Raw genomic sequence first — 57,264 nt, forward strand, 5'->3', positions numbered from 1 at the left:
CGATCAGAACAACATCATCGTCTATCGCGGGACCGACGGCCGCATCCTCTGGCACTACAAGGCGCCCGCGAACCAGTCGAACGGCCCGATCACCTACATGCTGGACGGCAAGCAGTATGTCGTGCTGGCGGCGGGCGACACGCTGTACGCGCTGACGCTTCCGGACGGGCAACCCGCAGCGGCGAAGCGATGATCCCGGGCCTGCTTGCCCTGGCGTTGGCAGCGGCCGCGCAGCCCGTCGTCGCGGCGCCGGCTCCCGTTGCCTCCGCGCAACCGCTACAGGTCCGCCAGATCAGGCCCGATTGCTACATGATCACCGGCGCGGGCGGGAACGTGACCGTGTGGGTCTCCGATCACGGCCTGATCTTCGTCGACGACAAGCTTGGCGGCGCGGCCAATTTCGACAATCTCGTCGCCGCTGCCCGCTCGATCAGCAAGCTTCCGGTGCTGGCAGTGTTCAACACCCACCACCATGCCGATCATATCGGCAACAACCAGCGCTTTATCGACGCGAACGTGATGGTGATCGGCGCGGACGGGCTCGCCCGGCGGCTCGCGGCCATGCGGCCACCGGCTGACGGCAATCCCGGCCCGGCATCGCCCAATCTCCAGTTCACGCAAGATTTCTCGCTGGTCATGATGCGCGGCCGCGTCGAAGCGCATCACCTGACGCCCGGCCATACCGACGGCGACTCCGTGATCCTGTTTCCGGCGGCCGGCGTGATCGCGATGGGCGACCTGCTCGTCGCTGCCACGCCGACATTCGACTATCCCGGCGGCGCGAACATCCGGGGCTGGATCGCCGCACTGGATAGCGCGCTGAAGCTCAAATGGGACTTGGCCGTGCCGGGTCACGGCGACGCGCCGATGACGCGCAGCGACGTCGAGGCCTTTCGCGCCAAGCTGGCGACGTTCCTCGATCGCGCGCGTGCTGCGGTGCGAACGGGCGTGCCGCGCGACCGGCTGATCGCCTCGATCCGCACGGACGATCTCGGCTGGACCTGGAACGAACGCTCCTGGCTGCCGGCGCGGCTGGATGGGCTTTGGACTGAAGCGGGCGGCGCATGACCAGCCGGCGAAGCAAAAGGGAGTTTGGATGTCTGTGACCGTTACGCGCGCGCTGCTTGCTGGCGCCGCTGTCTGCCTGGCCGCGCAGCCCGTGTTCGCGCAGGAAAGCGTTTCGCGCACTGATTGGCCGAGCGTCGGGCGCGATCTTGGCGGTCAGCGCCATTCGCCGCTGACGCAAGTGACGCCGGCCAATGTCGGCCAGCTCCGGGAGGCCTGGACCTATCACATGAAGGCGGGCACGCCGATGGCGTCGAGCAGCCGCTGGCTGCTGGCCGAGACGACGCCGCTGGTGATCGGCGCGACCATGTACCTGACTTCGCCCTATGGTCGCATCGTCGCGCTCGAAGCGGCCACGGGCGCGGAAAAATGGGTGTTCGAACTTCCCGACCAGGACACGGCGTCGCTGCGCGGCGCCTCCTATTGGCCGGGGGAGAAGGGCCATCCCGCAGCGCTGTTCTTCGGCACCCGCAACGGTAAGCTTATCTCGGTCGATGCCGCGACTGGCACCCTCAACAAGCGCTTCGGCAAGGGCGGCATTGTCGACCTGAGGACGCCCGAGGTGATGACGACGGGCATGGACAAGTCCTACATCCTGCCGTCCCCGCCGATTATCTACCGCAATCTCGTGATCACCGGCGCCGGGCCGGGCGAAGGACCCGGCGGCGATGGTGGCGGCCGCGGCCCGGCGGGCGACACCCGCGCCTGGGATGCCCGCACCGGCAAATTGGTGTGGACCTTCCACTCCGTTCCGCGGCCAGGCGAGTTCGGCCACGACACCTGGGGCGGCGATAGCTGGAAGGACCGCTCCGGCGTCAACGTCTGGGGCTATATGACGATCGATGCCGCGCGCGGGCTGCTCTACATGCCGTTCGGCGCGCCCAATAACGACCGCATCGGAACCGACCGGCCCGGCAACAATCTCTTCTCCAGCTCGGTGGTCGCGGTCGATGCGGCCACCGGCAAGTATCGCTGGCACTTCCAGGCGACGCACCACGACGTGTGGGACATGGATACCCAGTCGCCGCCGACGCTGATCGACGTGCGCCGCGGCGGCAAGGTCATTCCCGCGCTGGTCACGGTCAACAAGAACAGCCTGATGTTCGTGCTGGACCGCGTGACCGGCAAGCCGATCTTCGGCGTCGAGGAGCGGCCAGTGCCGCCGAGCTCCGTGCCGGGCGAGCAGCTTTCGCCGACCCAGCCTTTCCCCGTCGCGCCCGAGCCGCTCGCGCAGACCACGCTTAGCCGCGACAATCTCTACAAGGGCGTATCCGAGCATCAGAGCTTCTGCGAGCGGCTCGTCGACGACAATAATATGAAGCTCGGCCCGGTCTACACGCCGCTGGAAGTCGACCGCTACACCGTGTCGCTTCCCGGCACGCAGGGCGGCGTCAATTATTATGGCGGCACCTTCGATCCAAAGCTCGGACTGTTCATCGCCAATGTGAACAATCTGGCGCAGCCGATGCGGCTCGTGAAGGGGCCGGATGGCGCCTATGTGAACTCGGGGCCGCTCGCCGGCACGGTGCGCTTCTGGAACCCGGAAACCCATCTCCCCTGCGGTCCGACGCCCTGGGGCCAGCTGGTCGCGGTGGACGTGAACACCGGCAAGATCGCCTGGCGGACGACGCTGGGCGTCACCGACAGCTTCCCCGCCGGGCAGCAGAACACCGGGCGTCCGGGCCTGGGCGGCGCGATCACCACCGACAGCGGCCTGACCTTCATCGGCGCCACCGACGACGCCCGCTTCCGCGCGTTCGACACGCGGACCGGCAAGGAAATCTGGACCTACAAGCTGCCGGCAGCGGCCCAGGCGACGCCGATCACCTATTCAGTGGGGGGCAAGCAATACATCGCCATCGTCGCCACTGGCGGCGGCCTGATCGGCGCCAAGGCCGCGAGCGATTCCGTCGTGGTCTTCAGCCTTCCGTGAAGAAAGCAGTCGGTATGCACATGCGTAGCTTGTTCCTCCTGGGCGCCGCCGGCGCGATCGGCATCGGTGCGGCGACTGCAACCTTGGGCCAGACCGCGCCCGTGCTTCCGGCAGGTCCGGGGCATGACGTGACGGTGCGCGTCTGTTCCGGCTGCCATGCGCCGGAAGTCGCCGCGCGGCAGCGGCTCAGCAAGCAAGCCTGGGCCGAGACGGTTGACCTGATGGCCAGCCGCGGCGCCCAGGCCACCGACGCGGAGCTTGCCCAGATCGTCGATTATCTGAGCACGAACTTCCCGGCGTCGGCCGCTCCGGCGCAACCGCCCGCTCCCAGCGCCCCGCACGGATAGAGCGAATGAAGGCGGGGCAGGGGGCGCTGTTTGCGGCGGGCGTGGCCGCCCTGATCGGACTTGCGGCCGGACCAGGCCGCTCGCAAACTTTCGCCGCCACCGGCAAGACCGCGCCCCAGGTCGTGGCGGAAACGTGTTCGGGCTGTCACGGCGCCGATCTCTCCGGCGGCCGCGCCCCGAACCTCCGAAGCGCCGCGTTTCTGTCCGGCCATAGCGACGACCAGCTTCGCACGATCGTCGCGAACGGCGTTCCGGGCACCGAGATGCCCGCCTTCAAGGATATGCTGAGCAGCGAGGAAATCGCCCGGCTCGTCGCCTTTATGCGGACGCCGGCAAAGGCGAAGTTCGAAGCGCCGCCCTATGTCGCCGATCCCGATGGGCAGGTCGTCCATGGCCGGAAGCAGACCTTCCGCGTCCAGGTGCTCGCGCGTGGCTTCGAAGTGCCGTGGGGGCTCGCCTTCCTTCCCGACGGGCGGCTGCTCATCACCGAACGGCGAGGCGCGCTGCGCATCATCGACCGGCAGGGGCATCTGCTGCCCGATCCGGTCGCCGGCACGCCGCGCCCCTGGGTGCGACAGGACGCCGGCATGCTGGACGTGGCAGTTCACAGCGGCTGGGTCTATCTCGCCTACACCGAAGCGGCGCCCGGCTATTCGGGGCCGGTGACGGCGACCGAGAGCCCGCCATCCATGACCGTCCTGATCCGCGGCAAGCTCGATGCGCACAACCGCTGGGGCCAGACGCAGGAACTGTTCCGCGCGCCCACCGCGCTCTACACGCCGAGCGGCTCCCACTACGGCACCCGCTTTCTGTTCGACGGCCGGGGCCATGTCTTCTTTTCCCTCGGCGACCGTGGCGACATGAGAAACGCCCAGCGGCTGGACACGCCGCTCGGCAAGATCCACCGCATAAACGAAGACGGCACCGTGCCGCGCGACAATCCGTTCGTCGGCCGGCCGGGCGCGGTGCCGACGATCTGGAGCTATGGCCATCGCAACCCCGAAGGCCTCGCCTTCGATCCGCGTACCGGCTTGCTCTGGGAATCGGAACACGGCCCCGAGGGCGGGGACGAAATTAATGTGATCGAGAAAGGCCATGATTATGGCTGGGGCGTCGTCTCGATGGGGCGGCAGCCCGGCATCACGCTGCAGAGCGCGCCCGGCATGGACCCGCCGATCGCCTATTACACGCCCGCAATCGCCCCCAGCGGCATCGCTTTCTACACCGGCACTCGCTTTCCGGGCTGGAAGAATAGCCTGTTCGTCGCCGGTCTGGTTGGCCAGCAATTGCGCCGGCTGGAAGTGAACGGCCGACAAATCGTCTCGCAAGAAGTCGTGTTCAATCAGTTCGGCCGGGTGCGCGCGATCGCTCAGGGCCCCGACGGCTTGCTCTACCTGCTGCTGCAGGCGCCGACCGGCCGCGGGACGGGCATTCTCGTCTCCGATCCGTCTCCCGGCATCGTGGTCAGGCTTCTTCCGGTAACGAACAACGGGAACTGACGATGCGCACTTCCATTCTCGCGGCGACCCTCGCTTTCCCCGCCGCGGCGCACGGGGCGACCGCCAGCATCGCGCCTTTCGGTGAGGCGCCCGACGGTGCCGTTCGTCTCATCACTCTGGCGAACGGGCACGGCATGACCGTCCGCTTCTCGACGCGCGGCGGCGCGATCACCGCGATCGAAGTGTCGGACCGCAAGGGACGGATCGCGAGCGTGGTGCTCGGGCGCCCCGATTTCGCGGGCTGGGAGAAGGCGGGAAGCTTCAACACCGTGGTTGGCCGCTATGCTAACCGGATCGGCGGCGGCGGCTTCACGCTCGACGGCCGCTTTTACCCGATCGCCGGCGCCAACGCGCACAAGGTCATTCTTCACGGCGGCCCGAACGCTTTCGCATCGCGCATGTGGACCGCCGAGACATTCGAGCGGCCGGACGCCGCGGGCGCGGTGATGAGCTATGTCAGCGCGGACGGAGAGAATGGTTTTCCCGGCGCGCTGACCGTGCGGATGACCTACACGCTCACCGAATCCAATGTGCTCAGGATCGACTATCGCGCGACGACCACAAAGCCCACGGTCGTGAACCTGACCAACCACACCTATTTCAACCTGGGCGGCGACGAGTCCGGCCCGGTCTATAATCAGATCATGCAGGTGTTCGCGAGCAAGGTGACGCCGACCGATGCCGATCAGATCCCGACCGGCGAACTCCTGGCCGTGGACGGCACTCCGTTCGATTTCCGGCGGCCCACGCGCATCGGCGATCGGGTTTTCTCGCCGGACCCGCAGATGATGATCGGGCAGGGGATCGATCACAATTTCGTGCTCGACCCGGCTCCCGCCGGGGCGCTGCGGACCGCCGTCCGCTTGCAAGACCCGGAAAGCGGCCGGCAAATGGAAGTGCGGACGACCGAGCCCGGCGTGCAGATCTATTCGGGCAACCGCCTCGACGGCACGATCGTCGGCGCACACGGCCGCACGCTGCGCCAGAGCGACGGCATCGCGTTCGAGACGCAGCACTTCCCCGACAGCCCGAACAAGCCCGCTTTCCCGACCACGGTCCTGCGTCCGGGGCAGGTGTTCCAGTCGACGACGGAATATGCCTTCTCGACCGATGCGACGCCTTTCCCTGAAGAGCCGGCGCGGTGAGGAAGCTGGCCGCAGCGGCCATCATGGCGCTGGCGTCACCCGCCGGCGCCGCCGACCGCGATCTGCTGCGCGTCATCGTCATCGATGTGGAGGGTGGTGCCGCCACGCTTTACGTGACGCCCGGCGGCCGCTCGCTGTTGGTCGATACCGGCTGGCCCGCGAACATGGGCGGACCTCCCGGTCAGCCGGGTCCCAGCAGTGCCGATCGCATCATCGCGACCGCGAGAGCCGAAGGGCTGCGGCGGATCGATTACCTGATGGTCAGCCATTATCACGTCGATCATGTGGGCGGGGCGGCCGAGTTGCTCGGCAAATTTCCCGTCGGCACGGTGATCGATCACGGCCCCAATCGCGAGCGGCCGGAGCCCGGGAAAGGGCCCGGTCCATCGGCGCCCGCGACGCTCTATCCGCGTTATCTCGCGGCGATCGGCGCGCGGCCGCACCGGGTGATGAGGCCCGGCAACCGGCTCGACGTGGATGGGCTGGTCGTGACGGCGCTCGACAGCGATGGCGCCGTCCCGGCACGTCCTCAGCCTGGCGCCGGCGCGCCGGGAACGGATTGCGACAAGGCGACGCCGAACGCGCAGCTTGGCGGCGAGGAGAATCCGCGCTCGCTCGGCTTCGTCGCGTCGTGGGGAAAGGCCCGCCTGCTGTCGCTTGCCGACACGACCTGGGAGATGGAGGCGAAATTGGTCTGCCCGCGCGATCTGATCGGGCCCGTCGACCTGATGCTCGCCGACAATCACGGCTCCGCCAACAGCAACAATCCCGTCCTGATCGCGACGGTTCGCCCGACCGCCGCCGCGATCGCAAACGGGGCGACCAAGGGCGCCGATCCCTCGACTTATGCAACCCTCACCGCCCAGGGCAGCGCGGTCTGGCAGGTTCATTTCGCGACGCGGTCGCCCTCAGCCAACGCGCCCGAACCGCAGATCGCCAATCCGCAAGGACAGGATGCGCGTTACCCGCTCCGCATCGGCGTCAGCCGCGGCGGGTCGGTCACGCTGACCAACCCGCGCAACGGCTTCAGCATCACCTATCCGAAGCGCGGCCTTTAGGCGCCGCAGACGCTGCGGCGAACCTGCTGCCGCTGTTCGCCGAGACCGTCGATGCCCAGCGTGATCACGTCGCCTTCCTCAAGGAAGCGCGGCGGCTTCATGCCCATGCCGACGCCGGCCGGCGTGCCGGTGCTGATGATATCGCCCGGCTGCAGGCTCATGAACTGGCTGACGTAATGGACGAGGAAGGGCACGTCGAAGATCAGGTCCGCGGTCGTGCCGGTCTGCATCCGCTCGCCATTGATTTCCAGCCACAGACCAAGCGCATTGATATCGGCCACCTCGTCCAGCGTCACCAGATAGGGACCGAACGGGCCGAACGTGTCGCAGCCCTTGCCCTTGTCCCACTGGCCGCCGCGCTCGAGCTGATATTCGCGCTCCGACAAGTCGTTGACCACGCACAGGCCAGCCACATGATCCAGCGCCTTTTCGCGCGGAACGTAGCGCGCTTCCTTGCCGATCACGACGCCCAGCTCGACTTCCCAATCCGATTTCCTGGACGTCGGCGGGATCAGCACTTCGTCGTTGGGCCCGATGATCGCCGACGTGGCTTTGGTGAACAGGATCGGCTCCGTCGGGATCGCCATGCCGGATTCCGCGGCGTGATCGCGATAGTTGAGGCCGATGCAGAGGAACTTGCCGACATTGCCGACCGGCTCGGCCAGCCGCACGTCGCCCGAGACCAGCGGCAGGGTCGCGGGGTCGAGCTGACGGATCGCGTCCAGCCCCGACGCCAGCACCGCCGGATCGATGTCCGCAACCGTCCCCGACAGGTCGCGGATGCGCCCCTCGCTATCGAGCAGTCCGGGCTTTTCGGCGCCGCGCGGTCCGTAACGCAGTAACTTCATATCCCTCGTCCTTTATGGGCAGCCCCTATCGGCCCGCGGCTCGTCAAAGCCGCAGGAGATCGTCAGGCCTTCGGTTGCAGGAAAGTTTTAGTGAACCTTTGGCGGATCGGGCTGGGCCGTGACGGCCAGGCTCGAGAAGCGCTCGGGCTCCGAATAGGCCATGCGCAGGTGCGTCAGCAGCGCCATCTGCGGATCGCCGATGCCGCTTGCGACATAGTCCAGCAGCGCGCGGTGATGGTTGAGGCGCCAGCGCCGGATTTCCTGGCTCACATGCTCCAGCGCCTTGTGCGCGAACAACGGCGTGGTCAGCGATTCGAGCGTGCGTTCCAGATAGGGATTGCCCGACGCGCGCCAAATCACCGCATGGAATTTGCGGTCGAGCGCCGCCGCATCGATCAGCGGGCCGTCCCAGGCTTCCATCTGCTCGACCAGCTCGGTCAGCTCGGCAAGCAGTTCCGGCGTCATCCGCGCGCGCACCAGCCGCAGCGCCTCGGCTTCCAGCACCATGCGCAGGCTGTTGATCTGCTGCACTTCGTCGTCGCTCAGTTGCGTGACGAACATTCCGCGGCGCTCGTGATTCATCACAAGGCCCTGTTCCTGAAGCTGGGAGAGCGCCTCCCGCACCGGAATACGGCTGACATGGAACTCGCGCGCGATCTGGCTTTCGTTCAGTCGCTCGCCCGGCCGATAGCGGCCGCTCAGGATTTGGGCTCTCAGAACCTTGACCATGTGCGTGCGCAGCGTCGAAGGCGTCGCGTCGTCGGCCGGCTCCGTGCCGAGGCCGTTCAGATGTTGCATGGCCGCGCCCGTCATCGAGTCCTCTTGCAAGCCAGTGTCGATCGCATTGCGGCGGTATACACGTCAGCCTTCCTTTCCGAAAGTCTCGCGCCAGGATACTTGCCCGGTGCATCAATGATTGTGCCGCGGCAGTTCACGCGAAAGGCCGCGATATTTCGTCGCCATTTCCAGGCAGCCGCCGGTTTCCAGCGGGCCGACATTGGCCCGGTACAGCTCTTCCCAGGGAGTCCGGCTCACCGGAATGGCCGGCGGCGCTTCAGCCTTGCGGCGCGCGATTTCCTCGACCGAGACGAGCGCGTCGCAGCGTGCGGCGTTCAGGTCGATCCGGATCACGTCGCCGGTACGCAGCCACGACAGCCCCCCGCCGGCCGCGCTCTCGGGCGAGCAATGCACGATCGATGGGCTGTCGGACGTCCCTGACTGGCGTCCGTCGCCGATCGTCGGCAGGCTGTTGATGCCGCGGCGCAGCAGCGCGTCGGGCGGCTGCATATTGACCACTTCCGCCGACCCCGGCCAGCCGATCGGGCCGGCGCCGCGCATCACCAGAATACAGTCCTCGTCGATGTTCAGTTCAGGGTCGTTGATGCGGTGGTGATAGTCGTCGCCGCCGTCGAACACGATTGCGCGGCCTTCCCAGCAGTTTTCATGGCCGGGCCGAATCAGATAGCGCTCGCGGAACTGGGGCGAGATGACGCTCACTTTCATCACCGCGAAGTCGAACAGGTTACCGCTCAGCGGCAGCAGGCCGGCATTTTCCATCAGCGGCTGATCGAAGGGGCGAATCACGTCGCGGTCGCTGGCCTCGCGCCCTTCGAGATTGGCGGCGACTCTCTTGCCGGTTACCGTCAGCCGGTCGCCGTGGAGCTTGCCCGCCTTCAGCAGCTCCGACATCACCGCCGGAACGCCGCCCGCCCGGTGAAAGCCTTCGCCCAGATGGGTGCCGGCGGGTTGCATGTTGACCAGCAAGGGCAAGGGATAGCCCGCTTCCCGCCAATCCTCGGTCGTAATCTCGACGCCCGCGTGACGCGCCATCGCGGTGATGTGCGGCTGCGCGTTGGTCGAGCCCCCGATCGCGGCGGTCACGGCGATCGCGTCGAGAAAGGCTTCGCGCACCAGGATGCGGGAGGGCCGCAAATCCTCAAGCGCCATTTCGACGATGCGCCGCCCGGTCGCATAGGCATATTGCCCGCGCTCGCGATAGGCGGCCGGAATCGCCGCACAGCCGGGCAGCGACAGCCCCAGCGCTTCGGCAACGGCGTTCATCGTGGAGGCCGTGCCCATCGTGTTGCAGTGGCCGACCGACGTCGCCGAGGCGACGGCCGCCTGCAGAAACTCCTCCTCGTCGATCTCGCCCGCCGCCAGCCGCTTGCGGCTTTTCCAGATGACCGCGCCCGAGCCGACCCGCTCGCCCTCGAAATGCCCGTCCAGCATCGGGCCGCCCGACAGCACGATCGTCGGTATATCGACGGTGGCGGCGGCCATGATGCCCGATGGCGTCGTCTTGTCGCAGCCGGTGGTGAGGACGACGGCGTCCAGCGGATAGCCGTGCAGGATCTCGACCAGGCCCAGATAGGCGAGGTTGCGGTCGAGCGCCGCGGTCGGCCGGCGGCAATTCTCGAAAATGGGATGGACCGGGAATTCCATCGGAATGCCGCCGGCATCGCGAATTCCGTCCCGTATACGGCGCGCAAGCTCGATATGGACGCGGTTGCAGGGGGTAAGGTCGCTGCCGGTCTGGGCGATGCCGATGATCGGGCGGCCGGAGCGCAGCTCCTCCGGCGTCAGCCCGTAATTCATGAATCTTTCGAGGTATACCGCCGTCATGTCGGGCCGGTCGGCGTTGGCGAACCAATTCCTTGACCGCAATTCCGTCCTCCCCGCCTGTGACATTTCGACACTATCCTCAACAATTCGTTTTTCAGGTTGACGATCAACCGCCACTTCGTTCTTGACAGCTATATCGACGGACTGAATACAGTATGCAATAGCCAGCCAAAGTGATCTCAAATTAATGGGACACGGGCCTTTGGGGAGGATGACACTGATGTTGGAGCGCACACGGACCGCACTCTTGATTGCCACGGCATTGTCGGGCTGGAGCGCGGCGCACGCTCAGACCGTTCCCATTCCGGCCGGCGAATCGCCCCAGGTCACGACGCCGGCTGCGCCGACCGCGCAAAGCGGCGCCGTGTCCGATCTTTCCGGAAGCGAAGTCACGCCGACCGCGTCCGCTGCCAGCCCCAGCGCGACCAATTCCGACGGCGATATCGTCGTCACGGGCTCGCGCATCGTCGCGAACGGCTACAAGGCGCCGACGCCGGTCACCGTGGTCAGCACCGTCGAGCTGCTGAAGAAGGCGCCGGAAAGCATCGCGGCGGGTCTCGCCACGCTGCCGCAATTCTTCCAGTCCTCAGGCTCCAACGTCACGTCCAGCCAGGCGCGTGAGACGCGTGCGGGTAATTATCTGAACCTGCGCGGCCTCGGCGAAATCGAAACGCTCGTCCTGCTCGACGGCCAGCGCCTGCCGCCGACCAGCTATGCCGGCACGGTCGACGCCAACATCATCCCACAGGCGCTGATCCAGCGCGTCGACGTGGTGACCGGCGGCGCCTCGGCCGCCTATGGCTCGGACGCCGTCGCGGGCGTCGTCAACTTCATCATCGACAACAAGTTCGAAGGCCTGAAGGCCGCCGGCCAGTACGGTATTTCCAGCCGGGGCGACGACCACCAGGTCAAGTTCAGCCTCGCCGCCGGCCACAGCTTCGCGGACGATCGGCTGCACGTCGAAATCGGCCTCGATTACTTCTACCAGCCCGGCATCTCGAACAATGGCGAGCGCCCGTTCGGCGGCAATTTCACGGGTGGCTGGGTCAACGTCGGCCAATATGCGCCGGGTCAGGGCACCAACACCGTGGCCAATGGCTGCCCGGCGAGCGGCTGCGCGGCGGGCACGAAACAGAACCCGTTCACGCCGACGTTCAACGTGCGGCTCGCGAACGGCACTTACGGCACGCTCGTCAACTCCGGCCGCAACGCGACCCAGGCGGCGAACCGCAGCGGCACGTCGCCCTTCTCGCTCGTCGGCTACACGTTCAGCCCGACAGCCGGCTTCTACAAGGCCGATCTCGGCACGCCGACCGGCACGCCGAACTTCAATGTCGGCGGCGCGGACACGGCCGTCACGTTCGGCACCACGCTGACCAGCAAGCTGCGCACCAAGCAGGCCTTCGGTCGGCTGGACTATGAGCTGGGCGGCGACACCACTGCCTTCCTGCAGACCAGCTTCACCGATTCCGACGTTCGGTTCGTGACGGTCGCGGCGGGCACGCAGTTCCAGTCCTTCCAGATCTTCAACGACAACGCCTTCCTGCCGACGGCCTTTGCCGATGCGATGCGGGCGCAGGGTATCGCGAGCTTCGTCGCCAGCCGCGTCGAGGCCGATCAGACGCCGAAGGTCGCGTTCCAGAACAACAAGTCGACCATCGTGCTAGGCGGCTTCAAGGGCAAGATCGCCGACTTCAACTGGTCGGTCACCGGCTCCTATGGCAACTCGGACCTCCATGCCCGCCACACCGGCAACTTCGAGCAATCCCGCTGGTTCGCCGCGCTCGACGCGGTCCGCGACAGCAGCGGCAACATCGTCTGCCGCGTGACGATCACCAATCCGGGACAGTTCCCGGGCTGCGTGCCTTGGAATCCGTTCGGCAACGGCTCGCCGTCGAAGGCGTCCTACGCCTATTTCGAGACGGAATCGAAGTTCCGCGTCGTCTCGCGCCAGACTGACTTCGCCGCCAACCTGTCGGGCGCGCTGTTCGATCTGCCGGCCGGCCCGGTCAACATCGCGGTCGGCGCCGAATATCGTCACCAGTATCTGAACATGACGAGCAACACGGATCCGTCGAAGCCGATCGACGTGACCAATCTGCGCACCGCGGCGAACGTCTATAACCTGCAGTTCAACTCGACGAACCAGGGCCCGTCGCACGGCACGCAGAACGTCAAGGAAGCGTATGGCGAAATCGCGATCCCGATCCTGCGCGACACGCCCTTCTTCCAGGCGCTCGATCTGAACGCTGCAGCCCGGTATACCGACTACAGCGTCTCGGGCGGCATCTGGGCGTGGAAGGCGGGCTTCAGCTGGACGCCGTTCGACCAGCTCCGTTTCCGCGGCACCATCTCGCGCGACATCCGTGCGCCTACCCTGAACGAGCTGTTCGCGGGCGTCTCCTCGACGCGCGGCACGTTCAACGACGTTCACACCAACACCAACACCAACGTCATCACGCTGCAGCAGGGCAACAAGAACCTGAAGCCGGAAAAGGGCGACACGATCACGCTTGGCGCGATCTGGCAGCCCGAATTCCTCCCCGGCTTCAGCGTCTCGCTCGATTACTACCACATCAAGATTAAGGATCGGATCACCAGCCTCAGCACCACCGATCTCAACCAGCGTTGCGAAGATTCAGGTGGTACGGACGTGCTCTGCTCGTTCATCACGCGCCCGTTCCCCTTCTCGAACCGGACGCCGGCAAACTTCCCGACGACGATCTCGCAGGTGCCGTTCAATCAGGCGGCGCTCACGACCTACGGGCTCGACTATGAAGTGAACTATCGCATTCCGATGGGATCGATATTCAGTGCAGAGCCGGCCCGCCTCGATCTGCGCCTGATCGGCAACCACACGCCGAGCCTTGTCAGCAAGGCGAGCCCCAGCTCGGCGCCGCTGATCCTCGACGGCACGCTGGCCGGCGGCGGCACCGGCATCCCGCGGGACAAGCTGACCGCTTCGGCGCAGCTCACCGAAGGGCCGTTGAGCTTCGGCTTCGACGTCCGGTTCATCGGCAAGATGGTGTATACGAAGCAGCCGACCGTCTTCGTGACCAACAACCATCTGGCCCCAGCGGCTTATCTGAACGCGAACATTTCGTACGATCTGAACATCGATGGCCACCAGGTCACGCTGTTCGCGACCGGCACGAACCTGACCGATCACTTCGTGTTCGCGCCGCAGAACAACGCCCAGCCGACCGAGTTCTACCCGAGCTTCCAGTCGCTTTACGACGTTGTCGGCCGCTACGTGGTCGTCGGCGCCCGGTTGAAGTTCTAAGCTCCCACCTCGCCTGCGTAGCTCCCCTTCGCAGGCGGGGGCCGGCTCGNCCTCATGCCAATGGCGCGCCTTGGTCGTCTGCCCAATGCCGGGGTTCAGCTGGTTGCGCGGGTCGATCGTCTTGTAGAAATCGATCAGCGCGGGCTTCGCGGGATACAGATGCCCGACATTGTGCTCGGCGGGATATTCGGCCCCGCGCGCGTCCAGCAGCTCCCACATGCGATGCTCGACCGCGATCGGCTCATGACCCTTCGCCAGCACATAATCCTGGTGGAAGACGTGGCAGAAGAAATGCCCGTAATAGAGCTTGTGCAGGATCGCTGCGTCGAGATCGGTGGGAAGGGTTTCGCACCAGTCGCGCGTGTTGCGGGGCAGGGCGATGTCGAGCGCGACGATGTCCTCCACCTCATCCGGATGCACTGCGCGATACCGAACCGCCGCGCCCGCCACCGCGAAGCGATGGAGGAACGCCTTGGCCGCTTCGTCGGCCGTGCATTCGAAATAATCGCCGTCCTCCGCCGGCAGCCGCTCGGCGAAATAGGCGCGCGCCTCGGCGATGCCTTCGGCGCCGACTTTCAGGATCAGATGATGCTCGAAACGGTCGCGGAACGCGCGCATCCGCGGCGGCAAGTGGCGCGGGAACAGGCGGCTCCCCCATTGCATCATCCGGTCGCTGAAATTCTCGCCCAGCCGCAACCGGCTCGCCAGCGCATCCGCGCGCGCCTTCATCGCGAACAGCGCCGGCAGCCGGTCGGTGCCCAGCATCTGGATCGCGAGGAACGTATCTTTCCCGTAGACGGCGGCGATGTCGAAAGCCGTGCGATGGATATATTCGCCGGCGATCGGCAGCGACTGGAACTGCGCCAATATGTCGCGCCGGATGCTCGTCAGCCGCGCCGGATCGTTGGTGCCGATATAGAAAGTCGCGGTTTCCTTCTCGGCCTCGAAGGTGTCGAGCCGCACCGCGAACAGGATCAGCTTGCCCGCGCTTCCGGATGCTTCGAACAGGCAGCGCGGATCGGCATTGAAGCGCGCCGGCGACCCCGCTTCGACATCGCGAACATGGTCCATATAGGCGCGGTCGGACGCCCATTGGCCAGGGTCGCTGACGATGTCGGCCGCGTCGAACCGCCCTTTCTCCAGCCGTTCGAGGATCGTCTCGGGATCGTTCCCCAGTTCGATGCCCAGATGATTGACCAGGCTTAGCCGGCCATCCTCGCCGACTTTCCCATAGAGTGCGAGGCGCGTGAAGGACGGGCCGCGCCGGATCAGCGAGCCGCCCGAATTGTTGCACACGCCGCCCAGCACCGACGCGCCGATGCAGGAAGAGCCGATCACCGAATGCGGCTCGCGCCCGATCGGCTTCAGCGACCGTTCCAGTTGGTAGAGCGTCGTCCCCGGCAGGCACACGACTTGCCGCCCGTCGTCGATCAGGTGCAGCCCGGCGATCCGCATCGTGTTGATGATGACAACGCCGTTCGGATAATCCTCGCCGTCGGGCGAGGAGCCGCCGGTCAGGCCGGTATTCGCCGCCTGCATGATGATGCTGATGTCCGCCGCGACGCAGACCTGGGCGACCCGCCACAGCTCGATCAGGTTCGCCGGCCGCACCACCGCCAGCGCGGGCCCGCCGCCATAACGGAAGCCGAAGCGAAACCGGCGGGTGCTTTCCGGCTGGGTGAGCACATTCGCGTCGCCCACGATCGATCGCATGTCCGCAAGCGCGGCGGCAGGGGAAGTCATGCACCGACCCTAGGCAAAATCCCGAGGGCCGCCAAGAGCTGTATACAGGCGGCGGGGTCGAGGCATATAGGAGCCGCACACCCACCGGGAGTCGCTTCCGTGATCAAACGCTCCGCCGCCCTGGCCGTCCTGCTGCTTGCCTCCTGCTCGCCGGCGCCCGCGCCGCGCGATCGGCTCTATGTCTCGCTGGAGCATGGCGACGCGGTGGCCGTGATCGACCCGGCGAGCCGCACCGTGGTTCAGCGCCTCACGCCCGGGAAGCGGCCGCGCGGGATGATGCTCTCGCCCGATCATGCGAAGCTCTATGTGGCGGTCTCCGGTTCCCCGATCGGCGGCCCGGGTGTCGATGAGGACAAATTGCCCCCAGCCGATCACCGCGCGGACGGCATCGCCGTCGTCGATCTTTCGTCGGGCAAGGTCGAGCGCGTGCTTGCAGCGGGCAGCGACCCCGAAACCTTCGCGATGAGCCCGGACGGCCGCACCCTGTTCGTCTCGAACGAGGATACCGGCTCGGTCTCCGCCGTGGCCGTCGACGGCGGCCGCGCCACGCAGACGTCCAGGGTCGGCGATGAGCCGGAAGGCGTGGCGGTCACCAGCGACGGCGCTCGTCTGTTCGTCGCCTGTGAAGCCTCGAACCTGGTCGCGATGCTGGACGCGCGCACGCTCCAGCCGATGAAGACGATCCCGATCGCCGGCCGTCCGCGCACTCTGCTCGCTTCCCGCGATGGCGCGACGATCTTCGCCGCCGTCGAAACCGCCGGACAATTGGCGTTCATTTCCTCAGTCGACGGCAAGCTGCTGGGCCTGCTCGATCTCGCCAAAGGCGACAAGTCGATCCGCCCGATGGGCATGGTCGAAGGCCCCGACGGCCATTTGTTCGTCGCCACCGGACGCGCCGGCAGCGTGATCGAGGTCGATCCGGCTAGGCGCGCAATCGTCCGCACGATCTCGGGCGTCGGCGCGCGGCCCTGGGGCGTCGCGCTCACCCAGGATCAGCGCCTGCTGGTCACCGCCAACGGCCCTTCGGACGATGTCACCTTCGTCGATCGCACGACCGGCAAGCTGCTGGGCAAGGTCGGCGCGAAGGGTAGCCCCTGGGGCTTTGCGCGCTAAGGCGAAGCGCCAGGACTGATCACAGGCTCGGCAGATCCAGTCCCATCGTGCGCGCACAGGCGACCGCTTCGGGATAGCCGGCATCGGCGTGGCGCATCACGCCGGTCGCAGGGTCGTTCCACAGCACGCGTTCCAGCCGCGCTGCCGCTTCGGGCGTGCCGTCGGCGACGATCACCATGCCGGCGTGCTGCGAATAGCCCATGCCGACGCCGCCGCCATGATGCAGCGACACCCAGGTCGCGCCGCTCGCCGTGTTGAGCAGCGCGTTCAGCAACGGCCAGTCGGACACCGCATCCGATCCGTCGCGCATCGCTTCGGTCTCGCGATTGGGGCTGGCGACGGAGCCGGAATCGAGATGGTCGCGCCCGATCACCACCGGCGCTTTCAGCTCGCCCGACGCAACCATTTCGTTGAAGGCGAGGCCGAGCCGGTGCCGGTCGCCCAGGCCGACCCAGCAAATCCGCGCCGGCAAGCCCTGAAACTTGATCCGTTCCCGCGCCATGTCGAGCCAGCGGTGCAGATGCGCGTCGTCGGGCATCAGTTCCTTCACCTTGGCGTCGGTCTTGTAGATGTCCTCGGGATCGCCGGACAGCGCCGCCCAGCGGAACGGCCCGACGCCGCGGCAGAACAGCGGCCGGATATAGGCGGGCACGAAACCGGGGAAGGAAAAGGCGTCCGCAACGCCTTCGTCCAGCGCAACCTGACGGATGTTGTTGCCGTAATCGACGACCGGAACGCCCGCTTTCCAGAAATCGAGCATCGCCCGCACATGCGTGGCCATCGACGATTTCGCGGCGCGCTCGACCGCGGCGGGGTCGTTCTCGCGCGCGGCCATCCAGCGATCGAGCGTCCAGCCCTGCGGCAGATAGCCGTTGACCGGATCGTGCGCGGAGGTCTGGTCGGTCACCAGGTCCGGCCGTACGCCCCGGCGGAACAGCTCGGGATAGACATCCGCCGCATTGCCGAGCAGCCCGACCGAGACTGGCTCCTTCGCGCTGGTGACGATCTCCAGCGCTTCCTCGAGGCTGTCGGCGCGGCGGTCGAGATAACCGGTCTGCAGGCGCATCTCGATCCGGCTCGGCTGGCATTCGACGGCAAGGCAGGAGGCGCCCGCCATTGTCGCCGCCAGCGGCTGCGCGCCGCCCATGCCGCCCAGTCCCGCGGTCAGGATCCAGCGGCCGGACAGGTCGCCGCCATAATGCTGGCGCCCGGCCTCCACGAACGTTTCGTAGGTGCCCTGAACGATCCCCTGGGTGCCGATATAGATCCAGCTTCCCGCGGTCATCTGGCCGTACATCATCAGCCCGGCGCGATCGAGCTCGTGGAAATGGTCCCAGGTCGCCCATTTGGGGACCAGGTTCGAATTGGCGATCAGCACACGCGGCGCGTCGCGGTGCGTCCGGAACACGCCGACCGGCTTGCCGGACTGGACCAGCAAGGTGTGATCGTCATCCAGCCGCTTCAGCGCCGCGACGATGCGGTCGAAGCTCTCCCAGTCGCGCGCCGCCCGGCCGATGCCGCCATAGACGACCAGCTCCTGCGGGTTCTCGGCCACGCGCGCGTCGAGATTGTTCATCAGCATCCGCATCGCCGCCTCGGTCTGCCAGCTTTTGGCGCTGAGGTCGGGGCCGGTGGGCGCCACGATATGCCGGGCGTTGTCGATGCGAGTCATGCGGAGCCTTTCGCGAAATCCAGAGCGGCGGCGAGAATGCGGATGAGGTCGGCGCGAAGCGGCGCGGCGAAGGCGGGATCGAAAGCGGGCGGCCAATTGCTCTCGTTCGGCGCCTCGGTGGGTTCGGGCAGATAGGCGCGCATCGCGATCTCCATCTGGATCGCATGGACACCGTCCTGCGGGCGGCCATAATGACGCGTCGTCCAGCCGCCGCGGAAGCGGCCGTTCAGCACATGGCTGCGGCCCGCGCATGCCGCCATGACGGCGTCGCTCAGCCCCGGATCGCAGGTCGCGCCATTGTCGGTGCCGACGTTCAGCTCGGGCAGTTCGCCGTCGAACAGGCGCGGCACGGTGCTGCGGATCGAATGACAGTCGTAGAGCACCACGCGGCCATGCAGCGCGCGCACCCGCGCAATCTCCGCCTCGATTGCTGCGTGATAGGGCGCAAACCAGGTATCGCGGCGCGTCGCGATGTCGGGGCCGCGGCCCTCCCGATAGAGCGGATCGCCGTCGAACGTCTCGGTCGGGCACAAGCCGGTGGTTGCCTGTCCGGGATACAGCGACGCGCCCGACGGATCGCGGTTGCAGTCGATCACGCTGCGCGACACGTCGGTCCAGATCAGCGTCGCGTCGGCAAGGCCGTCGTAGAGCGCGCGAATGTGCCAGTCGGCATCGCGGATCGCCCACCAGCGCGAGCGGAAATCCCCGATCAGCTCGTCCGGAATCCAGGTGCCGCCATGCGGGAAGGCGAGGATCAGTGGCGCGTCGCTGCGCTCGACATGCAGCCAGCTCATCCGTCCAGCCCCGGCAGCGACCCCGCCGCATCCAACAGTTCCGGAGCGCGGACCAGCGCAATCGCCGCTTCCATGTCCGGCGCCATGTGACGGTCGTCGGTCAGCGTCGGCACCTGGGCACGGATCAGCGCGCGCACGGCCTCGACCGCTTCGCTCGAACGCAGCGGCGCGTGGAAGTCGCAGCCCTGCGCGCCGGCGAGCAGCTCGATGCCGAGCACCGCATCCACATTTGCGGCCATCTCGATCAGCCGCCGGCTGCCATGCGCAGCCATCGACACATGGTCTTCCTGATTGGCGGAGGTCGGGATGGAATCGACGCTCGCCGGCATTGCCCGCTGCTTGTTCTCCGAAACCAGCGCCGCCGCCGTGACCTGCGGGATCATGAAGCCGGAGTTGAGGCCGGGGCGGGGCGTCAGGAACGCGGGCAAGCCGGACAATGCGGGATCGACCAGCATCGCGATCCGCCGCTCGGAAAGGCTGCCGATCTCGCACAGCGCCATCGCGATCATGTCGGCGGCGAAGGCGACGGGCTCGGCGTGGAAATTGCCGCCGGACAGCGCTTCGTCGGTCTCGGCGAAGATCAGCGGATTGTCCGACACGCCATTGGCTTCGGTGACCAGCGTCGCCGCCGCCTGGCGCAGCAGGTCGAGCACCGCGCCCATGACTTGCGGCTGGCAGCGCAGGCAATAGGGGTCCTGCACGCGCACGTCGCCCAGCCGGTGCGAGGCGCGGATCGGCGATCCGTCCATCAGCCGCCGCAGCGCCGCAGCCGTCTCGATCTGGCCCTTGTGGCCGCGTAGTGCATGAATGCGCGGATCGAACGGCGCATCCGAGCCCTTCGCAGCCTCGGTCGAAAGGATGCCCGTGAGCAGCGCGACCCGGTACAGCCGCTCCGCCTCGAACAGCCCGGCCAGCGCATAGGCGCACGAAAATTGCGTGCCGTTCAGCAGCGCCAGCCCTTCCTTGGGCCCAAGCTCCAGCGGCGAAAACCCGGCATCGGCCAGCGCTTTCGCCGCCGGCACCCGCGCGCCCTCGACGAACATCTCGCCGACGCCGATCATTGCCGCGGTCATGTGCGCGAGCGGCGCCAGATCGCCCGACGCGCCGACCGAGCCTTTGCCCGGCACCACCGGCACCAGCCCCCGCGCCAGCATCGCCTCCAGCAGCTCGACCGTCGCCGGCGCCACGCCCGAGGCGCCGCGCGCAAGGCTCGCCAGCTTCAGCGTCATCATCAGTCGCGCGACCGGGACCGGCATCGGCTCGCCGACGCCCGCCGCATGGCTCAGCACGATGTTGCGCTGGAGCGTCGCCAAGTCGCACGCCTCGATGCGGACGCTCGCCAGCTTCCCGAAGCCGGTGTTGATGCCATAGACCGGCTCGCCCGCGCCGAGGATGCGGCCCACAGCGGCGAAGCTCTCGGCAATCGCGGGGCGGCAGGCGGGATCGAGGCTCGGGCTCGCGCCCTGATAGATTGCGCGCCAGTCGGCATAGGCGACGGCGCCGGGGGTCAGCAGCATCGGCCGTCCTTCACGCGCATGTGCAAGGGATTGAAGCCGACGCGGTAGGCCAGCTCGGCAGGGTCGGAGATGTCCCAGACCGCAAGGTCGCAGGCCTTGCCCGCCTCCAGCGTCCCGATCTCGCCGCCAAGGCCGAGCGCCCGGGCGGCATTCGCCGTCACCCCGCGCAACGCCTCGGTTGCCGTCAGCCGGAACAAGGTCGCCGCCATGTTCAGCATCAGCAGCAGCGAGGTGGTTGGCGACGTGCCCGGATTGCAGTCGGTCGCGATCGCCATCGGCACGCCATGCGCGCGGAACAGCTCGACCGGCGGCCGCTGCGTCTCGCGCATGAAATAGAAAGCGCCCGGCAGCAGCACCGCGACCGTGCCCGCCTCAGCCATCGCGCGCACATCGCTTTCGTCGGCATGCTCGAGATGATCGGCCGACAGCGCCCCGTGCCGCGCGGCAAGGCTCGATCCGTGCAGCGCGGAGAGCTGCTCGGCATGGAGCTTCACGCGAAAACCGTGCGTCACCGCCACCGCCAGCACCCGCTCCGTCTGCTCCGGAGTAAATCCGATGCCCTCGCAAAACCCATCGACCGCATCCGCCAATCCGACAGCCGCCGGGATCATCTCCCGGCACACCAGATCGACATAGCCGTCGGCATCGCCCGCATATTCCGGCGGCACCGCATGCGCGCCGAGCAGGGTCGGCGAGACGCGCACATCGCGCACCTCCGCCAGCGACCGCGCCGCGCGCAGCATCTTCAGCTCGTCGGCAACCGTCAGGCCATAGCCCGACTTGATCTCGACCGTGGTCACGCCCTCGGCGAGCAGCGCGTCGAGCCGGGGCAGGGCGGTCGCGACCAATTCGGCCTCGTCGGCAGCGCGCGTCGCCCGCATCGTCGAAAGAATGCCGCCGCCGGCCCGCGCAATGTCCTCGTAGCTCGCGCCTTCCAGCCGCATCGCCCATTCGCCCGCACGGTCGCCGGCATGGACCAAGTGGGTGTGGCAATCGATCAGCCCCGGCGTGATCCAGCGCCCGCCGCAATCGATAGCCTCGGCCGCATCAGGCGCACCGCTATGCGGGCCGACATAAGCGATCCGCCCGTCCTGCGCGCCAATCGCGCCGTCCTCGACGACGCCCAATCCGTCGCCGGCCATCGTTGCCAGACGGGCATTGGTCCAAAGCCGATCCATGCCTCGCATCCTTGCCGACGCCCGCGATTATGTCTAGACATAATATTCGGGAGAACGGCCGATGCAGCATCTTTGGTTCGAGCATGTGTTGCTGCCGCAGGGCTGGGCGCGCCAGGTCAGGATCGGCATCGAAGGCGGCCGGATTGCGTCGGTAGAGATGGGCCTCGCGCCGCAACCAGAGGACTCCCGCCACGCCGCCGCTATCCCCGGCCTGTGCAACGTCCACAGCCACGGCTTCCAGCGCGGCATGGCCGGCCTGTCGGAGCGGCGCAGCCGGCCGGACGACGATTTCTGGAGCTGGCGCGAAGTCATGTACCGCTTCCTCGGCCAGCTCACGCCCGAGGGTATCGAGGCGATCACCGCCCAGGCCTATGTCGAGATGCTCGAATCCGGCTACACCCGCGTCGGCGAGTTCCATTACCTGCACAACGACATCGACGGCGGCTGCTATGCCGACCCGGCCGAAACCGCGGGCGCGATCGTCGCGGCGGCGGAGACGGCCGGCATCGGCCTGACGCTGCTGCCCGTCTTCTACGCTCATGCCGATTTCGGCGGTGCTCCGCCCGCACCGGGGCAGAAGCGCTTCGTCTACGATCTCGACGGCTTTGCGCGCCTGGTCGAGGCGAGCCGCGCCAAACTGCCCGCCGACGCGAACCTCGGCATCGCACCCCATTCGCTGCGGGCCGTCACGCCCGACGAACTGCGCACAATCCTGCCGCTCGCCGATGGCGGCCCGATCCACATCCACGCCGCCGAGCAGGTCAAGGAAGTCGAAGCCTGCCTCGCCTGGAGCGGCGCCCGCCCGGTCGAATGGCTGCTGGACAATGCGCAAGTCGACGCGCGCTGGTGCCTGGTCCATTCCACCCATCTCGACGAACGCGAATGCCAGCGCCTCGCCGCCAGCGGTGCCGTGGCCGGCCTCTGCCCGGTAACCGAAGCCAATCTCGGCGACGGCACGTTCCCGGCAATCGCCTATCTGGAAGCAGGCGGCCGGTTCGCGACGGGCACGGACTCGAACATCCTGATCGACGCCGCGTCCGAACTCCGCGCGCTCGAATATTCGCAGCGCCTCGCCCAGCGCCGCCGCGCCCTGCTGGCGGATGACAAAACCCCATCGGTCGGCCAACGCCTGTTCGACGCCGCGCTCGCCGGCGGCGCACAAGCGCTCGGCGTTGAGACGGGGCTGGCCGTCGGCGCGCCCGCCGACCTGGTCGCGCTCGACCTGACGCACACAGCCTTTGCCGGCGCCGACGACGCAACCCTGCTCGACCGCTGGATATTCGCGGCCGGACGAAGCGCGGTCGATGCCGTCTGGCGCGGCGGCGTCCGGTGCGTGTCGAACGGTCGCCACGTCGCCGCCCAAGCGGTCGCGTCCCGCTACCGCCGAACGCTGGAGAAGCTGCTCGCGTGACCATCGAGCAGCGCATCCGCACGGAGATCGCGTCGCGCATCCAGTCGGGCGAATGGCGCCCCGGCGACCGCGTGCCGTTCGAGCATGAGCTGGTCGCGCGCTACGGCTGCTCGCGCGCGACGGTCAGCAAGGCGCTCGGCGCGCTCGCCAAGGCCGGACTGATCGAGCGTCGCCGCAAGGCCGGCTCCTTCGTCGCCCAGCCGCAGGTCCATTCCGCCGTCCTGGAAATCCCCGACCTCGCGCAGCTGATCGAGGCGCGGGGCGAAACCTATCGCTGGGAAAAGACCGTCTCCCGCCCCGGCCGCGCGACGGACAGCGACTTCCCGCAGCCCTTCCTCTGGGTCGAAGGCATCCATTTCGAAGGCGGCCATCCCTTCGCGTTGGAGCGCCGCGCGATCTCGCTGCTCTCGGTTCCCGAAGCCGAGCACGAAGATTTCGCGCAAATCGCTCCCGGAACATGGCTCCTCCGCCACATCCCCTGGACCTCGGCCCGCCACCGTATCCGCGCGATCCCCGCCGACCGCCACGACGCCGACCCACTGGACCTGCCGTCCGGCTCTGCCTGCCTCGAGCTCAGCCGGACGACCTGGCGCGCCGGCGAGCTGATCACCTCGTCCCGCCAGCTCTTCCCCGGCGATCGCTTCGATCTGGTCGCCGAGTTCAAGCCGTCCGCCCATGTCAACTGAGCACAGCCGGCACTTGCCGGGTCGCCACACGTTCAGGCGTCGCAACTAGGGAGAAGCGGAAATGAGATTGATCTGGGCGGCCGGCCTGCTCCTTGCCTCGACCGCGGTTGCGGCGGCCGACCGCAATCCGATCGATCCCGCAAAGCTGTCCGACACGACGCGGACGCTCGCCTCCGAACCGTTCGAGGGCCGCGCACCGGGGACGCCCGGCGAAACCAGGACGATCGAATATATCGTCAGCCGTTTCAAGGAAGCCGGCCTGTCGCCCGCCGGGGACGACGGCGGCTGGACGCAGCGCGTGCCGCTCGTCCACACGCGCCTCGGCGCGGGAACGATGTCTGTCGCCTTGCGCGGCGCGACGGTGCCGCTCGTCCAGAAGCAGCAGATTTATGTGAGCACCGTCCGCCCGATCGACCGCGTGTCGATCGCCGGCGCGCCGATGGTGTTCGTCGGCTATGGCGTTGCCGCGCCCGAGCGAAGCTGGGACGACTTCAAGGGCGTCGACCTGAAGGGCAAGGTCGCGGTGTTCCTCGTCAACGATCCCGATTTCGAGGCGAAGGCGGGCGAGCCTTCCTTCGGCAAGTTCGGCGGCAAGGCGATGACCTATTATGGCCGCTGGACCTACAAATTCGAGGAGGCAGCGCGTCGCGGCGCGATCGCCGCGCTGATCGTCCACGACACGCCGGGCGCCGGCTATGGCTGGAACACTGTCGTCGCGCCGGGCGGCGAAAATTACGACATCGTCCGCACCGGCGGCGCGCAGCCGGTGATGCTGCAGGGCTGGCTTGAAGGGGAGGCGTCGCGCGACCTGTTCCGCCGCGCCGGGCTCGACCTGGACAAGCTCCGCGTGGAGGCGCGCAGCCCATCGTTCCGCCCGGTGACGCTCGCCGGCGCGACCTTCTCGGCCGACGTTCCGGTCACCGCCGAGAGGGTGCAGAGCTACAATGTGCTGGGCCAGATTCGCGGCGCGAAGCGGCCTGACGAGGCGGTCATGTATGGCGCCCATTGGGACGCTTACGGAATCGGCACGCCCGACGCGCAGGGACGGACGATCCGCCCGGGCGCCGCCGACGACGCGATCGGCGTTGCCGGCCTCGTCGAGATTGCGCGGACCTTCGCCGCCGGGCCGAAGCCGAACCGCACCGTCGTGTTCGCTGCCTGGACGGGCGAGGAGCGCGGCCTGCTCGGATCGGAAACCTACGCCGTCCACCCGATCTTCCCGCTCGAAAAGACCGTGGCGAACCTGACGATGGACATCCTTCAGACCGGCGGCCTCGCCCGCGACGTGGTCCTGGTCGGGCCGGGGCAGAGCTCGCTGGAGGACGATCTCGCCCGCGCCGCCCAGGCGCAGGGCCGCACCATCACACCGGAAACGCTGCCGGAACGCGGCCTGTTCTACCGTGCCGATCATTTCTCCGTCGCCCGGCGGGGCGTCCCGACCCTGTTGCTGATGGGGATCGCCGGCCCGCACAATCTCGTCGAAGGCGGCACGGCGGCCGGGCAGAAATGGCTCGAGAGCTACATGGCCTGCTATCACCAGACCTGCGATACTTGGTCGCCGGCGCTGAACTTCAGCGGGGCCGCGCAGGACGTCGAGCTGCTATATCGCATCGGTCGCGATCTTGCCTTCTCCAACCGCTGGCCGGAATGGCGGCCGAGCTCCGAATTCCGGGCGATCCGCGAGCGTTCGGCGGCTCAGCGCGCGTCGACGAGATAGCGGGCGCAGGCGAGGTCCTGCACGATCGACCCCAGCGACTTGTAGATCGTGACGTCCCGCGCGCTCAGCCGACCAGGCGCGTCGCCCGCGAACACCGCGCCGATCTCGGGCAGGACATGGCTGTCGTCGACCAGGCCGGCCTCGCGGGCGCGCAGAAACTCCGCGCCCTGGGCGAGCACGCCCGCGCGGTGATCGGGGACGAACCGTGCGCGGGCGACCAGCGCATTGTCGATCTCGACAGGCCCGGCCCGGCTTGACCCGACCAGGTTGATATGCGTCCCGTCCGCAACATCGGCCGAAGTCAGGATCGGCTCGCTGGCAGCCGTGGTCGCGCAGACGATCGCCGCGCCGGCGACCGCTTCTGCGGGAGTGTCGAACGCTTCAGCCGGTAAACCGAGCTCATCGCTGATCCGCCGCGCCAGGATTTCAGCCTTGGCACGTGATCGTCCCCACAGGCGGACCGCCTTGATCGCGCGAACGTGGCGAATGGCCGCCGCATGCTGCCAGGCCTGCTCGCCAGTGCCCAGGATCGCGAGCGTGTCGGCCCCAGGCAAGGCAAGCGCGTCGGTCGCGGCAGCCGACGCGCATGCCGTCCGGATCGCGGTGACCTCGCCGGCTTCGATCACGGCCGCCGGCGCGCCGCTTGCCTCGTCGAACAGCACGATCACGCCTTGGTGCGATCGCGGCTGCCCGGGAAAGACGCTGACCAGCTTCGCACCGAACCCCGAGCCATCCAGCGCCCCCGGCATCACGCCGAATGCATTGCCGTCCTCCAGATCGAGGATGCTGCGCAGCAATTGCTTCGATCGTCCTTGGGACAGCGCTGTCATGGCCTCGCGCATCAGGCCGATGCAGGTGCGATGATCGAGGTGCCGGCGCACCTCTTGGGCGTCGATCAGGATCATGCGCCCCACACGTCGGTGGCAAAGCGCAGGAAGTTCTGGCCCAGGATCTTGTCGATCTGCCGCGGCTTATAACCGCGCTCGCCGAGCAGCCGCGCGAGCTTCCTGAACTGCTCCGGCCCGCGCAGGTCGACGACGAACGGATAGGTATCGGGTCCCTCGCCCGATGCCGAAATGCCCGCCGCGCGCCGCTTCGCGATCTCGGCTGCGAGCACCGAGGAGTATTTCTTCAGATCGTCGATCTGGCTCACGGTTCCATCCGTTCCGATACCGACATGATCCTCGCCGCATATTTCCACGGCGTGGTCAATATGGGCCGCCACATCGCTCGCATGGGCATAGCCATGCGGGTCGAGGAACGGCATGAAATAGATGCCCACAAACCCGCCCCGCGAGGCGACCAGCCGCAGCTCCTCGTCGGTCTTGTTGCGCGGCAAATCGGTCACCGCCCGGCAGCCGGTGTGATTGATCGAGATCGGCGCCTTGGAAGCCCGCGCGGCCTCGAGGCAAGTCTGCTGCCCGCTGTGCGACAGGTCGACCATCACCCGCTTTGCGTTCAACCGCGCCACCACTTCGCGCCCGAACTCCGTCAGGCCGGGATTGCCCGGCGCCATCGATCCGCCGCCAAGCTGGTTCGCCGGGTTGTAGGTGAGCTGAAACACCCGCACGCCCAGATCGGCGAAGATATCGACCCGGCTCGCGTCCTTGCCCATCATCGCGCCGTTCTGAAACCCGTAGACGATGCCGATCTTCCGCTCGGCCTGCGCTCGGCGAATATCGGCGGCAGTCCACACCTTGAGCAGGTCACGCGAATGGCGGCGGAGCAGCGCATCGGTCTCAGCGACATCGCGCACGCTTTTCTCGAAGGGGTCCTCGGGCCCTGAGACATAACCAAGCGTGCAGTTGACGGCAGTCAGCCCCGACGCATGCGCTTCGGCCAGAACGCGGGGCGTGAACGGATCGTCCTGCTCCCCATCGATGTTCGGATCGCCGAGGCCGCCGAGCGCATTTACGACGATGCGGTCCTTCAGCGGATCGGGCGCGATAGCGGCGGGGATGGCCGGTGAAGCTGCTGTCGCTGCCGCGAGGGCGAGGAAGCTGCGGCGGTCGTGCATCATTGCCGCTCCACTCGGTAGTCGCTGTGCGGATAGTCCCGCCCGCGCTTCACGGTTAGTTCGACGCTACGCAGGTTCTCGATCTCGGCGAGCGGGTCTTTCGAGAGGACCACGAAATCGGCGAGTTTGCCAGGCTCGATCGAGCCGAGGTCGCGATCGCGGCCCATTGCTTTGGCGCCGTCGATGGTTGCGGCCTTGATCGCTTGAAGAGGCGGCACTCCGGCATTGTGAACGAGGAAGAATATCTCGTCGTGCAGCGGCGGCCAGGGTGTGCCCGGAGGGACATCGCTGTCGGTGCCGGCGGAGATTGTCACGCCGGCGCGATAGGCCTGGGCGGTAAGCCGCGCCGTGGTGGGGCCGGTGCAGCGCTTGGGATGCGCCGGATCGGCCTTCATGAACAGCGAGCCGGTTGCGTCCAGAACGATGCCGCGCCGTTTCATCTCGGCGAACAGCTTGGCCATGACCGGATCGTCGCCTTTGGCCGCCAGCCGTTCCTCATAAACCGGCGTGTGGTCTTCATAAGCCGCGAGCATCACCGGCTCGACCTGATAGGCGAGGTAGCAGACATGGCTGATCGCGTCGGGCCCCGCGGCGATCACGTCTGCCGGGCGCGTCGGGAACACCGCCGAATGGGCCCAGACCAGCATGCCTTGGCGGTGCGCTTCGGCGGTGATGGCGGCGACGAGGTTCGGCGGCAGATCGGCATAGATCTTGATCGCGGCCGCACCGGTGCCTTTCGCCCGGGCGACGGCGAGCCTGAGGTCGGTCTTGCCGTCAATCGCCTGCATCCAGGGCGCGGTGCCCGGCTTCCACCCGCGGCTGGCCGCAGCCACGCGTGGGTCTGCGAAGAAAGGACGCCCCGCCATCAGGGCCGCAAAGACGATGTCGGGCGCCGCGATCTCGCCCTGTTCGGCTTCGCGGGCGAGCTCCGCGACCGCGCGCAGGTCATCCGCCATGTCGCGCACGGCCGTCACGCCGCCATAGAGGTTCCGGCGAAGCACTGCCTCGGCTTCCTTCCGGTCGGGCGGGGTGGCGAGATGGACGTGGCTGTCGATCAGGCCCGGAATGACGTAGCGGCCCTGCAGGTCCACGATGCGCGCGCCGGCGGCCGCGATCGTGCCGTGCGGCCCGACCTGCGCAATCCGCTCGCCCGCCACCAGGATATCGACGTGCGGCCCGGCCCGCGCGCCGGTCCCGTCGATAACCGTGGCGTCGCTATAGAGGACCGAAGGATCGGGAGCCGCGGAGGCAGGCGCGGCAAGCAGCGCGGCGATAAGGAGTAGGAGACGGAAACGCACCGCGCCTGAGTAGAGAGCGCCGGTTCCTCGTCAATATCGCCGTGGGAGGTCAGCCTCTCAGCGCGGCGCAGAGGTCTTGTGCCAGAGCTGGCGCTTGCACAGCATCCCCCCGAACTGACAGCCGTTGATCTCGATCTGCCCCGGCCCGACCAGCGCCATTTCCGCCTGCGCGGTCTGGCCGAGGTCGGGCACGAACACCTCGCCGTTCCAGACGTTGCGGCCGGCCGGCCGGAAGTCGCGCATCAGCATCGTGCCCACCAAGCGCGGCGTGCCGCCTTCGGCTGCCGCCTCGATTGCGGACGGCGCCGCCCAGACGACGCGGCCGCACAGCGCCGGCCCGCAGCGGCTGATCGCAATCGTCACGGTCTCCTTGCGGTTCATCCAAGTGCCGAGCACCGGATCGGCGGGGCGGGGAGCCGGGTGAGCCGCGGCGGCAATGGCAAGAGCGAGACCAAGCATGGCGCAAACCTCCGTTACGGGCGCCGCTAGCTTCGCGATAATGTCTGCTACGTGAACGTCACGCCGGCCGAACGCAGCGCGCGGGGCGGTTGATCATGCATGCGGCGCCATGCCCTGCGGAGCTGCCGCGAGGAGCCGAAGCCGGTGCGTTCGGCGACGCGCTCCATGTCGAGCTGCGTCTGCGTCAGCAGCTCGCGGGCTAACGCCACGCGAAGCCGAGCTACATAGGTGCCGACGCTCATTCCCGTATGTTCGTTGAACAGCCGGGACAGGTTGCGCGGGCTGGCGCCGGCGGCTCTCGCCAATTCCGCGACCGACCAGTCCCGCGCCGGGTCGGCCGCGACGGCGTCCTGCGCGCGGTGAACGGTCCGGTGGAGATGGTTGCGTCCGTCGAGCCAGGGCGAAAGCTGCGGATCGCCGCCTTCGCGCCTGAGATAGACGACTAGGTAGCGCGCCACCGCGGCGGCGACGCCGTGCCCGGCTTCCGTCGCGATCAGGTGGAGCATCAGGTCGATGCCGGCCGTGATGCCGGCGCTGCTCCATCGCCCGCGGTCCTCCACGAACAGGCGATTCTCCAGTACTTTCGCTGCCGGCGCGACGGCGCGCAGCTCGGCGATGCAATCATGGTGCGTCGTGCATTGCAGCCCGTCGAACAGCCCAGCACGCCCGGCGGCGATCGCCCCGGAGCAGATCGTGATGAGGCGGTGATCCGGCCGGACGACAGCGGCAAGCCAGTCGGTCAGTTCGCCGTCTTCGCCAGTAGGCTCGTCTTCGATGCCGAGCGCCGACGATGCAGAGCCGGCGACGACGGCCGTCGCTTGCTCGGGCAGGTGTGCTGGCAGTGCCGCCAATCCGCTGATCGTCAGTCCGATCGAGGTCGCAACGTAGCGCGTGGCGGCGACATAGGTGACGTCGAACCGCACTTCGTCCTGGATCAGGTTTGCCTTGCGCACCGCCTCCATCGGCCCCGCGACGTCCAACAGCAGCGTGCGTGGCTGCAGCGCGACGGTCAGGGGAACGCGACGCGTCATGCCGCGAGCGGCGTCAGTTCGCCGAGCACCTCGTCGACGGTCCGGATGGTCGCGAACCGTCCGGCGAGCACCAACTCCGTCCGCACGCGAATGTCCTCTGCCGAGAACAGCCCGCCCGACGGGTGGCGCATCGCGAAGGTGAGCGTGGCGTCGGTCACGTAATCGACCGCAAATCCCAGATCGGAGGCATGACGCGTCGTCGTTTCGCAGCATTGCTCCGTGCGGATGCCGCTGACGATCAGGCGGCGGACGCCAGCCGAGCGCAACCAATCCTCCAGGCCCGATCCGACCAGCGCGCTATGCACATGCTTGCGAAACGTCGCTGTCGGATCGATGCGGAGGGGATCGATCGTCCGCACCAGGCCGCTGGCGTCGGAGAAAACGCCCGAATCCTCGACATGGAAGATCTGCAGCACCGGCACCCCGGCCGCCGCGCATCCGTCGATCAGCCGCTGTTGTTCGGCGAAATAGCGTCGCGCTTCGTCCTCGACCCAATAATCCCGGTGCCGGAAGGATTGCTGGGCGTCGATGACGAGAAGGGCTGTGTCGATCATGGGAGTCTCCATCGGTCAATTCCGGACCGAAAGCTACATGCCCGGCAACAACGGTAATATACATGGACGAGACTGAATTCGGACAATTCACGCCATCTCACGCCGATGCTTGCAATGCGGCAGTGGCGGGAACACACTCGGCGCGGGAGTGGATGGGATGAGTTCGGAGCGGTGTGCATGCTTCGGGTCGTAAGGCGCGCCAAGCGAGGCATGACCCTGCTGGCGCTGGGGCTGGTGCTCGCGGCCGGCCCGGTTGGCGCTGCGGCACCCAAGCGCAAGCCGCTGCCCGAAGGCGCGATCATGCCGCCGCTGCCGCCGGCCGTGATCGACGATACGCTGGCGATCGGCGGCAACGACATCGACGCGCGCAAGGTCCGCACCCGGATGACCGTCGCTGTTAAGGTGAATGGTCAGGGACCATACCGCTTCGTCGTCGACAGCGGCGCGGACAGCTCGGTGGTGGGGGCGCGCGTCGCGCGGCTGCTGCAACTGCCACTGGGCACGCCGGTGCTGCTGAACGGCATGACCGAAACGACGCGCGTCGACCGCGTGCATGTCGACACGCTGGAGCTGGGCAACAGCACCATCAACAACCTGCAATTGCCGTCGCTGCAGGAACGCGATCTGGGCGGCGACGGCATGATCGGCATCGACGCGCTGGTCGAGCAGCGGCTGATGATGGATTTCGAGACCCGGGTGATCAAGGTCGAGGATGCGAAACTGCCGCCGCCTCGGGCAATGGACGGCGAGATCGTCGTCGTCGCCCGGCGCCGGCGCGGGCAGCTCATCCTCACCCAAGTGACCGCGAACCGCAAACCGATCGACGCGGTGATCGACACGGGTTCGGAAATCACGATCGGCAATTTGGCGCTCCGCGACCAGCTCATCCGGCGCTTTCCGGACAAATTCACTACGATCGCCGTGACCGGCGTGACGGGCGTGACCGTCAACCTGCAATTGGCGCGCGTCGCGGAGCTGCGCGTCGGCACCATCCTGCTGCGGGACGTGCCGATCGCCTTTGCCGAGGTGCCGCCGTTCGCGGTGTTCGAGCTTTCGGACAAGCCGGCGCTGCTGCTGGGCACCGACATCCTCGAGACGTTCCGCCGCGTCTCGCTCGATTTCCGCGCGCGCAAGGTGCGCTTCCAGCTCAAACGCTGCGGGTCGACGGGCATTACGCTCAGCACGACTTACTCAGCCTCGCTGACGCGGCTGTCATCCGGCGGGAATAACGAGACCTGCAAGCGATAGCGGCGGCGCTCCAGCGGGATTGCTTTAATCCTAAAATATCATAGCATCGCAGCATGGCGCTGACGGGCAGACGGGTGCTGGTGACCGGCGGATCGAGCGGGATCGGGCTCTCGATCGCCCGGGCGTTTCACCAGGCGGGCGCGGAGGTGCTGGTCGCGGGGCGCAATCGGGAGCGGCTCGAGGCGAGCGGCCTGCCGTGGGTGCAGATCGATGTGTGCGACGAGGCTGCGCTTGCGGACATGCCGCCGGCGGACATCTTCGTCGCGAACGCCGGCGGAGCGGCGACCGCGCCGACCCTGAGCACCGCGCGCGCCGATTGGGATCGAATGCTGGCCCTCAACCTGACCAGCGTGTGGCTGTGCGCGAAGGCGGCGGTGCCGCCGATGATCGAGCGGGGCTGGGGGCGGTTCATCGCCATTGGGTCAACGGCGTCGGTCAAGGGCTATGCCTATGCCGGCGCCTATGCGGCGGCGAAGCATGGCGTGCTGGGGCTGGTCCGATCGCTGGCGCTGGAGCTGGCGAAAACCGGCGTCACGGCGAACGCGATCTGCCCGGGCTATACCGACACGCCGATGCTGCGCGGGGCGATGGACCGGGTGACGGCGAAGACCGGGCGCAGCGACGTGGAGGCGTCCTTCGCCAGGACCAACCCGATGGGGCGGCTGATCGCGCCGGACGAAGTTGCGGTGGCGGCTTTGTGGCTGGCGAGCGACGGGGCGGCGGGCGTAAACGGGCAGGCGATCCTGATCGACGGCGGCGAGACGGCATGAGCGGCGACCGCGATGCGCTGCGCGCCTGGCTCGCGCTGCTCGGCACCGCCAACGCGATCAAGAAGGGCGTCGACATGCGGCTGAAGCAGCGCTTCGGACTGTCGCTCGCGCGGTTCGACGTGCTGGCGGCGCTCGACCGGGCGGGAGAGGCGGGGCTGACCGCGGGCGGGCTGACCGCGTGGCTGAAAGTCACCGAAGGGAATACCACGCAGGTCACCGCGCCGCTGGTCGCGGCGGGGCTGGTCGAGCGGCGGACGGGCGCGAACGACAAGCGCGTCGCGATCTTTCGCCTGAGCGCCGAAGGCCGGACGCTGTTCGCGGCGATGGCGGCCGAGAACCGGCGCTGGATCGACGGCGCGTTCGCCGCGCTCGGCCCGGCCGAGATCGCCCAGCTCCGCGCGCTGCTCGGCGCGCTCCAGCCGCCTTTCGAGAAGGAAGCCGCATGAACCCCGAAAGCTTCGCGCCGACCCATTTCCGCTGGCGATTTGACGCGGGTGTGGCGCTGATCACGCTCGACCGGCCGGAGAGGAAAAACCCGCTGACGTTCGACTCCTATGCGGAGCTGCGCGATACGTTTCGGGCGCTCGTCTATGCGCGGAGCGTGAAAGCGGTGGTATTCGGCAGCCGCGGCGGGAATTTCTGTTCGGGCGGCGATGTGCACGAGATCATTGCGCCGCTGACGCTCATGTCGATGCCGGAACTGCTCGATTTTACGCGGATGACGGGCGATCTGGTGAAGGCGATGCGCGCCTGCCCGCAGCCGATCATCGCGGCGGTGGACGGCGTTTGTGCGGGCGCCGGCGCAATCATCGCGATGGCGTCGGACCTGCGCTACGCAAGTCCCGAAGCGAAGACGGCGTTCCTGTTCAATCGGGTCGGGCTGGCAGGGTGCGACATGGGCGCGTGCGCGATGCTGCCGCGGATCATCGGGCAGGGACGGGCCAGCGAGCTGCTGTTCTTCGGCCGGTCGTTCGGCGCGGAGGAAGGCAAGGCCTGGGGCTGGTTCAACGATATCGTGGCGGCGGACGGGTTGGAGGATCATGCGCTGGAGGCGGCGCGGCGGATTGCTGCGGGGCCGGGCTTCGCCAACGGCATGACCAAGAATCAGTTCAACATGGAGTGGAATATGAGCCTGGAGACGGCGATCGAGGCCGAGGCGCAGGCGCAGGCGATCTGCATGCAGACCAGGGATTTCGAGCGGGCCTACGAGGCGTTCGCTGCGAAGCGGACGCCGGTGTTCGAGGGCGATTGAGATGCACCAGCTCCTGCAACCGCCCGGCTGGCCGCGCCCCAAGGGCTATGCAAACGGCATCGCCGCGAGCGGCCGGCTGGTGTTCACCGCCGGGGTGGTCGGCTGGAACGCGGAAGAGCGGTTCGAGCATGACGATCTCGCCGGCCAGTTCCGGCAAGTGCTGCTCAACACCCGCGCGATCCTGGCCGAGGGCGGGGCCGAGCCGGCGCATATCGTGCGTATGACCTGCTACGTCACCGACAAGCGCGAGTACGTCGATGCCCAAGTGGCGATCGGCGCGGCGTGGCGCGAGGTGTTCGGCAAGGTGTTCCCTTGCATGGCGGTGATCGAAGTTTCGGGGCTGGTCGAGGATGCGGCCAAGGTCGAGATTGAGACAACGGCGGTGGTGCCGTGAAGATCGCCGTCATCGGCGGGGGTCCGGGCGGGCTCTATTTCGCGCTGCTGACGAAAAAGCGCCTGCCCGACTGCACCATCGACGTTTACGAACAGAACCGCGCCGACGACACATTCGGCTTCGGCGTCGTGTTCTCCGACGAGACGCTCGACGAGTTCCTGAGCGCGGACCCGGACTCCTACGATGCGATCCGGGCGAACTTCGCCTGGTGGGACGATATCGCCATCGAGCATGCGGGCGACCGCACCGTCGTCGGCGGTAACGGTTTCGCCGGCTGTTCGCGGCAGACCTTGTTGCGGCTGCTGCAGGAGCGCTGCGCCGCGCTGGGCGTCGGCCTGCACTTTCAAGAACATGTCGATCCCGCCGAGATCGAAACCCGCTTCGCCGATTGCGATCTGGTCGTCGTCGCGGAAGGGGTGAACAGCCCAATCCGCGCCGCCAATGCCGAGGCGTTCGGCGTGCGAGCAGTCGAGACACGCAATAAATTCTGCTGGCTCGGCTCGACGCGCCCGCTCGACGCCTTCACCTTCTTCTTCGTGGCGACCGAACTCGGTCACTTCTGCGCGCACACCTACCAGTATGAACAGGGTCATTCGACCTGGGTGATCGAGACGACGCCGGAGACCTGGGCGGCCCACGGCTTCGACGGGATGAGCGAGGAGGAAAGCGCGCGGGCGCTGGAGGCGATCTTCGCCGGGCCGCTCGGCGAGCATGGCTTCATCACCAATCGCTCGATCTGGCGGAGCTTTCAGACGATCAGTTGCGCGTCATGGCGCGCGGGCCAAATGGTGCTGCTGGGCGACGCGAAGGCGACGGCGCACTGGTCGATCGGCTCTGGCACCAAGCTGGCGATGGAATGCGCCGCGGCGCTGTCCGATGCGGTCGTCGTGCATCAGTCGAACCTCGATGCCGTGGTTGCCAATTACGAACGCACGCGGCGGACGCCGGTCGAGATCACCCAGCACAACGCGCAAGTGTCGCTGGGCTGGTTCGAGGACATGCCGCTCCATTGGTGCAAGCCGCGCTATCAATTCGCCTTCTCGCTGATGTCGCGCGCCAAGGCGCTGACCTGGGACAATATCGGTCTGCGCGATCCCGCGTTCCTGAAGGTGGTCGAGGACGAATTCTACGCCCGATATCGACATCGGACCGGCCGTGATCCGTCGGATCGGCCAACGCCAATGTTCACCCCGTTCGACCTGCGCGGCCTGACGATTCCGAACCGCGTCGTGATGGCGCCGATGGCGCAATATAGCGCGATCGAGGGAGACCTGACGCCATGGCATTTCAGCCACTACAGCGCGCGGGCGCTGGGTGGAGCGGGGCTGATCTTCACCGAGATGACCTGCCCCACGCCCGATGCACGGATCACCACCGGCTGCACCGGCCTATGGAGCGATGCGCAGGAAGCGGACTGGACGCGGCTGGTCGGCTTCATCCACGCGGCGACGCCGGCCAAGGTCGCGCTGCAGCTCGGCCATGCCGGGCGCAAGGGTTCGACGAATGTGCCGGAGCTGGGCGAAAACCTGCCGATGGCCGAGGGCAATTGGCCAGTCTTCTCGGCCTCGCCATTGCCTTACTTCGACAATGCCTCGCCGGTGCCGATCGAGCTCGACCGTGCACGGATGCACGACATTCGCGACAGTTTCGTCGCCTCCGCGGTGCGAGGCGCGCGCGCCGGGTTCGACATGCTCGAACTGCACGCGGCGCACGGCTATCTGCTGGCGAGCTTCCTCTCGCCACTGACCAACCGCCGCACCGACGATTATGGCGGCAGCGCCCTCAACCGCGCCCGCTTCCCCTTGGAAGTGTTCATGGCGATGCGGGAGGTCTGGCCGGCGGACCGGCCGATGTCGGTGCGCCTGTCCTGTTCGGATTGGGCGGAAGGCGGCATCACGCCCGAGGATGTCGCGATCATCGCCAAGGCTTTCAAAGCCGCCGGCGCCGACATCATCCACGCCTCGTCGGGTCAGACCGTGCCGTGGCAGAGGCCGGTCTATGGCCGCATGTGGCAGACGCCGTTCGCCGAGTTCATCCGCCTGACGGCCGCCATCCCGACTATCGCGGTCGGCGACATCACGATGCCGGAGCAGATCAACATGATCGTCGCCGCCGGCCGCGCGGATCTGTGCGCGCTCGCCCGGCCGATGCTCAACAATCCGTTCTTTGCGAGGGCTGCGGCCGGCCATTACGGTGTTAGGACCGCCTGCGGTGTTTCGCTGGACTGGCCGGTCCAGCTCCGTTCGGGCGAATATCAGCTTTATCGGGAAGCGAAGAAGGTGAACGAGAAGCTGGCGGAGCTGAACGCCCGCGCCCGTCCGAACCGCCGTCATTATAGTCATGCGGAGCGGCAGCATGGATGAGCCCGCCTTTCCCGAAGACTTCAACATGGCGGACTGGTTTCTGGCCGCGGGTGCGCCGGACAAGACGGCCATCCTCTTCGAAGGCCGGACGATCACCTACGCCGAGGTGCGGGACAAGGTGGAGCACGTCGCGCGGCGGCTCATCACGGAAGGATTGCTGCCCGAGCAGCGCGTGCTGGTCTGCATGCGCGACTGCCCGGAATTCGTCTATGCCTGGTTCGGCGCCATCAAGGCGGGCGCGGTGGTCACGCAGGTCAATCCGCTGCTGCCTTATACCGATTACGCCTACTATCTGGATTATGTGAAACCGCAGTTCGCGTTCGTAGATGATGCGAGCGCGGAGGCGTTCGGGGCGGCGGCGAAGCGGTCGCGGCACGGGCGGGGCGTCATCGGCAATTTCGAAAGCTGGCTGTCCGGCCCGATCTCGCCCGATGCAGAGCCCTGGCCGACGCGGCGCGACGACCCGGCCGTGTGGCTATTCACCAGCGGCTCGACGGGCAAGAGCAAGGCTGCCGTCCACAGCCACGGCCACTTCCCGTTCAACACCGAAGTCTATGCCAAGCGCTTCATCGGCATGCACCCCGACGACGTGACGATCTCCGGTGCGCGGCTGTATTTCGGCTATGCGACCGGCACCAACCTGATGTTCCCGTTCGCGGCCGGCGCGACCACGATCCTGTTCCGCGAACAGCCGAGCGCGGAACTGCTGTTCGATCTGATCGAGCGGCATCGGCCGACGGTGTTCACCAGCGTGCCGACGCTCATTCACAGGATGCTGGAAAGCGACCGTCGTGGCGACCTCTCCAGTCTCCGCTTCATGTGGAGCGCGGGCGAGGCTTTGCCGCGCGAATTGCACGATCGCTGGGATGAGGCGTTCGGCGTCCCGATCGTCGACGGCATCGGCAGCGCCGAGAGCTTCCACATCTATATCAGCAACCATCCCGACGACATCCGGCCGGGAAGTCTCGGCAGATTGGTGCCCGGCTATGAGGCCAAGCTGCTGGACGATGACGGCCAGCAAGTCACTCAAGGCGATGTCGGCACGCTGTGGCTGAAAGGGGCGTCAGCAGCGCTCTGCTATCACGCCGACTATGCCAAGTCGGTCGAGCATCTGCGCGGCGGCTGGATCGTCAGTGGCGACAAATTCCGCCAGGATGCGGAGGGCTATTGGTATTACGAGGGCCGGGGCGACGACCTGATCAAATCGGGCGGCATCTATGTCAGCCCGATCGAGGTCGAGAACGTCCTTGCCCAGCACGCAGCGGTCGGCGAGTGCTGCGTGCTGGGGCAGAGGGACGAGGCAGGTCTCGAAAAGCCGGTGGCCATCGTGCTGCCGCGCGCTGGCGCCGAGGCTTCAGCCGCGCTGGAAGCGGAGCTGATCGCCTTCGCCCGCGAGCGGCTCGTCCATTACAAGGCGCCGCGCGCGGTGCTATTCGCCGACGCGCCGCTGCCGCGCAACGACCGCGACAAGCTCGACCGCAAGACATTGAAAATACGGTTCGGATGAAGCCAGCGCGGCCATCGCCTCGAACACTGTTAATCTCTGATTTGCTGGCGAATTCTTCCAATAATGTCGTTTTTATCCAATACGGAATTTAACAGATCGGTAACCAATCTGTCAGGAGCAGGGGGGCTCCGGATATGGATGCACGTGGCGCGCTGGCGGGCGCGGCGCGGTGGCGTTTGCCCTTGGCAGGCGCCGCTGAATGAGTGGGAGAGATCTGGCGGCAATCGAGCACATGCTTGGTGTCGTGGAAGCGTGCCTGCTCGAAACCTTCCCCGATGATTTCTACCGCCGCTGCGCCTTTTCCGCCTTCGGAATGCGCGCACTGCTGCGCGACGCCGGTGCCGACCCGGTGCTGGTTGGCGGCCAGTTCGCCGCGTTGGTGTCTGCGCCGGACGGATCGCGGCAGGCGCTGCAGGGGTTCCGATCGGGCAAGGAGCCCCACCCGCATTACTGGGTCGAAGCGAACGACCGCCTGATCGACCTTAGCCCGCATTTGCTGGCGTTCGGATCGGATTATCCGATCCTGCCGATGCCCGCGCTTGCGTGGGAAATGAGCGCACCCCTGCCGGCCGCGTTCCGCTATCGCGCAAGGCAACGCTATCCCGACGATAGCCCGATGAGCATCGATCCCGATCTCTGCGCACAGGCGGACGCTTTCGTTGCCCGGTGCCGCGCGGTGATCGCGGATGCCGAGCGCGCGCCGCGGCTGCAATGCTGGGTGGCGAGCAATTACGCGTCGCTGCTGGCTGCGGTCCAGCGCGGCGATGCCTGGGCGTCCGACGCAAAGCGTTTCGAGCAGGTGGCGCAGAACCAGCCGATGCCGTTCTGAACGAGTGCTGGAACGCAATAGGCGTTCGGGCATAAAGGGCGGGCAGCAAAGGAGTCTCCCCATGCGCTACCGCCAGCTCGGATCGAGCGATCTCCACGTGTCCGAAATCTCGTTGGGTTCCTGGCTCACCTTTGGCGTGGGCGTGGAGGCGGATCGCGCGGCGGCCTGCGTGCACCGGGCGCTCGATCTGGGCATCAACTTCATCGACACCGCCAACATCTACGGCCGCGGGGCGGCGGAGAGCTTTCTGGGCGAGGTGCTCAGCGGGGTCCCGCGCGACAAGTACATCATCGCGACCAAGCTGTTCTTCCCGATGACGGAGACCGACCGCGGCCTGTCACGCGCGCAGGTCGAAAAGCAGCTCGATGCGTCGCTGAAGCGGCTGCGCGTGGATGTGATCGACCTGTATCAGTGCCACCGCCCCGATCCTGACACGCCGATCGAGGAGACGATGCTCGCTTTGACCGACGCGGTGAAGGCGGGGAAAGTGCGCTATCTCGGCTTTTCCGAATGGCCGGCGGAGCAGATTCGCGCGGCGCTCGCCGTTCCGGGTGCGGAGAAGTTCGTTTCCAGTCAGCCGCAATATTCGCTGCTGTGGCGCCGGCCGGAAGAGGAGATCATTCCGCTGTCGCGCGAGAACGGCATTTCGCAGATCGTCTGGTCGCCGCTCGCGCAAGGGGTCCTGACGGGCAAGTATCTTCCGGATGCGCCGCCGCCCGCAGGCACCCGCGCGACCAATGACGAGATGAACGGCTTCATTGACCGCTGGATGCAGCGCCCGGTGCTGGAGGCGGTGCAGCAGCTCAAGCCGCTCGCCCAACAGGCTGGGTTGACGCTCGGCCAGTTCGCGCTCGCCTGGGTGTTGAAGGAACCGAACGTCGCCTCCGCGATCATCGGCGCGAGCCGGCCCGAGCAGGTCGAGGAAAACGCGGCGGCCTCCGGTGCGCACGTCGATCCGGCGCTGTTCGCCGACGCGGAGCGCATCGCTGCCGAGGCGCTGGAGCGAACGCGGCAGCTTGCGTGACGGCGCGGCGGCCGTAACAGAGGCCGCCATGCTTCGTCCGCTTTCCCCGACCGACCTGCGCGACCTCCAGTCGATCAATGCCCAGCTCCAGTCCGGCGACGCCGCCGGCGCGCTCCTTCGCCTCGATGCGCTGCCCACACACAGCCGCGAGCACCAGAACGGCCTGTTCCTGCGGGCGCTGGTGCTGCAGGGGCTTGGCCGCTGGACGGATGCGCGGGACACGTTTGAACAGGCGCTCGCTCTGTCGCCGGATCATCCGGGCCTGTGGAACAGCTACGGCAATTTGCTCGACGATCTCGGCGAGAGCGACAAGGCCGTAGACGCGCTGCAGAAGGCGACGGCGCTGCAACCCAACAATAACGATTTCCGGATCAATCTCGGCATCGTGGCGACCAGCGCCGGGCAGTTCGACATCGCCGAAGCGGCGCTGGGGCAGGCCATTCGCGCCGCTCCAGGCGTGGCGCGCGGCTGGTCGGCGCTTGGGGCGCTCGAGCAGAAGCGCGGCAACGCGGACACGGCGGCGCAAACCTACCGCCGCGCTCTCGAAGTCGACGCGGAGGACATTCGCAGCCGGCACAATCTGGCCGTCGTGCTGCGCGAGGAAGACCGGCCGGAGGAGGCCCTGGAGATCGCGGAGACGGGGTTGCGGATGGGCCCGGTGCCGCCCGAGACCGCGACCTTGCGCGCGCATCTGCTGGGCGATGTCGGCCGGCACGACGAAGCGGCCGACGAGTATCGCAATATCGTCCAGCAAGTGCCCGAACAGCTCGACGCGCACGAGACGCTGGCGAGACTGCTGCCGCAGATCGGGCGGGGATCGGAAGCGCTGTCCGCCTATCATGGCGCGCTCCGGGCACGGCCTCATTCGGAAGCCCTGTGGGGATCGGCGCTGCGCTCGGCTCTGGCCGTTCAGGACTATGTCCAGCTCGCCGCCTGGGGGCAGGAAGCGGAAGGGCTGATCGGTCCGCAGCCCGACCTCCGAATCATGCGCGCCGTGGCGCTGTCGCGCATGGGCAACCATCATCGGGCGATCGCGCTGCTCAGGGAAGTGATAGACGCTGCGCCAGACCATGCTCGTGCGCATCAGCATCTCGCGCATTGCCTGACCGCGGCGGGCGACCCGAAGCAGGCCGAGGCCCACGCGCTCAAGGCGACACAGCTCGATCCGTTCGATCAGGCGCCCTGGGCGTTGCTGACAATCATCTGGCGGCTGCTGAACGACACGCGCGAATTCTGGCTGGCCGATTACCAGCGGCTGGTGACGCCGGTCGACCTCGACGCCGCGCCGGGCTTCTTCGACGAGCTGGCCGAGCGGCTCACTGCCATGCACACGACGCGCGACCATCCGGCCGATCGGTCGCTTCGCGGCGGCACGCAGACGCGCGGACGATTGTTCGACCGCAAGGACCCGTTGATCGACCGTCTGAAAGCGCAGATCAGGACCGGCGTGCAGCAGGCGCTCCGCGGCTTGCCAGACGACCCGCGCCATCCGTTCCTGTCACGCAAGTCGGCCGGCATTTCGTTCGCCGAATCCTGGTCGGTGCGGCTTCGCAGCGAAGGCTTTCACATCGGCCACATCCACCAAAACGGCTGGATGAGCTCGGCGCTCTACGTCAGTCTGCCGCCGGACGTGGGGCGGGGCGAGGCCGGAGCGCTTACCTTCGGCGCTTCCGACCCGGCGCTCGCCGTCGACCTGCCCACGCGGCGGGTGGAGAAGCCGCAGGTCGGACGGCTGGTGCTGTTCCCGTCCTATTTCTGGCACGGTACCTTGCCATTCGAGAGCGAGCAGCCGCGCCTCACCGTCGCCTTCGACGCGCTGCCGGCGTAACGGGGCGGTCCTCCCCTTGACGACCGCCCCGTCCGTCGCGGCGCCGCGGCGGATCAATAGCGCATGCTGATTTCCATGACGTCGGACGCGCTGGGGTTCGGCTTGCCGTGCGCGATCGCGCGCTTCACCGCTTCGGGCGAAATGCCGAGCGCGCGGAAGCTCTGCGCGTCGCTGGCCGAGCGGATGCGGGCGCCCGCCGCGCGCATCGTGCCGACATAGTCCGCGCTGACGTCCAACGCCTTCAGCGAGGTCAGATCGCGCGCGCTCACGCCCGGCAGAGCCCGGCTCATCTCACGCACATAATCGGGCGTGACGCCGAGCGCCGTCACCGACAGCACGTCCGACGCGCGCAGCGGCGCGCCAAGCAGCACCCGCAGCTCATGCACCACCTCGGGCCTGGCGTTCAGCGCGCGCATGCCGAGATAGTCGCTGAGGTCCGCGAACGCGCCCTCGCCATGCATTGCCGCAATATAGTCGCTGCGCACGTCGAGCAGCGGCAGCGCCAGCACGTTCGCGCGTTCCCGGAGGAGATCGTTCCTCACGCCCAGCGCCTGCACGCGCGCGAAGTACGCCGGGTCGGCCGCATAATGCAGCGTGCCCTGGCCCGTCCCGTTCGCGAACCGGCCGGTGAACGTCACGGTCCCCGATTCCCGCCGCAACACGAACGTCACCGGCTTGCCCGTGCCGTAGAGCTCCGCCCCGGTCAGCCCGGCGAGGTCGGCAAGCGGCACGGAGACGCCGAGCGTGCCATGCTCGCGCTCCATCACGTTGATGTGGAGCTCCGTCGGGTCTTTCTTGCCCACGGTCGCGGTCCAGGGCGCGTCCACCGCGAATGCCGCTTCCGCACGCGCGGTCGCGGTCACGGTCGCCGTTGCCTGGGGTTCCGCCGTCGCCGCGCCCAATCCCGCCAGCATCGCCATCGCTAAAGCCAATTTCATCGGGTCCTCCGCTTTTTCTTTCTGGCCTTCACGCAAAAGCCGGGCCAAAGCGCTGGCCCACGGATTTCCGCGGGTTTTCGACTACGAGTGTAATCGAACTGTCCGCACATGAACATGCAAAAGTCCGGATGCGGACGTTTTGGAGGACGTTATGGGTTACCGGGTGGTGGTCGCGGGCGCGACGGGCAATGTCGGGCGCGAGATGCTCAACATCCTGGCGGAGCGCGAATTTCCGATCGACGACATCGCCGCGGTCGCCTCCTCGCGCAGCCAGGGCGACGAGGTCGAGCTGGGCGACACCGGCCGCATGATCAAGGTCCAGAACATCGAGCATTTCGATCCGGCCGGCTGGGACATCGCGCTGTTCGCGATCGGATCGGAAGCGACGAAGGTCTACGCGCCCAAATTCGCCGCCGCCGGCTGCACGGTGATCGACAACTCGTCGCTCTACCGCATGGACCCGGACGTGCCGCTGATCGTGCCGGAAGTGAACCCGGGCGACATCGACCGTTATCGCGCCAGGAACATCATCGCGAACCCGAATTGCTCGACCGCCCAGCTCGTGGTGGCGCTGAAGCCGCTGCACGATGCGGCGAAGATTACGCGCGTCGTCGTCGCCACCTACCAGTCGGTGTCGGGCGCCGGAAAGAGCGGCATGGACGAGCTGTTCGAGCAAAGCCGCAACATCTTCGTCGGCGAGCAGGCGGAGCCGAAGAAGTTCACCAAGCAGATCGCGTTCAACGTGATCCCGCACATCGACACGTTCCTGGACGACGGATCGACCAAGGAAGAGTGGAAGATGGTGGTCGAGACGAAGAAGATCCTCGATCCCAAGATCAAGGTGGTCGCCACCTGCGTCCGCGTGCCCGTCTTTGTCGGCCATTCCGAAGCGGTGCATGTGGAGTTCGAGAACGAGATCAGCGCCGCCGAAGCCCAGCGCATCCTCCGCGAAGCGCCGGGCGTGATGCTCGTCGACAAGCGCGAGGACGGCGGATATGTGACGCCGATCGAGTGCGTCGGTGAATTCGCCACCTATGTCAGCCGCGTCCGCGAGGACCCGACGGTCGACAATGGCCTCGCGATGTGGGTCGTCTCCGACAATCTCCGCAAGGGCGCGGCGCTAAATGCTGTGCAGATCGCGGAGCTGCTGGGGCGTCGGCATCTGAAGAAAGCGGCCTGACCGGAAACTTTTTCCGGCGTTGGACTGAGGTCGGACGAGGGCCCGGCGTCTTAGCCGCGACGCCATGAACATCCTGGTCATCGAGGACGATCCCGACCTTCGGGACGCGCTGGGCGCCTTTCTGCGCCGCCGCGGCCTGCATCCCGACATGGCCGAGACCCTGGATCAAGCCCGCCGCAAGCTCGACGACAACAGCCACGGCGCGATGATCCTCGATCTGGGCCTGCCGGACGGCGACGGCGGCGATTTCCTGGAGGAGCTGCGGCGCGACAAAAACCCGATCCCGGTCATCGTGCTGACCGCGCGCGGCGCAGTGGCGGATCGCATCAAGGGCCTGTCGATGGGCGCGGACGATTATTTGCCCAAGCCTTTCGACCTGGATGAGCTCCACGCCCGCATCCTGGCGATTTCCCGGCGTCAGGCAGGAGTGGCGGGACCGTTCGGACGGATCGGAAACGTCGTCATCGACCACGCCGCACGAGAGGCGGTCGTCGATGGGCGATCGGCCGGGCTGACCCGGCGCGAGTTCGATCTGTTTCAGCTCCTCGCCTCGCGCCCCGGCCGCTCGGTCTCCAAGCGGCAGGCAGAACAGGCCCTATTCGGGGCAAGCGGGCCGAACGAAGCCAATGCGACTGAAGTCACCATGTCGCGGCTCCGCAAGCGGCTGGCCGAAGCCGATGCCGGCGTCGAGATCCTGACGATCCGCGGCATCGGCTATGTGCTGCGGCCGATCCCCGCCTGATGCGTCTGCCCCGCTCGCTGCTGGGCCAGATCATCGCCGCCAATATCGTGACGCTGATCGGTGCGGCGCTGCTGGTGCCGCTGGGAAGCACCGTGCTGCTTCAGCGGATCGCTGCGCATTATCAAAGGTTCGCGCTGGAGGCGCAGGCGGACGGCATCGCCGACGAGCTGGGGGACAGTGCTGCCGGTGTCATGCCGAACGGGCTGGGTTCGGCCTATGCCAACCCATTCGGCGGCCATTTCTTCGCCGTGCTGGACGATCGCGGGGGCGTGCTGATCGATGGGCACGAGCCGAAAGCCATACTCACCCACGCCGGCCGGACCACTAGGCAGGCATTTTTCCGCGATGGCGACAGCTATACGCTCGTCTCACGCGCCAACATTCATGGCCGATGGCTGCGGATAGTCACGACGCATGACATGCGCTCGCCGGGCGCGATCACGGACGACGTGGTGCGCGATTTCGTCTCGGTCTTTCTGCTGATCCTCGCGCCCATCCTCATATTGCTGATGCTGTGCAGCATGCTCCTTGCCCATCGGACGACGGCTGCGATCCGCGCCGAGGCGAGCGTGGCGGACACGATCGGCCCGGAAATGCCGGCCCGCCGCGTCCGTGCCGATCGTCTGCCCAGCGAAGTGGCGCCTTTGGCCGCGGCGATGAACGGCGCGCTCGACCGGCTGGAAAACAGCGTCCGCTCACGCAACGAGTTTGTGGGCAATGTCGCGCACGAACTGCGGACGCCGCTGGCGACGATCAAGCTTGGGCTGGATGAAGTGCCCGACGCCGACCTTCGACATCGGCTGACCCGGCTGGTGGACCGTGCCGGCCATGTAGTCGCGCAGCTTTTCGAGCTGGCCACGCTGGAGCAGCTCGACGGGGCCCTGAACGAGGTATTCGATCTCGGCGAAGCGGCACAGACGGCCGTGGACGGCGCGCTGCCGGCGATCATCGCGCGAGGCGATAGCGTGGCGTTCGACGCGTGCGCCACGCCCGTCCGGGTCTGGGGCAGGCGTGAGTTGGCCGTGCGGGCGATCGCCAATCTTATCGACAATGCGGTCCGCCACACGCCCGTGGAGACCGCGATCACGGTGGCGGTCGGCCGCGGCGGATCGGTGACCGTCGCCGACGACGGCCCGGGAATGGCGAGCGCCGATATCGGGCACGCGACCGAGCGGTATTGGCGCAAGGATCACAGCCGGTCCGACAGAGCGGGCCTGGGCCTCGCGATCGTCAAGCGCGTCATGTCGGCCATGGGCGGCTCCCTGACGATCGCAAACCGACCCGAGGGTGGCGCGCTGATAACTCTGAAATTCCCGGTCGGGGACCACGTCCGCGCGACGAAGCGCGACTACGCGACGCTTCATCGTCATCCCGGACTTGATCCGGGATCCAGCTTCTTTTCTTAAAGCGGGACCCCGGCTCAAGGCCGGGGTGGCGGGATTATTGGTCGAGGAAGCTGCGCATCTTCCGGCTCCGCGACGGGTGCTTCAGCTTCCGGAGCGCCTTCGCCTCGATCTGGCGGATACGCTCGCGGGTGACGCTGAACTGCTGGCCGACTTCCTCGAGCGTATGATCGGTGTTCATGCCGATGCCGAAGCGCATGCGCAGCACGCGTTCCTCGCGCGGGGTGAGGGAGGCCAGGACTCGGGTGACGGTTTCCTTGAGGTTCGCCTGGATCGCGGCGTCGACGGGGATGACCGCGTTCTTGTCCTCAATGAAATCGCCAAGGTGCGAATCCTCCTCGTCGCCGATCGGCGTTTCGAGCGAGATCGGCTCCTTGGCGATCTTCATCACCTTGCGGACCTTTTCGAGCGGCATCGACAGGCGCTCGGCCATTTCCTCGGGCGTGGGCTCGCGGCCCTGCTCGTGGAGGAACTGGCGGGAGGTGCGGACCAGCTTGTTGATCGTCTCGATCATGTGGACCGGGATGCGGATCGTGCGCGCCTGGTCGGCGATCGAGCGGGTGATCGCCTGCCGAATCCACCACGTCGCATAGGTGCTGAACTTGTAGCCGCGGCGATATTCGAACTTATCGACCGCCTTCATCAGGCCGATATTGCCTTCCTGGATCAGGTCCAGGAACTGCAGGCCGCGATTGGTGTATTTCTTGGCGATCGAGATGACGAGGCGCAGGTTCGCCTCGACCATTTCCTTCTTCGCGATGCGGGCCTCGCGCTCGCCCTTCTGCACCATGTTCACGATGCGGCGGAACTCAGGGAGCGCCATGCCGGTCGCCTGCGCGATCTCGGCAATCTCGGTGCGGATGCGCTCGACGGCGTCGGCCTCGTTCGAGGCGAACGCGCTCCACTTCTTGTCGACGCTCTGGACGCTTTCCAGCCAGCTCTCGTCGAGCTCGCGGTTCACATAGCGGTCGAGGAAATCCTTGCGCGGCACTTTGTGGCGCTCGGCGAGGCGCAGCATCTGGCCGCCGAGCGCGGTCAGGCGGCGGTTGTAGCTGTAGAGCTGATCGACGAGATATTCGATCTTGGCGTTGTGGAACTGGACGCTCTCGACCTCGGCGGTGAGGTCCTCGCGCAGCTTCTGATACTTCTTCTCGTCGGCGGGCAAAAAGGCCGCACCGCCGCCCATCGCGTCCAGGCGCGCGCCCTGAAGCTTCGAGAATTTCTTGAAGATCGCAGTGATGTTGGCGAATTTCTCGAGCGCGGCGGGCTTGAGCTGCTCCTCCATCTGCGCGAGCGAGAGCGTGTTGTCCTCTTCCTCGTCGTCGGACGGGCGCGGCGCGCGCCGCTCGGTCATCGACTCCTCGTCCTCGTCGTCGGACGCGGTGACTTCCTCGACCTCTTCCTCTTCCTTGAAGCTGGGGCCGGCGGTCTTTTCGGAAATCTCGCCGTCGCCTTCCGCATCCTCGTCGGACAGGTTCTCGGGTGCGGGGTCCTTGTTCAGCATCGCGTCGAGATCGAGAATCTCGCGGAGCTGCATCGTGCCTTCGTTGAGCGCGTTCGACCAGCCGATGATCGCGTTGAAGGTGATCGGGCTTTCGCAAAGCCCCAGGATCATCGTGTCGCGGCCGGCCTCGATGCGCTTGGCGATGGCGATCTCGCCCTCGCGGCTGAGCAGCTCGACGGCGCCCATCTCGCGCAGGTACATGCGCACCGGGTCGTCGGTGCGGTCGACGGTCTCTTTCTTCTTTTCGACGACAGGCGCGAAACCGTCCGAACCGTCGGAGACGGGCTCGGCATCGTCCTCTTCCGGCTCTTTCTCCGCCTCGCCGTCCTCGCTGTCCTCGGCCGATTCGACGATCTGGACGCCCATGTCGTTCAGCGCCGACATGATGTCCTCGATCTGCTCGGACGACATCTGGTCCTGCGGCAGGGCTTCGTTCAGCTCGTCATAAGTGAGCACGCCGCGCTTCTTCGCGCGGGCGATCAGCTTCTTGATCGAGGCTTCATTGAGATCGATGAGGGGCGCGTCGCCGCCGTCCACCTTTTCGACCGGTTCTTCCATCTGCTTCGCCATCAACTCGCCCGAACAAAAAATCGTTAAGCGCCTTCGTCGTCCTGCAAAAGATTTGCAAGCCGCCGTGCGTGCTCGTCGCGCAATTCCCGCAAGCGTTCCTGCTCTTGCCGGTCCTCTTCGTCCAAGGTCCGCATGAACCGCTCCGTCGCCAGTTGCAGAGCCGCCTCGATCTCGGGCTGCTCCACCATGACCTGGATCACTTCGGCCAGGTCGGTTCTGGCACGCTCCGGGTCCGCATCCTTCCGGGTGAAGGAAAAGCGGAGCCGGTCGGCCCGCAGTAAATCTCTCGCCAGTGCGTCGAACTCGCTTGAGCGCAATATGGTGCCAAGCCGCTCGGTATCAAGCGCTTGTTCCTGCAGTGCCAAATCCACCAGCGCATCGAGCAGCCGCGCAATCGCCGGATCGCTCGACTGCAGATGGTGCAACGCCTCGGCGTGGCGGGCGAGCAGATCGGGGTAGCGGAGGAGGCCGGCGACCACACCCTTGATCAGCCGACGATCGATTCCGGAAGAGCCGACCCCCTTGGCCTCGGCCGAAATGGGGCGGGGCGGCTGCCAGCCTTGGCCCGGACGGAACGGCGGGCGCGGGCCTGAGCGCTGGAAGGGTGGACGTTGGAGGAACTGCGCCTCGAAGCGCTGGCGGAACTCGGCCTGATATTGCTGGCGTACGTCGTTGTCGCTGATCGCGGCGACCAGTTCGTTCAGGCGCTTGCGCAGGCCCGCGCGCTGTTCCGGCGTGGCGAGCGGTTCGGCGGCGAGTTCGTGGTTCCAGAGGCGGTCGACCAAAGGCTCGGGTGCTGCGGCAAGGGTCTCGAACACGGCGCGGCCGCCTGCGCGGACGAGATCGTCCGGGTCCTGACCTCCCGGCAGCGTCAGGAAAGCGAGCGAGCGGCCGGGGGCGAGGCCGGGGAGCGCCCGTGTCGCGGCGCGGAAGGCGGCTTTCTGCCCGGCATTGTCGCCGTCGAAGCAAAGCAGCGGCGTGTCGACCTGCCGCCACAGCCGTTCGATCTGGTGCTCGGTGAGCGCCGTGCCCAAGGGGGCGACCGCTTCCTCGATGCCCACCTGTGCCAGCGCGATCACGTCGAGATAGCCTTCGACGACGATCATCCGGTCCGCCTTGCGCGCGGCCGGCGCGGCACGGTCAAGATTGTAGAGCGTCCGGCCTTTGTCGAAGAGCGGCGTGTCGGGGGAATTCAGATATTTGGGCTCGCCCTGGCCGATGATGCGGCCTCCAAAGGCGATTACGCGCCCGCGCGGGTCGCGGATCGGGATCATCAGCCGGTCCCGGAAGCGGTCGTACGGCTCCTTGTCCTCGACCTGGATCAGCAGCCCGGCCTCGACCAGCATCGCATCGCCGAACTGCGCAAGCGCGCGGCGGAGGCCGGTTTTCGAATCTGGGGCGTAGCCGAGGGCGAATGCCTTGCGCGTCTTTTCGGGGATGCCGCGCTTCTCGACATAGGTCCGCGCCTGGGCGCCCGCGAGGCCCGCATATTGCTCCTCGAACCACGCCGCCGCTGCCGCCATCACATCGTGCAGCGACTTGGCCCGCTCGGCCCGCGCCGCCTCGCGCGCATCGGGGGCGGGAAGCTCCATGCCCGCGGCCTGCGCCAGCTCCTTCACCGCCTCGATGAACGGCAGCCCGCGCTGGTCCGTCATCCAGCGGATCGCATCGCCATGCGCGCCGCAGCCGAAGCAGTGGTAGAAGCCCTTTTCGTCGTTGACGTAAAAGCTGGGTGTTTTCTCGCTGTGAAACGGACAACAGGCGGCGAACTCGCGGCCCTTCTTGGTGAGCTTCAGGGTTTTGGAGACAAGCGCCGAGAGCAGGGTGCGGGTGCGGAGCTCGTCGAGAAAGGCGGGGGAGAGACTCATGTGTGGTCGTCTCCCCTCCCGCTTGCGGGAGGGGCTGGGGGTGGGACCGAGCCTAAAGCGCGCCTGATCTCAAACAACACGCCCTCTGTGTTTCCGAACACATCTTCATTCGAGAATCGCAGCACGCGAATCCCATACTCCGCCAGAATGCGATCCCGCCACTTGTCTCTGCCCGGCTGGATGTCGTGGCTGAACCCGTCGAGTTCGATCGCCAGCGCGTGCTTCCGGCAGAGCAAGTCGCAATAGAAGGGGCCGATCTGAATCTGTCGACTGAACTTGATGCCGTCGAGCTGGCTCTTGTTCAGATATTGCCAGAGGTGGCGTTCCGCGGGGGTGGCTTCGCGGCGGAGTTGCTGAGCTCTTAGCGGATTGCGTCGGCGCCAAGCAGGCATGGTCCCACCCCCAACCCCTCCCGCAAGCGGGAGGGGAGTTACGCCAACGCCGCCTTCACCGCCGCGCTTGCCTTGCTCATATCGAGCTTCCCCGCATGGCGCGTCTTCAGCTCCGCCATCACGCGGCCCATGTCCTTCACACTGCTCGCCCCGATCTCGGCCTTGATCGCTTCGATCGCGGCTTTCGTCTCCGCCTCGTCCATCATCTGCGGCAGGAAGCGTTCGATCACGGCCACCTCGCTCGCCTCGGCCGCGGCCAACTCAGGACGATTCCCCTGTTCGTACAGCGCAATCGATTCGCGGCGTTGCTTGACCATTTTCTGCAGGACTTCCGACACCAGCACATCGTCGTCGTCCGGGCCCTTGCCGGTGCGGAGTTCGATGTCGCGGTTCTTGATCGCGGCCTGGATCAGGCGGATCGTCTGCGTGGTTTCCTTGTCGCCGCCCTTCATGGCGGTGACGAGTGCGGATTTGATGTCGTCTCGAATCATTTCTCCCGTCTAGCAGGTTGACCCGCGGGGCGCGCAAGCTTAGCTGGCGAGCCTTAGCGACATCGCTGCCCACCCACTCGAAGGAGCCTGCCGATCATGGCCGACGCCACCCCCTTGCGCGTACCTGACGGAGCCACGGGGGTGTTGGTTCTGGCGTCCGGCGACGTGATCTGGGGCCGGGGCTTCGGTGCGGAAGGCGAGGCGGTGGGCGAAGTGTGCTTCCACACCGCGATCACCGGTTATCAGGAAATCATGACCGACCCTTCGTTCGAAGGGCAGATCATCACCTTCACATTCCCGCACATTGGCAATGTCGGTGCGAACCATGAGGATGTGGAAGCGAACCACGCCCATGCGCTGGGCTGCATCGTCCGCGAGGACGTGACGGCGCCGTCCAATTTCCGCGCCGCCGAGGGGTTCGGCGAGTGGCTCAAGGCGCGGGGGAAGATCGGGCTGGCGGGCATCGACACCCGCGCGCTGACCCGCCGCATGCGCGTCGGCGGCGCGCCCAACGGCGTGATCGCGCATTCGGCTTCGGGGACGTTCGACGTGGAGGCTCTGCTGGCGAAGGCGCGCGCCTGGCCGGGGCTGGAAGGCATGGACCTCGCGAAAGAGGTTTCGTGCGAGGCGCATCATTTGTGGGACGGCGGGGTTTGGGAGCTGGGTGCGGGGTATGCCGCCGAAAAGCCCCTCCCTTCCAAGGGAGGGGTTGGGGTGGGTGCGAGCGAAGCTCGCGCCGATGGCCAGCATCCACCCACCCCCCAGCCCCCTCCCTTGGAAGGGAGGGGGAGCACCCCCCACGTCGTCGCGATCGACTATGGCTCCAAGCACAACATCTTCCGCAACCTGGTGAAGGCCGGCGCGCGGGTGACGGTGCTGCCCGCCACCGCCAGCTTCGACGACGTGATGAGCCATAGCCCCGACGGCTTCTTCCTCTCGAACGGCCCCGGCGACCCGGCGGCGACGGCGGAATATGCCGTGCCGGTGATCCGCCAGATGCTGGAGACAGGCAAGCCGCTGTTCGGCATCTGCCTCGGCCACCAGCTCCTCGCGCTCGCGATCGGGGCGAAGACGACAAAGATGTTTCAGGGCCATCGCGGCGCCAACCACCCGGTCAAACGGCTGGCGGACGGCCGCGTCGAGATCACCAGCATGAACCACGGCTTCGCGGTCGAGCGCGACACCCTGCCGCCAAACGCGCGCGAGACCCACGTCTCGCTGTTCGACGGCAGCAATTGCGGGCTGGAACTGACCGACGCCCAGGCGTTCAGCGTGCAGTATCACCCCGAAGCCAGTCCGGGGCCGATGGACAGCATGTATTTGTTCGAGAAGTTTGTGGGGATGCTAACTAAATGAGTGTGCTCTCAAGGAGCCTGTTGCGTTGTTCGATGATGGGCCTGTGCCTTAGCATGTCGAGCACCGTAGCCGCCGCACCGCCTACAACTCAGGATCAGGCCGCGAAGGATCTCGTCGATTCGACTGATGCGCTTGTTGATGAGACAGAAGCCAAAATGTCCCCGGCAGAGAAGCGGGATTTTGATCGGAAGGTAGAGGCAAGCGCCAATGCCGAAATGCAGGCGAAGGCCCAAAAATGCGGAACGGAGCTCACTTTCACGACCGAACCTAAGATCGAAGAACGACATGTTTATGTGAAGGCCGGGGCTACCCCCGAGCAGATGGCGTGCATCCGCGCCGAGCTGCCCTTCGTCCAGGCGGATCCGAATCACTAATGCCTAAACGCACCGACATTTCCTCCATCCTCATCATCGGCGCGGGCCCGATCGTTATCGGGCAAGCGGCGGAGTTCGATTATTCGGGGACGCAGGCGGCCAAGGCGCTGAAGGCCGAGGGCTATCGGATCGTGCTGGTCAACTCCAACCCGGCGTCGATCATGACCGATCCGGAGTTTGCCGACGCCACCTATATCGAGCCGATCACGCCGGAGATCGTCGCCAAGATCATCGAGAAGGAGCGACCCGACGCGATCCTGCCGACGATGGGCGGGCAGACCGCGCTGAACACGGCGCTCGCGCTGTTCCGCGACGGCACGCTCGACCGGCTGGGCGTGACCATGATAGGCGCCGATGCGGACGCTATCGACAAGGCCGAGGACCGGCTGAAATTCCGCGACGCGATGGACAAGATCGGGCTCGAATCTGCCCGCTCGCGGATCGCGCACACGCTCGACGAGGCGTTCGAGGCGCTTGAGCATACCGGCCTGCCGTCGATCATCCGGCCGAGCTTTACCCTGGGCGGAACGGGCGGCGGCGTCGCCTATAATCGCGACGAGTTCCGGCAGATCGTGCTTTCCGGCCTCGACGCCTCGCCCACCACCGAAGTGCTGATCGAGGAGTCGCTGCTCGGCTGGAAGGAATATGAGATGGAGGTCGTGCGGGATCGCAACGACAACGCCATCATCATCTGCTCGATCGAGAACGTGGACCCGATGGGCGTCCATACCGGCGACTCGATCACCGTCGCGCCGGCGCTGACGCTGACCGACAAGGAATATCAGATCATGCGCAACGCGTCGATCGCGGTGCTGCGTGAAATCGGCGTGGAAACAGGCGGTTCCAACGTCCAGTTCGCAGTCAATCCGAAGGACGGGCGGCTGGTCGTGATCGAGATGAATCCGCGCGTGTCGCGGTCCTCGGCGCTCGCTTCCAAGGCGACCGGCTTCCCGATCGCCAAGGTCGCGGCGAAGCTGGCGGTCGGCTACACGCTCGACGAGATCGACAACGACATCACCGGCGCGACGCCCGCGAGCTTCGAGCCGACGATCGATTATGTCGTGACCAAAATCCCGCGCTTCGCGTTCGAGAAGTTCAAGGGGACGGACCCGCACCTCTCGACCATGATGAAGTCGGTCGGCGAAGTGATGGCGATCGGCCGCAACTTCCACGAGAGCCTGCAGAAGGCGCTGCGCGGGCTGGAAACGGGCCTGGCCGGCCTGAACGTCGTCGACGAGCTGGTCGGCGCGCCCAAGGACGACATCATCGCAGCCCTCGCCCGGCCGACGCCGGACCGGCTGCTGGTCGCGGCGCAGGCGCTGCGGGAGGGGCTGAGCGTTGCCGAAGTCCATGCGGTTGCGAAATACGATCCCTGGTTCCTCGACCGACTCGCCGAGATCGTGGCGGCGGAGGAAGAAGTGTGCCGCGACGGGCTGCCGCGCGATGCGGCGGGCATGCGGCGGCTGAAGGCGCTCGGCTTTTCCGACAAACGCCTCGCTTGGCTGTCGTTGCGCTCGGCGAACCTGCAGCCAGGCACGCGCCGCGCGTTCGGACGCAGCTCCGGACTGATCGGCGAGGCGGTCAAGGCAATGACCGGCGGCGTCACCGAGGACGATGTCCGTGCGCTGCGCCATAAGCTGGGCGTGCGGCCGGTGTTCAAGCGCATCGACACCTGCGCCGCCGAGTTCGAGGCGAAGACGCCGTACATGTATTCGACCTATGAGGCGCCGAGCTTCGGCGCGCCCGAGGACGAGTCCGCGCCGTCCGACCGAAAAAAAGTCGTGATCCTGGGCGGCGGCCCGAACCGGATCGGGCAAGGGATCGAGTTCGATTATTGCTGCGTCCATGCCTGCTTCGCGCTGCGCGAGGCGGGTTTCGAGACGATCATGATCAACTGCAATCCGGAGACGGTCTCGACCGACTACGACACGTCGGACCGCCTCTATTTCGAGCCGCTGACGGCCGAAGACGTGCTCGAAATCCTGCATGTCGAGCAGTCGAAGGGCGAGCTGCTGGGCGTGATCGTGCAATTCGGCGGGCAGACGCCGCTGAAGCTCGCCGCCGCGCTCGAAAAGGCCGGCATCCCAATCCTCGGCACGTCGCCGGACGCGATCGACCTGGCCGAAGACCGGGAGCGGTTCGCGCAGCTCGTCAACAAGCTCGGCCTGAAGCAGCCGGACAACGGCATCGCGCGTAGCCGCGAAGAGGCTTTGGCCGTCGCCAACCGCATCGGCTATCCAGTGTTGATCCGTCCGAGCTATGTCCTCGGCGGGCGCGCGATGGAGATCGTCGATGGGCCGGGCCAGCTCGAAGCCTATATCGCGACCGCCGTGCAGGTCTCGGGCGACTCGCCGGTGCTGATCGACCGCTATCTGCGCGATGCGATCGAGGTGGACGTCGACGCGCTTGCAGACGGCGAGCAGGTCGTCGTCACCGGCGTGATGCAGCATATCGAGGAAGCGGGCGTGCATTCGGGCGACAGCGCCTGCTCGCTGCCGCCCTACAGCCTCGGCGCCGACATCGTCGCCGAGATCGAGCGCCAGACCGAGGCGCTCGCCAGGGCGCTGAGCGTCAAGGGCCTGATGAACGTCCAGTTCGCGGTGAAGGACGGCGCGGTCTACCTTATCGAGGTCAATCCGCGCGCCAGCCGCACCGTGCCGTTCGTGGCCAAGGCGACGGGCAGCCCGATCGCCAAGATGGCGGCGCGGGTGATGGCGGGCGAGAAAATCGCGAATCTGCCGGCGATCAACCGGCCGGACGGTTGGATCGCCGTGAAGGAAGCCGTCTTCCCGTTCGCGCGCTTCCCGGGCATCGACCCTATCCTGTCGCCGGAGATGAAGTCCACCGGCGAAGTCATGGGAATCGATGACGATTTCCCGACCGCCTTTGCCAAGTCGCAGATCGGCGCCGGGACCAAGCTGCCGCAAGGCGGATGCCTGTTCGTCTCAGTCAAGGATGGCGACAAGCCGGCGATCGTCGAGCCGGTGAAGGAACTGGTCGCGCTCGGCTATCAGGTGATCGCGACCGGCGGCACGGCCGACTATCTCGCTGCCAAGGGCGTTCCGCTGGAGCGGGTCAACAAGGTGGCGGAAGGACGGCCGCACATCGTCGACCGGATCAAGGACGGCGACGTCGCACTGATCTTCAACACCACCGAAGGCTGGCAGTCGCTGAAGGATTCGGCGAGCATCCGCGCCTCGGCGCTCCACGCCAAGATTCCCTACTTCACGACCGCGGCGGCAAGCGCGGCAGCCGTAAGGGCAATCGAGGCGCTCAGGGATCGTCCTCTTGAAGTGCGGTCGCTCCAGTCTTACTATTCGCCTCCGCACGCCTGACCTCCCGACATCACGATCGAGCGGTAGGCGGTCCGAGACAGGGCCGCCGGGCGAGCCAGTTTTTGATAAAGGGTGGATTGGATGGCGACCGTCGAGAAGATGCCGATGCTGCAGGAGGGCTATGACAAGCTCCAGGCGGATCTGAAGCGTCGCAAAGAGGAACGCCCGCAGATCGTCGACGCGATCGAGGAAGCCCGCGCGCATGGCGATCTGTCCGAGAACGCCGAATATCACGCCGCGAAAGAGCGCCAGGGCCAGGTCGAAGCCGAAATCGCCGACCTGGAAAGCAAGCTCAGCCGCGCGCAGATCATCGATCCGCGCGACCTCAGCGGCGACAAGGTGGTGTTCGGCGCGACCGTGACGCTCCTCGACGAGGACGACAAGCCGATCCGCTACCAGATCGTCGGCGAGACCGAGGCGGACGCGAGCAAGGGCCGGATTTCCTACAATTCCCCGATCGGCCGCGCGCTGATCGGCCGCAAGGTCGACGACGAAGTCGAGGTGACGGTGCCCTCGGGCGACCGCTATTACCTCGTCTCCAAGATCGAGTTCATCTGAACCCGTGCCCAATCTGCCCGAAGGACGGGTGACGCAGGCGATCGCTGCGCTGACCGCGGTCGCCTTCTTCTTGCTTTGGGTTGCCGGCTGGCTCGATTACGCGTCGCTGGCCGGGGGCTTTATTCCGGCGCGGGCGACGGGGTTGCTGAATGTCGGCGGTGCGCTGCCCGTTTGGCTGACGCCGCTTTCCGCCACGCTGATCCATGCTGGGCTGCTGCATCTGGCGATGAACATGCTGATGTTCATCTATGTCGGCCGCTACGTCGAAAGCGTGATCGGCGGCTGGGCGAGTGTCGTCCTCTACGTCGCTGGCGCCTATGCAGCGGCGTTGCTCCACTGGGCGATCGA

At 66.8% G+C, this 57,264-nt stretch carries 48 protein-coding genes and 1 pseudogene (2 of these 49 cut by a window edge); 30 read left to right on the forward strand and 19 right to left on the reverse strand.

Going from position 1 to position 57,264, the window contains the following annotated elements; translation table 11 throughout:
- The 7 genes in view from ACFSCW_RS05075 to ACFSCW_RS05105 are tightly spaced (at most 28 nt apart) and all read left to right on the forward strand, a layout consistent with a single transcriptional unit that may run on beyond the window.
- Positions 1-193, forward strand: the 3' portion of a protein-coding gene (locus ACFSCW_RS05075; RefSeq protein WP_380887537.1) for an outer membrane protein assembly factor BamB family protein. It extends 1,457 nt beyond the left edge of the window; the window shows 193 of its 1,650 coding nt (coding positions 1,458-1,650); its start codon lies beyond the left edge, outside the window; it ends in the stop codon at positions 191-193.
- Positions 190-1,068 carry an MBL fold metallo-hydrolase gene (locus ACFSCW_RS05080; RefSeq protein WP_380887539.1) on the forward strand — a complete coding sequence of 293 codons (879 nt, stop codon included), beginning with the start codon at positions 190-192 and terminating at the stop codon, positions 1,066-1,068. Before ACFSCW_RS05075 ends, ACFSCW_RS05080 begins: the two co-directional genes overlap by 4 nt.
- 28 nt (positions 1,069-1,096) lie before the next feature.
- Entirely contained in the window at positions 1,097-2,998 is a 1,902-nt protein-coding gene (locus tag ACFSCW_RS05085) for a pyrroloquinoline quinone-dependent dehydrogenase (RefSeq protein WP_380887541.1), read from the forward strand.
- A 20-nt stretch (positions 2,999-3,018) separates the two neighbouring features.
- Positions 3,019-3,345: a c-type cytochrome gene (locus ACFSCW_RS05090; protein WP_380887543.1), complete on the forward strand. Its 327-nt coding sequence runs from the start codon at positions 3,019-3,021 to the stop codon at positions 3,343-3,345.
- 5 nt (positions 3,346-3,350) lie between these two features.
- Positions 3,351-4,844 carry a PQQ-dependent sugar dehydrogenase gene (locus tag ACFSCW_RS05095; RefSeq protein WP_380887545.1) on the forward strand — a complete coding sequence of 498 codons (1,494 nt, stop codon included), beginning with the start codon at positions 3,351-3,353 and terminating at the stop codon, positions 4,842-4,844.
- A gap of 2 nt (positions 4,845-4,846) precedes the next feature.
- The gene (locus ACFSCW_RS05100; protein ID WP_380887547.1) at positions 4,847-5,989 is read left to right on the forward strand and encodes an aldose epimerase family protein; all 1,143 of its coding nucleotides are present in this window, start codon (positions 4,847-4,849) and stop codon (positions 5,987-5,989) included.
- Positions 5,986-7,047, forward strand: coding sequence for a ComEC/Rec2 family competence protein (locus ACFSCW_RS05105; RefSeq protein WP_380887549.1), 1,062 nt, complete (start codon positions 5,986-5,988; stop codon positions 7,045-7,047). Before ACFSCW_RS05100 ends, ACFSCW_RS05105 begins: the two co-directional genes overlap by 4 nt.
- Here ACFSCW_RS05105 and ACFSCW_RS05110 read toward each other — a convergent pair.
- The 3 genes from ACFSCW_RS05110 to ACFSCW_RS05120 all read right to left on the reverse strand — a co-directional run bounded on the left by ACFSCW_RS05110 (position 7,044) and on the right by ACFSCW_RS05120 (position 10,583).
- A complete protein-coding gene (locus ACFSCW_RS05110; RefSeq protein ID WP_380887551.1) occupies positions 7,044-7,895 on the reverse strand; it encodes a fumarylacetoacetate hydrolase family protein in 852 nt (283 codons plus the stop codon). The genes ACFSCW_RS05105 and ACFSCW_RS05110 overlap by 4 nt on opposite strands.
- Positions 7,896-7,982: 87 nt before the next feature.
- Positions 7,983-8,708, reverse strand: coding sequence for a GntR family transcriptional regulator (locus ACFSCW_RS05115; RefSeq protein ID WP_380887553.1), 726 nt, complete (start codon positions 8,706-8,708; stop codon positions 7,983-7,985).
- A gap of 96 nt (positions 8,709-8,804) precedes the next feature.
- Positions 8,805-10,583 carry an IlvD/Edd family dehydratase gene (locus tag ACFSCW_RS05120; RefSeq protein WP_380887555.1) on the reverse strand — a complete coding sequence of 593 codons (1,779 nt, stop codon included), beginning with the start codon at positions 10,581-10,583 and terminating at the stop codon, positions 8,805-8,807.
- 154 nt (positions 10,584-10,737) lie between these two features.
- Between ACFSCW_RS05120 and ACFSCW_RS05125 the strand changes: the two genes are divergently transcribed.
- Positions 10,738-13,800, forward strand: coding sequence for a TonB-dependent receptor plug domain-containing protein (locus ACFSCW_RS05125; protein ID WP_380887557.1), 3,063 nt, complete (start codon positions 10,738-10,740; stop codon positions 13,798-13,800).
- A 57-nt stretch (positions 13,801-13,857) separates the two neighbouring features.
- Here the strand turns inward: ACFSCW_RS05125 and dld are convergent.
- Positions 13,858-15,543, reverse strand: a pseudogene (gene dld, locus ACFSCW_RS05130) (D-lactate dehydrogenase); the annotation flags it as partial.
- 99 nt (positions 15,544-15,642) lie between these two features.
- Here dld and ACFSCW_RS05135 point away from each other — a divergent pair.
- Complete coding sequence (locus tag ACFSCW_RS05135) at positions 15,643-16,656, forward strand: beta-propeller fold lactonase family protein (protein ID WP_380887559.1); 1,014 nt, start codon at positions 15,643-15,645, stop codon at positions 16,654-16,656.
- Between the two features lie 19 nt (positions 16,657-16,675).
- Here ACFSCW_RS05135 and hutU read toward each other — a convergent pair whose 3' ends face one another.
- The 4 genes from hutU to hutI are packed head-to-tail and all read right to left on the reverse strand — an operon-like array spanning position 16,676 to position 21,817.
- Entirely contained in the window at positions 16,676-18,328 is a 1,653-nt protein-coding gene (gene hutU, locus ACFSCW_RS05140) for a urocanate hydratase (RefSeq protein ID WP_380887561.1), read from the reverse strand.
- On the reverse strand, positions 18,325-19,122 hold the full coding sequence (gene hutG / locus ACFSCW_RS05145; protein ID WP_380887563.1) for an N-formylglutamate deformylase: 798 nt from the start codon (positions 19,120-19,122) through the stop codon (positions 18,325-18,327). Before hutG ends, hutU begins: the two co-directional genes overlap by 4 nt.
- A complete protein-coding gene (gene hutH / locus ACFSCW_RS05150) occupies positions 19,119-20,639 on the reverse strand; it encodes a histidine ammonia-lyase (protein WP_380887565.1) in 1,521 nt (506 codons plus the stop codon). The genes hutG and hutH overlap by 4 nt, the downstream gene beginning before the upstream one ends.
- Positions 20,630-21,817, reverse strand: a complete 1,188-nt coding sequence (gene hutI / locus ACFSCW_RS05155; RefSeq protein ID WP_380887567.1) for an imidazolonepropionase — start codon at positions 21,815-21,817, stop codon at positions 20,630-20,632. Before hutI ends, hutH begins: the two co-directional genes overlap by 10 nt.
- A 61-nt stretch (positions 21,818-21,878) precedes the next feature.
- Here hutI and ACFSCW_RS05160 point away from each other — a divergent pair, with 61 nt between their 5' ends.
- The 3 genes from ACFSCW_RS05160 to ACFSCW_RS05170 all read left to right on the forward strand — a co-directional run bounded on the left by ACFSCW_RS05160 (position 21,879) and on the right by ACFSCW_RS05170 (position 25,631).
- Positions 21,879-23,228 (forward strand): formimidoylglutamate deiminase, encoded by a 1,350-nt coding sequence (locus tag ACFSCW_RS05160; protein ID WP_380887569.1) that lies wholly within the window; start codon positions 21,879-21,881, stop codon positions 23,226-23,228.
- Positions 23,225-23,914: a UTRA domain-containing protein gene (locus tag ACFSCW_RS05165; protein WP_380887571.1), complete on the forward strand. Its 690-nt coding sequence runs from the start codon at positions 23,225-23,227 to the stop codon at positions 23,912-23,914. The genes ACFSCW_RS05160 and ACFSCW_RS05165 overlap by 4 nt, the downstream gene beginning before the upstream one ends.
- Before the next feature lie 61 nt (positions 23,915-23,975).
- Complete coding sequence (locus ACFSCW_RS05170) at positions 23,976-25,631, forward strand: M28 family metallopeptidase (protein WP_380887573.1); 1,656 nt, start codon at positions 23,976-23,978, stop codon at positions 25,629-25,631.
- On the opposite strand, the gene ACFSCW_RS05175 is transcribed toward ACFSCW_RS05170, so the two are convergent.
- From ACFSCW_RS05175 to ACFSCW_RS05200, 6 genes are read right to left on the reverse strand one after another with little or no spacing between them, the layout of a single operon-like run.
- Positions 25,610-26,536 (reverse strand): ornithine cyclodeaminase family protein, encoded by a 927-nt coding sequence (locus ACFSCW_RS05175; protein ID WP_380887575.1) that lies wholly within the window; start codon positions 26,534-26,536, stop codon positions 25,610-25,612. The two genes, ACFSCW_RS05170 and ACFSCW_RS05175, sit on opposite strands and share 22 nt — an antisense overlap.
- The gene (locus ACFSCW_RS05180; RefSeq protein WP_380887577.1) at positions 26,533-27,651 is read right to left on the reverse strand and encodes a dipeptidase; all 1,119 of its coding nucleotides are present in this window, start codon (positions 27,649-27,651) and stop codon (positions 26,533-26,535) included. Before ACFSCW_RS05180 ends, ACFSCW_RS05175 begins: the two co-directional genes overlap by 4 nt.
- Positions 27,648-28,946 carry an amidohydrolase family protein gene (locus ACFSCW_RS05185; RefSeq protein ID WP_380887579.1) on the reverse strand — a complete coding sequence of 433 codons (1,299 nt, stop codon included), beginning with the start codon at positions 28,944-28,946 and terminating at the stop codon, positions 27,648-27,650. Before ACFSCW_RS05185 ends, ACFSCW_RS05180 begins: the two co-directional genes overlap by 4 nt.
- 57 nt (positions 28,947-29,003) lie before the next feature.
- A complete protein-coding gene (locus tag ACFSCW_RS05190) occupies positions 29,004-29,405 on the reverse strand; it encodes a DUF2147 domain-containing protein (RefSeq protein WP_380887581.1) in 402 nt (133 codons plus the stop codon).
- 47 nt (positions 29,406-29,452) lie between these two features.
- Positions 29,453-30,436 (reverse strand): GlxA family transcriptional regulator, encoded by a 984-nt coding sequence (locus ACFSCW_RS05195; RefSeq protein WP_380887583.1) that lies wholly within the window; start codon positions 30,434-30,436, stop codon positions 29,453-29,455.
- The gene (locus ACFSCW_RS05200) at positions 30,433-30,990 is read right to left on the reverse strand and encodes an isochorismatase family protein (protein WP_380887585.1); all 558 of its coding nucleotides are present in this window, start codon (positions 30,988-30,990) and stop codon (positions 30,433-30,435) included. The genes ACFSCW_RS05195 and ACFSCW_RS05200 overlap by 4 nt, the downstream gene beginning before the upstream one ends.
- A gap of 177 nt (positions 30,991-31,167) precedes the next feature.
- Between ACFSCW_RS05200 and ACFSCW_RS05205 the strand changes: the two genes are divergently transcribed.
- The 10 genes from ACFSCW_RS05205 to ACFSCW_RS05250 all read left to right on the forward strand — a co-directional run bounded on the left by ACFSCW_RS05205 (position 31,168) and on the right by ACFSCW_RS05250 (position 42,205).
- Positions 31,168-32,238: an aspartyl protease family protein gene (locus ACFSCW_RS05205; RefSeq protein ID WP_380887587.1), complete on the forward strand. Its 1,071-nt coding sequence runs from the start codon at positions 31,168-31,170 to the stop codon at positions 32,236-32,238.
- A 53-nt stretch (positions 32,239-32,291) separates the two neighbouring features.
- Entirely contained in the window at positions 32,292-33,008 is a 717-nt protein-coding gene (locus tag ACFSCW_RS05210; protein ID WP_380887589.1) for an SDR family NAD(P)-dependent oxidoreductase, read from the forward strand.
- Positions 33,005-33,454 carry a MarR family winged helix-turn-helix transcriptional regulator gene (locus tag ACFSCW_RS05215; RefSeq protein WP_380887591.1) on the forward strand — a complete coding sequence of 150 codons (450 nt, stop codon included), beginning with the start codon at positions 33,005-33,007 and terminating at the stop codon, positions 33,452-33,454. Before ACFSCW_RS05210 ends, ACFSCW_RS05215 begins: the two co-directional genes overlap by 4 nt.
- Positions 33,451-34,260 carry an enoyl-CoA hydratase family protein gene (locus ACFSCW_RS05220; protein ID WP_380887593.1) on the forward strand — a complete coding sequence of 270 codons (810 nt, stop codon included), beginning with the start codon at positions 33,451-33,453 and terminating at the stop codon, positions 34,258-34,260. The genes ACFSCW_RS05215 and ACFSCW_RS05220 overlap by 4 nt, the downstream gene beginning before the upstream one ends.
- A gap of 1 nt (position 34,261) precedes the next feature.
- Positions 34,262-34,654 carry a RidA family protein gene (locus ACFSCW_RS05225; protein ID WP_380887595.1) on the forward strand — a complete coding sequence of 131 codons (393 nt, stop codon included), beginning with the start codon at positions 34,262-34,264 and terminating at the stop codon, positions 34,652-34,654.
- Positions 34,651-37,017 (forward strand): oxidoreductase, encoded by a 2,367-nt coding sequence (locus ACFSCW_RS05230; protein ID WP_380887597.1) that lies wholly within the window; start codon positions 34,651-34,653, stop codon positions 37,015-37,017. Before ACFSCW_RS05225 ends, ACFSCW_RS05230 begins: the two co-directional genes overlap by 4 nt.
- Positions 37,010-38,524, forward strand: a complete 1,515-nt coding sequence (locus ACFSCW_RS05235; protein WP_380887599.1) for a benzoate-CoA ligase family protein — start codon at positions 37,010-37,012, stop codon at positions 38,522-38,524. Before ACFSCW_RS05230 ends, ACFSCW_RS05235 begins: the two co-directional genes overlap by 8 nt.
- 199 nt (positions 38,525-38,723) lie before the next feature.
- On the forward strand, positions 38,724-39,353 hold the full coding sequence (locus ACFSCW_RS05240) for a hypothetical protein (protein ID WP_380887601.1): 630 nt from the start codon (positions 38,724-38,726) through the stop codon (positions 39,351-39,353).
- 61 nt (positions 39,354-39,414) lie between these two features.
- A complete protein-coding gene (locus tag ACFSCW_RS05245) occupies positions 39,415-40,377 on the forward strand; it encodes an aldo/keto reductase family protein (RefSeq protein ID WP_380887603.1) in 963 nt (320 codons plus the stop codon).
- A 28-nt stretch (positions 40,378-40,405) separates the two neighbouring features.
- Positions 40,406-42,205, forward strand: coding sequence for a tetratricopeptide repeat protein (locus ACFSCW_RS05250; protein ID WP_380887605.1), 1,800 nt, complete (start codon positions 40,406-40,408; stop codon positions 42,203-42,205).
- Between the two features lie 53 nt (positions 42,206-42,258).
- On the opposite strand, the gene ACFSCW_RS05255 is transcribed toward ACFSCW_RS05250, so the two are convergent.
- The gene (locus ACFSCW_RS05255; protein WP_380887607.1) at positions 42,259-43,143 is read right to left on the reverse strand and encodes a hypothetical protein; all 885 of its coding nucleotides are present in this window, start codon (positions 43,141-43,143) and stop codon (positions 42,259-42,261) included.
- Positions 43,144-43,294: 151 nt separating this feature from the next.
- Between ACFSCW_RS05255 and ACFSCW_RS05260 the strand changes: the two genes are divergently transcribed.
- The 3 genes from ACFSCW_RS05260 (at position 43,295) to ACFSCW_RS05270 (ending at position 46,471) form a co-directional block, all read left to right on the forward strand.
- Complete coding sequence (locus tag ACFSCW_RS05260; RefSeq protein ID WP_380887609.1) at positions 43,295-44,323, forward strand: aspartate-semialdehyde dehydrogenase; 1,029 nt, start codon at positions 43,295-43,297, stop codon at positions 44,321-44,323.
- 64 nt (positions 44,324-44,387) lie between these two features.
- Positions 44,388-45,065, forward strand: coding sequence for a response regulator transcription factor (locus ACFSCW_RS05265; RefSeq protein WP_380887611.1), 678 nt, complete (start codon positions 44,388-44,390; stop codon positions 45,063-45,065).
- Positions 45,065-46,471 carry a sensor histidine kinase gene (locus ACFSCW_RS05270; protein ID WP_380887613.1) on the forward strand — a complete coding sequence of 469 codons (1,407 nt, stop codon included), beginning with the start codon at positions 45,065-45,067 and terminating at the stop codon, positions 46,469-46,471. The genes ACFSCW_RS05265 and ACFSCW_RS05270 overlap by 1 nt, the downstream gene beginning before the upstream one ends.
- 34 nt (positions 46,472-46,505) lie before the next feature.
- Here ACFSCW_RS05270 and rpoD read toward each other — a convergent pair whose 3' ends face one another.
- Genes rpoD through ACFSCW_RS05290 form a run of 4 tightly spaced genes read right to left on the reverse strand, consistent with a single transcriptional unit; the run spans position 46,506 to position 51,293 of the window.
- Positions 46,506-48,542 (reverse strand): RNA polymerase sigma factor RpoD, encoded by a 2,037-nt coding sequence (rpoD, locus tag ACFSCW_RS05275; protein WP_380887615.1) that lies wholly within the window; start codon positions 48,540-48,542, stop codon positions 46,506-46,508.
- A 23-nt stretch (positions 48,543-48,565) separates the two neighbouring features.
- A complete protein-coding gene (gene dnaG / locus ACFSCW_RS05280) occupies positions 48,566-50,410 on the reverse strand; it encodes a DNA primase (protein ID WP_380887617.1) in 1,845 nt (614 codons plus the stop codon).
- Positions 50,407-50,802, reverse strand: a complete 396-nt coding sequence (locus tag ACFSCW_RS05285; protein WP_380887619.1) for an endonuclease domain-containing protein — start codon at positions 50,800-50,802, stop codon at positions 50,407-50,409. The genes dnaG and ACFSCW_RS05285 overlap by 4 nt, the downstream gene beginning before the upstream one ends.
- Before the next feature lie 38 nt (positions 50,803-50,840).
- Positions 50,841-51,293: a GatB/YqeY domain-containing protein gene (locus ACFSCW_RS05290; RefSeq protein WP_380887621.1), complete on the reverse strand. Its 453-nt coding sequence runs from the start codon at positions 51,291-51,293 to the stop codon at positions 50,841-50,843.
- A gap of 96 nt (positions 51,294-51,389) precedes the next feature.
- Between ACFSCW_RS05290 and carA the strand changes: the two genes are divergently transcribed.
- From carA to ACFSCW_RS05315, 5 genes are all read left to right on the forward strand, one after another.
- A complete protein-coding gene (gene carA / locus ACFSCW_RS05295; protein ID WP_380887623.1) occupies positions 51,390-52,649 on the forward strand; it encodes a glutamine-hydrolyzing carbamoyl-phosphate synthase small subunit in 1,260 nt (419 codons plus the stop codon).
- Positions 52,650-52,702: 53 nt separating this feature from the next.
- The gene (locus ACFSCW_RS05300) at positions 52,703-53,023 is read left to right on the forward strand and encodes a hypothetical protein (RefSeq protein ID WP_380887625.1); all 321 of its coding nucleotides are present in this window, start codon (positions 52,703-52,705) and stop codon (positions 53,021-53,023) included.
- On the forward strand, positions 53,023-56,358 hold the full coding sequence (carB, locus tag ACFSCW_RS05305; protein WP_380887627.1) for a carbamoyl-phosphate synthase large subunit: 3,336 nt from the start codon (positions 53,023-53,025) through the stop codon (positions 56,356-56,358). The genes ACFSCW_RS05300 and carB overlap by 1 nt, the downstream gene beginning before the upstream one ends.
- A gap of 81 nt (positions 56,359-56,439) precedes the next feature.
- Complete coding sequence (gene greA / locus ACFSCW_RS05310) at positions 56,440-56,916, forward strand: transcription elongation factor GreA (protein ID WP_380887629.1); 477 nt, start codon at positions 56,440-56,442, stop codon at positions 56,914-56,916.
- Between the two features lie 4 nt (positions 56,917-56,920).
- Positions 56,921-57,264, forward strand: partial view of a rhomboid family intramembrane serine protease gene (locus ACFSCW_RS05315; RefSeq protein WP_380887631.1) — the 5' portion only. 286 nt of this gene lie beyond the right edge of the window; only the first 344 of its 630 coding nucleotides appear in the window; its start codon is at positions 56,921-56,923; the stop codon falls past the right edge of the window.

Source organism: Sphingomonas tabacisoli, from assembly GCF_042678385.1.
Lineage (GTDB): Bacteria > Pseudomonadota > Alphaproteobacteria > Sphingomonadales > Sphingomonadaceae > Sphingomonas_B > Sphingomonas_B tabacisoli.

Excerpts from the sequence above, each read along its gene's own strand:
- ACFSCW_RS05080 (WP_380887539.1), top strand. The coding sequence starts at position 190 with ATGATCCCGGGCCTGCTTGCCCTGGCGTTGGCAGCGGCCGCGCAGCCC.
- ACFSCW_RS05085 (WP_380887541.1), top strand. The coding sequence starts at position 1,097 with ATGTCTGTGACCGTTACGCGCGCGCTGCTTGCTGGCGCCGCTGTCTGC.
- ACFSCW_RS05090 (WP_380887543.1), top strand. The coding sequence starts at position 3,019 with ATGCGTAGCTTGTTCCTCCTGGGCGCCGCCGGCGCGATCGGCATCGGT.
- ACFSCW_RS05095 (WP_380887545.1), top strand. The coding sequence starts at position 3,351 with ATGAAGGCGGGGCAGGGGGCGCTGTTTGCGGCGGGCGTGGCCGCCCTG.
- ACFSCW_RS05100 (WP_380887547.1), top strand. The coding sequence starts at position 4,847 with ATGCGCACTTCCATTCTCGCGGCGACCCTCGCTTTCCCCGCCGCGGCG.
- ACFSCW_RS05110 (WP_380887551.1), bottom strand. The coding sequence starts at position 7,895 with ATGAAGTTACTGCGTTACGGACCGCGCGGCGCCGAAAAGCCCGGACTG.
- ACFSCW_RS05115 (WP_380887553.1), bottom strand. The coding sequence starts at position 8,708 with ATGACGGGCGCGGCCATGCAACATCTGAACGGCCTCGGCACGGAGCCG.
- ACFSCW_RS05120 (WP_380887555.1), bottom strand. The coding sequence starts at position 10,583 with ATGTCACAGGCGGGGAGGACGGAATTGCGGTCAAGGAATTGGTTCGCC.
- ACFSCW_RS05125 (WP_380887557.1), top strand. The coding sequence starts at position 10,738 with ATGTTGGAGCGCACACGGACCGCACTCTTGATTGCCACGGCATTGTCG.
- hutU (WP_380887561.1), bottom strand. The coding sequence starts at position 18,328 with ATGACTCGCATCGACAACGCCCGGCATATCGTGGCGCCCACCGGCCCC.
- hutG (WP_380887563.1), bottom strand. The coding sequence starts at position 19,122 with ATGAGCTGGCTGCATGTCGAGCGCAGCGACGCGCCACTGATCCTCGCC.
- hutH (WP_380887565.1), bottom strand. The coding sequence starts at position 20,639 with ATGCTGCTGACCCCCGGCGCCGTCGCCTATGCCGACTGGCGCGCAATC.
- hutI (WP_380887567.1), bottom strand. The coding sequence starts at position 21,817 with ATGGATCGGCTTTGGACCAATGCCCGTCTGGCAACGATGGCCGGCGAC.
- ACFSCW_RS05160 (WP_380887569.1), top strand. The coding sequence starts at position 21,879 with ATGCAGCATCTTTGGTTCGAGCATGTGTTGCTGCCGCAGGGCTGGGCG.
- ACFSCW_RS05170 (WP_380887573.1), top strand. The coding sequence starts at position 23,976 with ATGAGATTGATCTGGGCGGCCGGCCTGCTCCTTGCCTCGACCGCGGTT.
- ACFSCW_RS05175 (WP_380887575.1), bottom strand. The coding sequence starts at position 26,536 with ATGATCCTGATCGACGCCCAAGAGGTGCGCCGGCACCTCGATCATCGC.
- ACFSCW_RS05180 (WP_380887577.1), bottom strand. The coding sequence starts at position 27,651 with ATGATGCACGACCGCCGCAGCTTCCTCGCCCTCGCGGCAGCGACAGCA.
- ACFSCW_RS05190 (WP_380887581.1), bottom strand. The coding sequence starts at position 29,405 with ATGCTTGGTCTCGCTCTTGCCATTGCCGCCGCGGCTCACCCGGCTCCC.
- ACFSCW_RS05195 (WP_380887583.1), bottom strand. The coding sequence starts at position 30,436 with ATGACGCGTCGCGTTCCCCTGACCGTCGCGCTGCAGCCACGCACGCTG.
- ACFSCW_RS05200 (WP_380887585.1), bottom strand. The coding sequence starts at position 30,990 with ATGATCGACACAGCCCTTCTCGTCATCGACGCCCAGCAATCCTTCCGG.
- ACFSCW_RS05205 (WP_380887587.1), top strand. The coding sequence starts at position 31,168 with ATGCTTCGGGTCGTAAGGCGCGCCAAGCGAGGCATGACCCTGCTGGCG.
- ACFSCW_RS05210 (WP_380887589.1), top strand. The coding sequence starts at position 32,292 with ATGGCGCTGACGGGCAGACGGGTGCTGGTGACCGGCGGATCGAGCGGG.
- ACFSCW_RS05215 (WP_380887591.1), top strand. The coding sequence starts at position 33,005 with ATGAGCGGCGACCGCGATGCGCTGCGCGCCTGGCTCGCGCTGCTCGGC.
- ACFSCW_RS05220 (WP_380887593.1), top strand. The coding sequence starts at position 33,451 with ATGAACCCCGAAAGCTTCGCGCCGACCCATTTCCGCTGGCGATTTGAC.
- ACFSCW_RS05225 (WP_380887595.1), top strand. The coding sequence starts at position 34,262 with ATGCACCAGCTCCTGCAACCGCCCGGCTGGCCGCGCCCCAAGGGCTAT.
- ACFSCW_RS05235 (WP_380887599.1), top strand. The coding sequence starts at position 37,010 with ATGGATGAGCCCGCCTTTCCCGAAGACTTCAACATGGCGGACTGGTTT.
- ACFSCW_RS05240 (WP_380887601.1), top strand. The coding sequence starts at position 38,724 with ATGAGTGGGAGAGATCTGGCGGCAATCGAGCACATGCTTGGTGTCGTG.
- ACFSCW_RS05245 (WP_380887603.1), top strand. The coding sequence starts at position 39,415 with ATGCGCTACCGCCAGCTCGGATCGAGCGATCTCCACGTGTCCGAAATC.
- ACFSCW_RS05250 (WP_380887605.1), top strand. The coding sequence starts at position 40,406 with ATGCTTCGTCCGCTTTCCCCGACCGACCTGCGCGACCTCCAGTCGATC.
- ACFSCW_RS05255 (WP_380887607.1), bottom strand. The coding sequence starts at position 43,143 with ATGAAATTGGCTTTAGCGATGGCGATGCTGGCGGGATTGGGCGCGGCG.
- ACFSCW_RS05260 (WP_380887609.1), top strand. The coding sequence starts at position 43,295 with ATGGGTTACCGGGTGGTGGTCGCGGGCGCGACGGGCAATGTCGGGCGC.
- ACFSCW_RS05265 (WP_380887611.1), top strand. The coding sequence starts at position 44,388 with ATGAACATCCTGGTCATCGAGGACGATCCCGACCTTCGGGACGCGCTG.
- ACFSCW_RS05270 (WP_380887613.1), top strand. The coding sequence starts at position 45,065 with ATGCGTCTGCCCCGCTCGCTGCTGGGCCAGATCATCGCCGCCAATATC.
- rpoD (WP_380887615.1), bottom strand. The coding sequence starts at position 48,542 with ATGGCGAAGCAGATGGAAGAACCGGTCGAAAAGGTGGACGGCGGCGAC.
- dnaG (WP_380887617.1), bottom strand. The coding sequence starts at position 50,410 with ATGAGTCTCTCCCCCGCCTTTCTCGACGAGCTCCGCACCCGCACCCTG.
- ACFSCW_RS05285 (WP_380887619.1), bottom strand. The coding sequence starts at position 50,802 with ATGCCTGCTTGGCGCCGACGCAATCCGCTAAGAGCTCAGCAACTCCGC.
- ACFSCW_RS05290 (WP_380887621.1), bottom strand. The coding sequence starts at position 51,293 with ATGATTCGAGACGACATCAAATCCGCACTCGTCACCGCCATGAAGGGC.
- carA (WP_380887623.1), top strand. The coding sequence starts at position 51,390 with ATGGCCGACGCCACCCCCTTGCGCGTACCTGACGGAGCCACGGGGGTG.
- ACFSCW_RS05300 (WP_380887625.1), top strand. The coding sequence starts at position 52,703 with ATGTCGAGCACCGTAGCCGCCGCACCGCCTACAACTCAGGATCAGGCC.
- carB (WP_380887627.1), top strand. The coding sequence starts at position 53,023 with ATGCCTAAACGCACCGACATTTCCTCCATCCTCATCATCGGCGCGGGC.
- greA (WP_380887629.1), top strand. The coding sequence starts at position 56,440 with ATGGCGACCGTCGAGAAGATGCCGATGCTGCAGGAGGGCTATGACAAG.